General features: G+C 61.4%; 62 protein-coding genes (2 of these 62 only partly in view). 24 read left to right on the forward strand and 38 right to left on the reverse strand.

Going from position 1 to position 55,711, the window contains the following annotated elements; genetic code table 11:
• Positions 1 to 805, reverse strand: partial view of an OprO/OprP family phosphate-selective porin gene (locus CDI09_RS07575; protein ID WP_078523763.1) — the 5' portion only. It extends 368 nt beyond the left edge of the window; 805 of the gene's 1,173 nt are visible here — the first part of the coding sequence; the start codon lies at positions 803 to 805; its stop codon lies off the left edge, out of view.
• Between the two features lie 153 nt (positions 806 to 958).
• Positions 959 to 2,893, reverse strand: coding sequence for an N-acyl-D-amino-acid deacylase family protein (locus CDI09_RS07580; protein WP_078523765.1), 1,935 nt, complete (start codon positions 2,891 to 2,893; stop codon positions 959 to 961).
• A 279-nt stretch (positions 2,894 to 3,172) separates the two neighbouring features.
• On the opposite strand from CDI09_RS07580, the gene panS reads away from it, so the two are divergent.
• Positions 3,173 to 4,093, forward strand: a complete 921-nt coding sequence (gene panS, locus CDI09_RS07585; RefSeq protein ID WP_078523769.1) for a ketopantoate/pantoate/pantothenate transporter PanS — start codon at positions 3,173 to 3,175, stop codon at positions 4,091 to 4,093.
• A gap of 67 nt (positions 4,094 to 4,160) precedes the next feature.
• Here the strand turns inward: panS and CDI09_RS07590 are convergent, their stop codons facing one another.
• The 3 genes from CDI09_RS07590 to CDI09_RS07600 form a co-directional block, all read right to left on the reverse strand.
• Positions 4,161 to 4,349, reverse strand: coding sequence for a hypothetical protein (locus CDI09_RS07590; protein WP_078523771.1), 189 nt, complete (start codon positions 4,347 to 4,349; stop codon positions 4,161 to 4,163).
• 151 nt (positions 4,350 to 4,500) lie between these two features.
• Positions 4,501 to 5,430 carry a 2-hydroxyacid dehydrogenase gene (locus CDI09_RS07595; protein WP_078527574.1) on the reverse strand — a complete coding sequence of 310 codons (930 nt, stop codon included), beginning with the start codon at positions 5,428 to 5,430 and terminating at the stop codon, positions 4,501 to 4,503.
• 19 nt (positions 5,431 to 5,449) lie between these two features.
• Complete coding sequence (locus CDI09_RS07600) at positions 5,450 to 6,211, reverse strand: 2-keto-4-pentenoate hydratase (RefSeq protein ID WP_078523772.1); 762 nt, start codon at positions 6,209 to 6,211, stop codon at positions 5,450 to 5,452.
• Positions 6,212 to 6,529: 318 nt separating this feature from the next.
• Between CDI09_RS07600 and CDI09_RS07605 the strand changes: the two genes are divergently transcribed.
• Together CDI09_RS07605 and CDI09_RS07610 are read left to right on the forward strand one after the other, a co-directional pair.
• Entirely contained in the window at positions 6,530 to 7,027 is a 498-nt protein-coding gene (locus CDI09_RS07605) for a hypothetical protein (protein ID WP_078523774.1), read from the forward strand.
• A complete protein-coding gene (locus CDI09_RS07610) occupies positions 7,024 to 7,605 on the forward strand; it encodes a peroxidase-related enzyme (RefSeq protein ID WP_078523776.1) in 582 nt (193 codons plus the stop codon). The genes CDI09_RS07605 and CDI09_RS07610 overlap by 4 nt, the downstream gene beginning before the upstream one ends.
• 72 nt (positions 7,606 to 7,677) lie before the next feature.
• Here CDI09_RS07610 and CDI09_RS07615 read toward each other — a convergent pair whose 3' ends face one another.
• From CDI09_RS07615 to CDI09_RS07635, 5 genes are all read right to left on the reverse strand, one after another.
• Positions 7,678 to 8,667, reverse strand: coding sequence for an ABC transporter ATP-binding protein (locus CDI09_RS07615; RefSeq protein WP_078523778.1), 990 nt, complete (start codon positions 8,665 to 8,667; stop codon positions 7,678 to 7,680).
• On the reverse strand, positions 8,664 to 9,689 hold the full coding sequence (locus tag CDI09_RS07620; RefSeq protein ID WP_078523780.1) for an ABC transporter ATP-binding protein: 1,026 nt from the start codon (positions 9,687 to 9,689) through the stop codon (positions 8,664 to 8,666). The genes CDI09_RS07615 and CDI09_RS07620 overlap by 4 nt, the downstream gene beginning before the upstream one ends.
• Entirely contained in the window at positions 9,679 to 10,653 is a 975-nt protein-coding gene (locus tag CDI09_RS07625; RefSeq protein ID WP_078523782.1) for an ABC transporter permease, read from the reverse strand. The genes CDI09_RS07620 and CDI09_RS07625 overlap by 11 nt, the downstream gene beginning before the upstream one ends.
• Positions 10,650 to 11,645: an ABC transporter permease gene (locus CDI09_RS07630; protein WP_078523784.1), complete on the reverse strand. Its 996-nt coding sequence runs from the start codon at positions 11,643 to 11,645 to the stop codon at positions 10,650 to 10,652. The genes CDI09_RS07625 and CDI09_RS07630 overlap by 4 nt, the downstream gene beginning before the upstream one ends.
• Positions 11,646 to 11,789: 144 nt before the next feature.
• Positions 11,790 to 12,230 (reverse strand): hypothetical protein, encoded by a 441-nt coding sequence (locus CDI09_RS07635; RefSeq protein WP_146220819.1) that lies wholly within the window; start codon positions 12,228 to 12,230, stop codon positions 11,790 to 11,792.
• Positions 12,231 to 12,339: 109 nt separating this feature from the next.
• On the opposite strand from CDI09_RS07635, the gene CDI09_RS18960 reads away from it, so the two are divergent.
• Positions 12,340 to 12,525, forward strand: coding sequence for a CPCC family cysteine-rich protein (locus CDI09_RS18960; protein WP_078523787.1), 186 nt, complete (start codon positions 12,340 to 12,342; stop codon positions 12,523 to 12,525).
• 221 nt (positions 12,526 to 12,746) lie between these two features.
• Here the strand turns inward: CDI09_RS18960 and CDI09_RS17570 are convergent, their stop codons facing one another.
• The 8 genes from CDI09_RS17570 to CDI09_RS07670 all read right to left on the reverse strand — a co-directional run bounded on the left by CDI09_RS17570 (position 12,747) and on the right by CDI09_RS07670 (position 18,839).
• On the reverse strand, positions 12,747 to 13,004 hold the full coding sequence (locus CDI09_RS17570) for a hypothetical protein (protein WP_146220820.1): 258 nt from the start codon (positions 13,002 to 13,004) through the stop codon (positions 12,747 to 12,749).
• A gap of 60 nt (positions 13,005 to 13,064) precedes the next feature.
• Positions 13,065 to 14,333 (reverse strand): D-mannose isomerase, encoded by a 1,269-nt coding sequence (locus CDI09_RS07650; RefSeq protein WP_078523790.1) that lies wholly within the window; start codon positions 14,331 to 14,333, stop codon positions 13,065 to 13,067.
• Positions 14,326 to 15,186: a glucose 1-dehydrogenase gene (locus tag CDI09_RS07655; RefSeq protein WP_078523791.1), complete on the reverse strand. Its 861-nt coding sequence runs from the start codon at positions 15,184 to 15,186 to the stop codon at positions 14,326 to 14,328. Before CDI09_RS07655 ends, CDI09_RS07650 begins: the two co-directional genes overlap by 8 nt.
• Positions 15,187 to 15,287: 101 nt before the next feature.
• Positions 15,288 to 15,458 carry a hypothetical protein gene (locus CDI09_RS18090; RefSeq protein WP_167370150.1) on the reverse strand — a complete coding sequence of 57 codons (171 nt, stop codon included), beginning with the start codon at positions 15,456 to 15,458 and terminating at the stop codon, positions 15,288 to 15,290.
• 242 nt (positions 15,459 to 15,700) lie between these two features.
• Positions 15,701 to 15,835, reverse strand: a complete 135-nt coding sequence (locus CDI09_RS18805; protein WP_257788372.1) for a hypothetical protein — start codon at positions 15,833 to 15,835, stop codon at positions 15,701 to 15,703.
• Between the two features lie 434 nt (positions 15,836 to 16,269).
• Positions 16,270 to 17,292 (reverse strand): MYG1 family protein, encoded by a 1,023-nt coding sequence (locus tag CDI09_RS07660; protein WP_078523794.1) that lies wholly within the window; start codon positions 17,290 to 17,292, stop codon positions 16,270 to 16,272.
• 78 nt (positions 17,293 to 17,370) lie between these two features.
• Positions 17,371 to 18,057, reverse strand: coding sequence for a phosphoribosyltransferase (locus tag CDI09_RS07665; RefSeq protein WP_078523796.1), 687 nt, complete (start codon positions 18,055 to 18,057; stop codon positions 17,371 to 17,373).
• A gap of 80 nt (positions 18,058 to 18,137) precedes the next feature.
• Positions 18,138 to 18,839, reverse strand: coding sequence for a pirin family protein (locus CDI09_RS07670; RefSeq protein ID WP_078523797.1), 702 nt, complete (start codon positions 18,837 to 18,839; stop codon positions 18,138 to 18,140).
• A 178-nt stretch (positions 18,840 to 19,017) separates the two neighbouring features.
• Here CDI09_RS07670 and CDI09_RS07675 point away from each other — a divergent pair, with 178 nt between their 5' ends.
• Positions 19,018 to 19,944: a LysR family transcriptional regulator gene (locus CDI09_RS07675; RefSeq protein ID WP_078523798.1), complete on the forward strand. Its 927-nt coding sequence runs from the start codon at positions 19,018 to 19,020 to the stop codon at positions 19,942 to 19,944.
• Positions 19,945 to 19,989: 45 nt separating this feature from the next.
• Here CDI09_RS07675 and wrbA read toward each other — a convergent pair whose 3' ends face one another.
• Entirely contained in the window at positions 19,990 to 20,589 is a 600-nt protein-coding gene (wrbA, locus tag CDI09_RS07680; protein ID WP_078523799.1) for an NAD(P)H:quinone oxidoreductase, read from the reverse strand.
• Between the two features lie 177 nt (positions 20,590 to 20,766).
• Positions 20,767 to 21,729: a sensor histidine kinase gene (locus CDI09_RS07685; RefSeq protein WP_078523800.1), complete on the reverse strand. Its 963-nt coding sequence runs from the start codon at positions 21,727 to 21,729 to the stop codon at positions 20,767 to 20,769.
• Positions 21,730 to 21,946: 217 nt separating this feature from the next.
• Between CDI09_RS07685 and CDI09_RS07690 the strand changes: the two genes are divergently transcribed.
• A complete protein-coding gene (locus CDI09_RS07690; RefSeq protein ID WP_078523802.1) occupies positions 21,947 to 22,186 on the forward strand; it encodes a hypothetical protein in 240 nt (79 codons plus the stop codon).
• Between the two features lie 16 nt (positions 22,187 to 22,202).
• Here CDI09_RS07690 and tmpT read toward each other — a convergent pair whose 3' ends face one another.
• From tmpT to CDI09_RS07710, 4 genes are all read right to left on the reverse strand, one after another.
• Entirely contained in the window at positions 22,203 to 22,859 is a 657-nt protein-coding gene (gene tmpT, locus CDI09_RS07695; RefSeq protein ID WP_078523804.1) for a thiopurine S-methyltransferase, read from the reverse strand.
• An 85-nt stretch (positions 22,860 to 22,944) separates the two neighbouring features.
• The gene (locus CDI09_RS07700; RefSeq protein WP_078523806.1) at positions 22,945 to 23,262 is read right to left on the reverse strand and encodes a hypothetical protein; all 318 of its coding nucleotides are present in this window, start codon (positions 23,260 to 23,262) and stop codon (positions 22,945 to 22,947) included.
• A gap of 125 nt (positions 23,263 to 23,387) precedes the next feature.
• Complete coding sequence (locus CDI09_RS18545) at positions 23,388 to 23,717, reverse strand: hypothetical protein (RefSeq protein WP_236944563.1); 330 nt, start codon at positions 23,715 to 23,717, stop codon at positions 23,388 to 23,390.
• Between the two features lie 192 nt (positions 23,718 to 23,909).
• On the reverse strand, positions 23,910 to 24,395 hold the full coding sequence (locus tag CDI09_RS07710; protein WP_078523808.1) for a DUF523 domain-containing protein: 486 nt from the start codon (positions 24,393 to 24,395) through the stop codon (positions 23,910 to 23,912).
• A 505-nt stretch (positions 24,396 to 24,900) separates the two neighbouring features.
• On the opposite strand from CDI09_RS07710, the gene CDI09_RS18095 reads away from it, so the two are divergent.
• From CDI09_RS18095 to CDI09_RS07730, 5 genes are all read left to right on the forward strand, one after another.
• Positions 24,901 to 25,038 carry a hypothetical protein gene (locus CDI09_RS18095; RefSeq protein WP_167370151.1) on the forward strand — a complete coding sequence of 46 codons (138 nt, stop codon included), beginning with the start codon at positions 24,901 to 24,903 and terminating at the stop codon, positions 25,036 to 25,038.
• A 79-nt stretch (positions 25,039 to 25,117) separates the two neighbouring features.
• Entirely contained in the window at positions 25,118 to 26,491 is a 1,374-nt protein-coding gene (gene dgt / locus CDI09_RS07715; RefSeq protein WP_078523810.1) for a dGTP triphosphohydrolase, read from the forward strand.
• A gap of 250 nt (positions 26,492 to 26,741) precedes the next feature.
• Positions 26,742 to 27,851, forward strand: a complete 1,110-nt coding sequence (locus tag CDI09_RS07720) for an acyl-CoA dehydrogenase family protein (protein ID WP_078523812.1) — start codon at positions 26,742 to 26,744, stop codon at positions 27,849 to 27,851.
• On the forward strand, positions 27,848 to 28,576 hold the full coding sequence (locus tag CDI09_RS07725) for a PIG-L deacetylase family protein (RefSeq protein ID WP_078523814.1): 729 nt from the start codon (positions 27,848 to 27,850) through the stop codon (positions 28,574 to 28,576). Before CDI09_RS07720 ends, CDI09_RS07725 begins: the two co-directional genes overlap by 4 nt.
• On the forward strand, positions 28,573 to 29,175 hold the full coding sequence (locus CDI09_RS07730) for a class I SAM-dependent methyltransferase (RefSeq protein ID WP_078523816.1): 603 nt from the start codon (positions 28,573 to 28,575) through the stop codon (positions 29,173 to 29,175). Before CDI09_RS07725 ends, CDI09_RS07730 begins: the two co-directional genes overlap by 4 nt.
• A gap of 73 nt (positions 29,176 to 29,248) precedes the next feature.
• Here CDI09_RS07730 and CDI09_RS07735 read toward each other — a convergent pair whose 3' ends face one another.
• The 3 genes from CDI09_RS07735 to CDI09_RS07745 all read right to left on the reverse strand — a co-directional run bounded on the left by CDI09_RS07735 (position 29,249) and on the right by CDI09_RS07745 (position 32,150).
• Entirely contained in the window at positions 29,249 to 30,355 is a 1,107-nt protein-coding gene (locus tag CDI09_RS07735; protein ID WP_078523818.1) for a glycosyltransferase, read from the reverse strand.
• Positions 30,356 to 30,482: 127 nt separating this feature from the next.
• Positions 30,483 to 31,283 (reverse strand): energy transducer TonB, encoded by an 801-nt coding sequence (locus CDI09_RS07740; RefSeq protein WP_146220821.1) that lies wholly within the window; start codon positions 31,281 to 31,283, stop codon positions 30,483 to 30,485.
• A 180-nt stretch (positions 31,284 to 31,463) separates the two neighbouring features.
• The gene (locus tag CDI09_RS07745; RefSeq protein ID WP_167370152.1) at positions 31,464 to 32,150 is read right to left on the reverse strand and encodes a TonB family protein; all 687 of its coding nucleotides are present in this window, start codon (positions 32,148 to 32,150) and stop codon (positions 31,464 to 31,466) included.
• A gap of 476 nt (positions 32,151 to 32,626) precedes the next feature.
• On the opposite strand from CDI09_RS07745, the gene CDI09_RS07750 reads away from it, so the two are divergent.
• On the forward strand, positions 32,627 to 34,081 hold the full coding sequence (locus CDI09_RS07750; RefSeq protein WP_110571233.1) for a sugar porter family MFS transporter: 1,455 nt from the start codon (positions 32,627 to 32,629) through the stop codon (positions 34,079 to 34,081).
• Positions 34,082 to 34,282: 201 nt separating this feature from the next.
• Here the strand turns inward: CDI09_RS07750 and CDI09_RS07755 are convergent, their stop codons facing one another.
• From CDI09_RS07755 to CDI09_RS07780, 6 genes are all read right to left on the reverse strand, one after another.
• Positions 34,283 to 34,690, reverse strand: coding sequence for a YidB family protein (locus CDI09_RS07755; protein WP_078527580.1), 408 nt, complete (start codon positions 34,688 to 34,690; stop codon positions 34,283 to 34,285).
• Between the two features lie 66 nt (positions 34,691 to 34,756).
• On the reverse strand, positions 34,757 to 34,936 hold the full coding sequence (locus tag CDI09_RS07760) for a hypothetical protein (protein ID WP_236944565.1): 180 nt from the start codon (positions 34,934 to 34,936) through the stop codon (positions 34,757 to 34,759).
• Positions 34,937 to 35,118: 182 nt separating this feature from the next.
• On the reverse strand, positions 35,119 to 35,412 hold the full coding sequence (locus tag CDI09_RS07765; protein ID WP_078523823.1) for a hypothetical protein: 294 nt from the start codon (positions 35,410 to 35,412) through the stop codon (positions 35,119 to 35,121).
• A 259-nt stretch (positions 35,413 to 35,671) separates the two neighbouring features.
• The gene (locus CDI09_RS07770; RefSeq protein WP_110571234.1) at positions 35,672 to 35,902 is read right to left on the reverse strand and encodes a hypothetical protein; all 231 of its coding nucleotides are present in this window, start codon (positions 35,900 to 35,902) and stop codon (positions 35,672 to 35,674) included.
• Positions 35,899 to 36,180, reverse strand: a complete 282-nt coding sequence (locus CDI09_RS07775) for a putative hemolysin (RefSeq protein WP_078527584.1) — start codon at positions 36,178 to 36,180, stop codon at positions 35,899 to 35,901. Before CDI09_RS07775 ends, CDI09_RS07770 begins: the two co-directional genes overlap by 4 nt.
• A gap of 81 nt (positions 36,181 to 36,261) precedes the next feature.
• Positions 36,262 to 36,594: a hypothetical protein gene (locus tag CDI09_RS07780; RefSeq protein WP_078523827.1), complete on the reverse strand. Its 333-nt coding sequence runs from the start codon at positions 36,592 to 36,594 to the stop codon at positions 36,262 to 36,264.
• 82 nt (positions 36,595 to 36,676) lie between these two features.
• On the opposite strand from CDI09_RS07780, the gene CDI09_RS07785 reads away from it, so the two are divergent.
• The 6 genes from CDI09_RS07785 (at position 36,677) to CDI09_RS07810 (ending at position 44,655) form a co-directional block, all read left to right on the forward strand.
• Positions 36,677 to 37,963 carry an Hsp70 family protein gene (locus CDI09_RS07785; protein ID WP_078527586.1) on the forward strand — a complete coding sequence of 429 codons (1,287 nt, stop codon included), beginning with the start codon at positions 36,677 to 36,679 and terminating at the stop codon, positions 37,961 to 37,963.
• Positions 37,964 to 38,228: 265 nt separating this feature from the next.
• Entirely contained in the window at positions 38,229 to 40,313 is a 2,085-nt protein-coding gene (locus CDI09_RS07790; protein ID WP_078523828.1) for an esterase/lipase family protein, read from the forward strand.
• 26 nt (positions 40,314 to 40,339) lie between these two features.
• Positions 40,340 to 41,320 (forward strand): Lnb N-terminal periplasmic domain-containing protein, encoded by a 981-nt coding sequence (locus tag CDI09_RS07795; protein WP_078523830.1) that lies wholly within the window; start codon positions 40,340 to 40,342, stop codon positions 41,318 to 41,320.
• 290 nt (positions 41,321 to 41,610) lie between these two features.
• A complete protein-coding gene (gene bamE, locus CDI09_RS07800) occupies positions 41,611 to 41,991 on the forward strand; it encodes an outer membrane protein assembly factor BamE domain-containing protein (RefSeq protein ID WP_236944566.1) in 381 nt (126 codons plus the stop codon).
• 237 nt (positions 41,992 to 42,228) lie between these two features.
• Entirely contained in the window at positions 42,229 to 43,437 is a 1,209-nt protein-coding gene (locus tag CDI09_RS07805; protein ID WP_078523834.1) for a M48 family metallopeptidase, read from the forward strand.
• Positions 43,438 to 43,590: 153 nt separating this feature from the next.
• Positions 43,591 to 44,655: an alkene reductase gene (locus tag CDI09_RS07810; protein ID WP_078523836.1), complete on the forward strand. Its 1,065-nt coding sequence runs from the start codon at positions 43,591 to 43,593 to the stop codon at positions 44,653 to 44,655.
• 85 nt (positions 44,656 to 44,740) lie between these two features.
• Here CDI09_RS07810 and CDI09_RS07815 read toward each other — a convergent pair whose 3' ends face one another.
• The 5 genes from CDI09_RS07815 to CDI09_RS07830 form a co-directional block, all read right to left on the reverse strand.
• Positions 44,741 to 45,319, reverse strand: coding sequence for a sulfotransferase family 2 domain-containing protein (locus CDI09_RS07815; protein WP_236944567.1), 579 nt, complete (start codon positions 45,317 to 45,319; stop codon positions 44,741 to 44,743).
• A gap of 424 nt (positions 45,320 to 45,743) precedes the next feature.
• Complete coding sequence (locus tag CDI09_RS07820) at positions 45,744 to 46,172, reverse strand: DOPA 4,5-dioxygenase family protein (RefSeq protein ID WP_078523840.1); 429 nt, start codon at positions 46,170 to 46,172, stop codon at positions 45,744 to 45,746.
• 27 nt (positions 46,173 to 46,199) lie between these two features.
• A complete protein-coding gene (locus tag CDI09_RS07825; RefSeq protein ID WP_078523842.1) occupies positions 46,200 to 46,811 on the reverse strand; it encodes a YceI family protein in 612 nt (203 codons plus the stop codon).
• Positions 46,812 to 46,995: 184 nt separating this feature from the next.
• On the reverse strand, positions 46,996 to 47,301 hold the full coding sequence (locus CDI09_RS18100) for a hypothetical protein (protein ID WP_151892015.1): 306 nt from the start codon (positions 47,299 to 47,301) through the stop codon (positions 46,996 to 46,998).
• A 113-nt stretch (positions 47,302 to 47,414) separates the two neighbouring features.
• Positions 47,415 to 48,386 carry a helix-turn-helix domain-containing protein gene (locus tag CDI09_RS07830; RefSeq protein WP_078523844.1) on the reverse strand — a complete coding sequence of 324 codons (972 nt, stop codon included), beginning with the start codon at positions 48,384 to 48,386 and terminating at the stop codon, positions 47,415 to 47,417.
• A 340-nt stretch (positions 48,387 to 48,726) separates the two neighbouring features.
• Between CDI09_RS07830 and CDI09_RS07835 the strand changes: the two genes are divergently transcribed.
• From CDI09_RS07835 to CDI09_RS07860, 6 genes are all read left to right on the forward strand, one after another.
• Positions 48,727 to 49,281 (forward strand): hypothetical protein, encoded by a 555-nt coding sequence (locus tag CDI09_RS07835; RefSeq protein WP_236944568.1) that lies wholly within the window; start codon positions 48,727 to 48,729, stop codon positions 49,279 to 49,281.
• 295 nt (positions 49,282 to 49,576) lie between these two features.
• The gene (locus CDI09_RS07840) at positions 49,577 to 50,656 is read left to right on the forward strand and encodes a DMT family transporter (RefSeq protein ID WP_078523846.1); all 1,080 of its coding nucleotides are present in this window, start codon (positions 49,577 to 49,579) and stop codon (positions 50,654 to 50,656) included.
• A 262-nt stretch (positions 50,657 to 50,918) separates the two neighbouring features.
• Positions 50,919 to 52,010, forward strand: coding sequence for a hypothetical protein (locus CDI09_RS07845; RefSeq protein WP_078523847.1), 1,092 nt, complete (start codon positions 50,919 to 50,921; stop codon positions 52,008 to 52,010).
• A 407-nt stretch (positions 52,011 to 52,417) separates the two neighbouring features.
• A complete protein-coding gene (locus CDI09_RS07850; RefSeq protein WP_078523849.1) occupies positions 52,418 to 52,816 on the forward strand; it encodes a terminase small subunit-like protein in 399 nt (132 codons plus the stop codon).
• On the forward strand, positions 52,800 to 54,116 hold the full coding sequence (locus tag CDI09_RS07855) for a phage terminase large subunit (protein ID WP_078523851.1): 1,317 nt from the start codon (positions 52,800 to 52,802) through the stop codon (positions 54,114 to 54,116). The genes CDI09_RS07850 and CDI09_RS07855 overlap by 17 nt, the downstream gene beginning before the upstream one ends.
• A 228-nt stretch (positions 54,117 to 54,344) precedes the next feature.
• Positions 54,345 to 55,711: the 5' portion of a portal protein gene (locus tag CDI09_RS07860; protein WP_078523853.1), read on the forward strand. 46 nt of this gene lie beyond the right edge of the window; 1,367 of the gene's 1,413 nt are visible here — the first part of the coding sequence; it begins with the start codon at positions 54,345 to 54,347; the stop codon falls past the right edge of the window.

Below are 55,711 nucleotides of genomic sequence, written 5' to 3' on the forward strand. Positions count from 1 at the left end.
TGGTGTCGAGCATGATGTCATAGCCCTCGCCCTGAAACAGCAGCCTTTTCCACGCCACGGCGGCCTCCGCGCCAAAGGCTCCGGCGGATGTCGCGGCAAGGCGGCCGGTATTGAGGTATTTCGAGACCGTGCCGGTATTGAGTTCCGGGTTGTCGGATAGCGCAATGGCCGGGCTGCCATGGGTCATGGAGGCGGGGCGGAACACCCATTCCCCCGAAATGCCAGCATGCACCACCACATCATGGCTGCGCACCGGCAGGCCCACGAGGCGGAAGGCCATGGCGCGCTGGTTGCCATCCTCACCGGGGCCTGCGGTACCCGCAGTGGCGGAAAGGGCGAAATGGTAGCGCCTGCCATAGGCTTCCGCCTGCACGGCCTGCCGTTCGATGCCTGTGGCAAGGTTACGGGTAATGGTGGAAATGCTCGAGCGTTCGACAAACACCGTATCGCCCTGCGCCTGCATGGATTCAAGGCCGAAACTGGGTTTGAAAATACCGGCGGTAAAGACAAAATGCTTCAGCCCGATATAGGAGACCTGTCCTTCAAACAGCCGCATGGGGCCATTGGGGGCAGGCCCGAAATCCCATATCGCGCCAATTTCCACCTGGTCATGGATATTGACGCGCACGCCATTGCGCAGCCGCGCCCCGCGCGCGCCGGTGCCTGGATGGGCGGGGCCAGCCGAGACAAAGCCGCCCGTATCAAGCTGGTCGGTGGCGTAGGGGCGGATGGTGACGCCGTGTAGCCTGACCACGGGCACGCTCTGGGCCTGCAGGCCCGCCACCGGCACACAAGCAGCCACCATCGCCACCGGGAGGGATGCCAAACATCCGGTTTTCAGCCGCCATGCCAAGGGTATGTGCTTTCTCCAACCATAAACAATGTGGCGGGATAGCATGGCGGGCAGGGCAGGGTATCTATCAAAAAATTGCACGAACTGCCTGTCCGTGCATGAAGATTACGTGATGACCGCTCTGTCATGGACCATGCGCTCATCAAGGGCGCAGGCCTGCTCATGCTCGAGCGGGTGGTCACTGGCGCGCATGACGCGGCCATGTGGCGTTGCGCCAAAATCGGGCGCATAGCGGCCTTCGGTCCAGACCGGTTTACCCGCGATCATGACATGACGCACCACGCCAGGGGGGCGGTTGATGACCTGTCGGCAGCCAAATTCGGAGCGGTGCACGAATTCGTAGGTTGCCTCCGGGTTCCACCGCCGCAGGGCCTCGGGGTCGATCACGCACAGGTCGGCCTGCGCGCCCACGCGCAGCCTGCCTGCATTGAGGTTGAAGAAATCAGCAGGCAGGCCGGTCAGGCGATGGATGGCGAGCGCCACCTTTTCAGGCCCGTCCGGCTGGGCGATCTTAAGGAAGCGCAGGTTGCCATCATAAAAGGCGATATTGGCCAGATGCGCCCCGCTGTCGTTGAAGCCGGGCAGGGTCTGCGGGTTGAACAGCAGCTTTTTCAGCCGCGCGGGATCGCGGTTGGCAAAAGTCGTTTCCCACCGCAGGTCCGTATCCCACTGCCGCAGCAGGTGCAGGAGGAAGGTGGCGTCATCGCGCACGGGGTCGGGGAAGGTGGCGAAGAACGCGGCTTCCGCCGTGCTGGCAGCCCCCTGGCGGCCCTTGGTGTGCTGCCAGCGCAGCAGGCGGTTGTAGGGAGCGAGCAGGGTCTCGCCCTGCCAGTTGGCCAGTGGGCATTCGGCCACTTTCATGTCGGCCAGGCTGCGGGTCAGCACGGTTTCTTCCTGTCGCATCAGGCGGCGCAGGCGGTCGAATGTCCAGCCGGATTTGCCCTTGAGCCACATCTCACGGAAGCCCGCGATCCATTCCGGGTCATTGAGAATACGTGCACGCCCCGCACGGTCATCGAGTTCGAGTTCGTTCAGGGCGCGCAGTTCCGGTATTTCATCGGCAATGGGGTTGATCGCGCCATCGCTCCAGATCCGGAACGAGGCTGCGAGCACCTGAAAGCGGAACATGCCGCCGAGCAGCCGCGAATTGAGCATGGCCGAGAGCATGAGGCACATCGAGACGGCGGCGCGGTTGGTCTGCAAATCGATCGCGGCCAGCACCGTGGTCTTGAGCGGGCGGCCAAACAGCCGCCCGCTTGTGAGCAGAAAGCTGCGCACGGCATCGACGATGTCATCCTTGGGGGGCGTGGCCTGCCACACGCGCCCGTAGCGGCGCACAACCCCGGTCAACTGCCTGAGTTCGCGGAAGCTGGCGTATTGCGTGGGGATCTTGCGCTTTTTGTGCGGGTCGTTTGCCAGGAAATGAAAGGGCAGGGCATCGGTTGAAAAACCGGCATAACCCTGCGCCATGCCCGCATCGACCAGGCGCTCCATGCGCGCACGTTCGCGCCGGGTGGGGCGGCGCGAGATGGAATCACGCAGGCCCATCACCTCGATGCGCAACATGGAATGCGGAATGAGCGGCACCACATTGGGGCCAAGCCTCAGGCTGGAAAGATGGTCGAGATAGCTTTGTGAATCCGTCCAGTCACATGCATCGGCCACTTTGGCCAGCACGCTCTTGGGCATGTTCTCCACGCGGGCGAAGCAGTCCACGATCGGGTCTTCGCCCTCGCGGCGCTGGTTGCCATAGGTCACGCCAATGGAGCAGTTGCCGATCACCACCGTGGTGGTGCCATGGCGCACGACCTCGGGCAGGGCGGGATCGAGTTCAAGCTCGAGGTCGAGATGGGTGTGGATGTCGAGCAGCCCCGGCATGAGCCACATGCCATCACATTCGATCTCTGTCGTGTGGCTGCCGGCCACGAGCAGGTGGCCTATGGCGGAGATCCTGCCCGCTGATACGGCGATGTCGGTTCTGGTAGGGCTGGCACCCGTGCCATCGAAAAACAGCGCGTTACGGTAGATGGTATCAGGCACGCAGGTCTCCAGGGGGATGATGGGCAGGCAGCATGACGAGACAGTATTGCGGCGTATTGATGGCGTCGTGCCACAAATCATGCCCCCGTTTAAACCGCCCGTGGGGCGAAGGGTTGCATGCCGTATGCGCCATGGCAACACCGTGATATCGGGACAGGCGCAATACAGGCTGTTCACGCACAGGGCAGCCCGCTATGCACACGCCCTTGGCTGGTTGGCAGGGGGCGCAGGGATGATGGTGATGGATGTCAGGGCAGGACGGATGTGCGGGGCAGGCACGTGCTGACGCGGCTTTTTCCCGTATGGGCGGTGCTGGTTTCGCTCGCGGCCGTGCTGCTGCCTGGCCCCTTCCTGCGCGTGACCCCGGCCATTACTCCGTTGCTGGCCTTCATCATGTTCACCATGGGGGTCACACTCACGCCTGCCGATTTCGGGCGCATCGCGCGCAGGCCCGCGCCGGTGCTGGCAGGGGTGGGGCTGCATTACCTTGTCATGCCGCTCGCGGCATGGGGCATTGCGCATATGCTGCGCATGCCGCCCATGATCACCACGGGCATGGTGCTGGTGGGCTGTGTCTCGAGCGGCACGGCCTCCAATGTCATGATCTATCTTTCGCGCGGTGATGTGGCGCTTTCGGTCAGTATCAGCACGCTGTCCACGCTGGTGGGCATCATCGCCACCCCGCTGCTGACCCGGCTTTATGTCTCGGCGGGCGTCAGTGTGGATAGCTGGGGCCTGTTTCGCAGCATCATGGAGATGGTGGCCCTGCCGGTCTGTGGCGGCGTGGCGGTCAACATGCTGTGCCCGCGCTTCATCCGCCGCATCTCGCCAGCGCTGCCGCTGGTGGCCATGGTGTCGATCATGATCATCATCGGCAGCATTGTAGCAGGCGTGCGGCCTGCCCTGGCCAGCGTTGGCCCGATCGTGCTGGTGGGCGTGATACTGCATAACGCCATCGGGCTTGCGGGCGGCTACTGGGGGGGCAGACTGCTGGGCTTTGATGAATCCGTATGCCGCACGCTGGCGCTGGAGGTGGGCATGCAGAACTCGGGCCTGGCCGCGACGCTGGGGCGGGTCTATTTCTCGCCGCTGGCGGCGTTGCCCGGAGCAGTCTTTTCGGTGTGGCACAACATATCGGGCTCGGCTCTGGCGGCCCTGTGGGCCGGGCGGCCGCCCCGTGATGGAGATCGGCCACAATAACGTATCCGGTACTGGCCGCGACAGGGGCGAGGCATGGCGCAATGCATGCCCCGTCCGTGCCGGGTGGTCAGGGCAAGGGCGTCGTGCCCGGCGTGTGGAACAGCAGGAACAGTGCCACGATCAGGATGATGATGGGCAACAGCCCCAGCCCGTTGAACCCCGTACTTCGGGGGCCGCCGTACCAGCCGGAGCGATAGCCATACCCACCCCCGCCAATGGCGAAGATGATGAGTGCGATGATGAGAAGAGTCAGCATGGGATGTACTCCGCAAAATGCCTGCTGACCCAACGTGCCCCCTTCTGGATGGTTCCACCCGCCGGAGCGGTGGGGCCGGGGTGTTTCCCGTTCTTCAGTAATTTATGCCTGTTGCGATAACGGTGCGCCCCCACCGGGCTGGCGTTGATGCCTAGACAACAGGGCTGGGCAGGGGCCTGCGGGCAAAATGGGCGGCAAGGTTGGCCACCACCAGTTCGCCCATGGCCAGCCGGGTTTCCAGCGTGGCGCTGGCGCGGTGGGGTTGCAGCACGGTGCGTGGCGCGGTGCGCAGGGTTTCGGGCACGTCTGGCTCATGTGCAAAGACATCCAGCCCCGCGCCGCCCAGCTTACCTGCCGCAAGCGCTGCCGCCAGTGCGGTTTCATCCACGATCGACCCCCGCGCGATATTAATCAGCACGCCCTCCGGCCCAAGGGCTTCCAGCACGGCCGCATTGACCAGATTGCGTGAACCCGCGCCGCCCGATGCCGCGACAACCAGCGTATCCACGCCCCGTGCAAGCGCCAGCAGCTCCGGCACGAACACGCAGCCCGGCAGCTGCTTGTCGCAGCGGTCGGTATAGGCAATGCTTATGCCAAAGCCCCGCGCCCGCGCGGCGATGGCCTGCCCCACATGCCCCATGCCGAGAATGCCCATGCGGCGGCCCGATACCCTGTGGCCCAGTGGCGGCGCCGGGGCGTGCCCCCATGCGCCCGCGCGCACGTAGCGATCGGATTCAGGCAGGCCGCGCAGCAGCGACAGCAGCAGCCCCATGGCCATGTCCGCCACGTCATCGGTCAGCACGCCCGGCGTGGTGGTGACGCGGATGCCCCGCCTGCGGGCTTCCTCCAGATCGACCGCATCGGTGCCGATGCCATTGATGGCGATGATTTCCAGCCCCGGCAGGCTGTCCATCAACGGGCGGGGCACGCCCGTGCCGCCGCCGGTGGCAATGCCGCGTATGCGCGGCGCAACATCCGCAGGCACGCCCGCAGCCCCGGGCCTGTGCACGACATAAGCCGCCTCAAGCTGTTTTTCGATGGCATCCATCATGGGTTCAAGCAGCAGGATTTCAGGTTTCATGGTCATGTCTTCCGCAGGGTCAGGCCAGGTGGGCGTGCACTGTGCCGATGGAGGGAAAGCTTGCGCGTACATCGGTGTCGTGCACCACGAACATCGTGCCGGTTGTCGAACCGGTCGTGACCAGGCACCCGGCCTCGATGCCCAGCCCACGGCGGGCGGCATGGTTGGCCAGCCAGACCAGCAGGCGCAGCGGGTCGCCCGCGCTGTTGCCGCCCACATGCTCAACCACCGTGCGCCGGTTGATGGTCAGGCTGACCGGCTCGTCCGTGGGGATAATGGCGCGCCAGTCCGCCATGCCGGGGCCTACGATCAGCGCGCCATGGCTCTGGTGGTCGGCGGTGTGGAGCAGCCTGTGCTGCGAGCCGGGTTTTTCAAACCGCGTATCCACAATCTCGATCATGGGGTGGATCGTGCCGATGGCGGCCAGCACCTCATCCGCCGTCCACGCCGCCGCGCGCGAGGGGAGGGCGTGGGCAAAGCGGTAGCCGATTTCAGCCTCCACGCCCAGATGGCGGCAGACATAGGCGGGCACGGTCTCGCCATCCTCAAAGATCGTAGCGGCATGGATGGGGGCCGCGAAGGGCTCGGACTGCGGTGTTTCGGCGCCCACCTTCCAGCCACGTATCGGCCCGAGATGAAGCCCCACCGCATCCTGCACCGCATAGGCATCGGCCAGGGTGCGCGGGATCAGCGCTTCATGCACGCTGGCGATAGGGTCGGTTTTCTGCTGCCTTACCGCAAGGAACAGCTCGGCCAGACTGGTCGGGGCAGAAATGGGCATGGGGTCTCTTTTCCGGGGTGCCGTTTATGACTGTAACCGCATGGTGGCATATCACCCCGCGCAAGGCCATACAGCCTCCCTGCCATGCCTCAGGCGTGATTTCGGCGGTAGATCATGACGGCTGCGATGCCTCGTGCTCCGTAATGTCGGGCATCTCGATACCCATATCCGCGCCGTAAAGTCCGCATTATCGGGCCTGATAATAAAATGCGCCATGTGGGCATTTGCTATATTGCGATGCAGTAAGTGCATGGTAGCCTGCGGCCCACACCCCACTGCCGGTTCCTGCGGAGCTGGCCCATCAGGAAGTGGAACGTAATGTCCAACCCGTTCTCGACATTCAGTTCTTTATCGGCACAATCCCGCTCAGCCGAGGTAAAGGCCGCCCTGGCGGAGCGTGCAAAGATCATGCAGCTATGTGATGCCAGCGGGCAGGCTGTCGTCACACCCGCGGCCTGTGGCAACCTGCCCCACGCCCTGCGCTGCGCCATTGCCATCCGCATTGCGCGGGCCAATGGCAATGAGGAACTGGCCACGATCTACGCCACCGTGCTTGCCACCATGGAAGCGGCCCCGCAGGTCGCGGCCATTGCGGATGGCGCGGATGCGGCGGACGCGCGCGGGGTGGCCATCCTGTCCTATGTCGATACGGTGACACGCACGCCCACCAGAGCCAGCCGCGCGCATATTGATGCCCTGCTCGGCGCGGGCCTGACCGATAGCGATGTTGTCAGCCTGGCCGAACTCGTGGCGTGCATCAATTTCCAGGTCCGCGTGCTTGCCGGGGTCCGTCTGGTCGAGGAGACATTCGCATGAAGCCCGTCACCCGCTTTACCACCGATACGCTCGCCTGGGAGCCGTACATCACCCCGGTGGATTATGACACGGCAACGCCCGCCCAGCGCGAGGCGCTGCAGGAAACGCCTTCGCACCGCAAGATCTCGAAATATACGCTCACGCTGGCGCACGACCCCGAAAGCCTGAAATACCGCTCGCCGCTGTTCAACCTGATTATGTACGGAAAGGACGGCCTGCCCCGCGCGGAACGCGAACTCGCGGCGGTGGCGACATCGGTGGTAAACCACTGCATTTACTGCGGCTCGGTCCATGCCGCGCGCTATATCGAACTGACAAAACGGCCCGAGGTCATGGATGCGATCTTTACCGATGGTACCAAGGCCGAAATCGATGAGTATTCACAAGGCCTGTTCGACTTTGCGGTTGCACTTTCCAAAACGCCTGTCGCCGCAACCCAGGCCGATATGAACCACGTGCGCGATCTGGGCTTCAACGCGCTTCAGGCGCTTGACCTTGTGCTGGCCAGCGCCATTTTTGGCTGGGCCAACCGGCTCATGCACACGCTGGGCCAGGCCGTGGAACCCACGGATACATAAAAACGGATAGAAGTTTTCGGGCGCCGCCTTTTTGAAAGCAGCGACACCCAAAACCTTGTCATGTTTCCTGTTTTAAGCGGGTGGGTTCTCCTCGCCAGGCGGGTAGTGGCAGGCAACTTCATGGTTGGGGCGAATGGCGCGCAACTGGGGTTCCTCCGCGCTGCACCGCGCCTGCGCCTGCGGGCAGCGCGTGTGAAACCGGCAGCCCGCAGGCCGGTTGACCGGGCTGGGCACGTCGCCACGCAGCAGCATGGCCGGGGGCGCACCCACCATGGGGCGCGGCACGGCGGCGATCAGGGCGGCGGTGTAGGGGTGGGCGGGCGCATGCAGCACATCATCCGTTCCGCCACATTCAACAATCGCACCCAGATACATGACCGCCACGCGCGTGGAAATCTGCCGCACCACCGCCAGGTCATGCGCCACGAACACATAGGTCAGCCCCAGCCGCTCGCGCAGTTCGGCAAACAGGTTGACGATCTGGGCCTGCACCGAAACATCAAGCGCCGAGACCGGTTCATCCGCTACCACCAGCCGTGGCGACAGCGCGAGGGCGCGGGCGATATTGATGCGCTGGCGCTGCCCGCCCGAGAAGGCATGCGGATAACGCGCAAGGGCGGAGGCAGGCAGGCCAACCAGCGCCATGAGTTCATGCAGGCGCGCGGTGATCGTGGCCGCCGCGCGCCTGCGCCCATCGGGGCCGGGATGCACGCGCAGCGGCTCGGCGAGCAGGTCGCCAATGCTGCGGCGCGGGTTGAGCGCTGCGGTGGAATTCTGGAACACCATCTGCATGCCCGGACGCAGCGGGCGCAGCTTGCGTTCGCTCAGGGTGGTGATGTCGCGTCCTTCAAACAGCACCTGCCCTGATGAGACATCATCCAGCCGCAGCATGCACCGCCCCAGCGTGGATTTGCCACAGCCGGATTCCCCCACCAGCCCCAGCATCTCGCCGGGCATGACGCGTAGCGATATGCCATCAACCGCCCTGAGCCTCTGCCCATGCGGCAGGCGGTAGGTCTTGCGCACGTCGCGCAGTTCCAGCACGGGGGTGGGGTGGGTCATGGCTGCATGGCCTGTGCGGTGGCGCGCGGTGGCAGGGGCTTACCCTCGGTGGGGAGCACGCAGGCGGCCTGCTGCCCCGCCCCGATGCTGGCCAGCGGTGGCGGGGCCGGCAGGCAGGTGGCGTGCACATAGGCGCAGCGTGGCCCAAAGGCGCAGCCCGCAGGCCGCTCCTGTGGGGTGGGCGGCACGCCCGCAATGGCGGGCAGGCGATGCGGGCGCGTGCCGTAAAGCGGGGGGATGGAGTCCAGTAATGCAGCGGTATAGGGGTGCGCAGGCCGGGCGAACAGGGTGGCGGTCGGCCCGCTTTCCGCCATTCGGCCGGAATAGAGCACGAGCGTGCGTGAACAGGTCTGGGCCACCACCCCCATATCATGCGTGATGAGCAGCACGGAGGAGCCGTGGCTGTGGCGTAGGCCCCGCAGCAGGTCAAGGATCTGGGCCTGCACGGTCACGTCAAGGGCAGTGGTTGGTTCATCGGCAATCAGCAGGGTGGGATTGCATGAAAGCGCCATGGCGATCATGGCGCGCTGGCGCAAACCGCCCGAGAGCTGGTGGGGGTAGCGCTGCGCCGTGCGGGCGGGGTCGGGCACGCCCATTTCGGCGAGCAGCTGCACCGTGCGGGCTCGCGCGGCGCGGCGGGAGAGACGCTCATGCGCGCGGATCTGCTCATCGATCTGCCAGCCAATGGTATAGACCGGGGTGAACGCCGTCATGGGGTCCTGAAAGATCATGGCGATGTCCCCCCCGCGCAGGTTGCGCAGGGCGCGCGGCGCCATCCCCACCAGTTCCTGCCCGCGAAAACGCGCCGAGCCGCTGACCTGCACGCCAGGGCTGTCGATCAGCCCCATCAGTGCCATGGCCGTGACCGACTTGCCCGAGCCTGATTCACCCACCAGCCCCACGATTTCGGCTTCGTTCACGCAAAAGGATACGTTCTCGACCAGCCGGATCATGCTCCCGTTCGCGGGCACGCTCACGCACAGGTCACGCACATCAAGCAGGGGCACGGGATCAGCGGGCATCACGCACCCTCGGGTCGAGCAGTAAATACACCATGTCTACCACCGCATTGGCCACCACCACGAAAATGGCGGAATACATGACCGTGGCCATGATGACCGGCAGGTCGAGATTGGTAAGCGCCCGATAGGTCAGCCGCCCCACGCCGGGCAGGCCGAACACCACCTCGGTCAGCAGTGCGCCACCGCCTACAAGCTGGGCAAAATCCAGCCCGAACAGCGAGACGAACGTGACCAGCGCGGTGCGCAGCCCATGGCGCAGCATGACCCGTGTGGGAGAAAGCCCCTTGGCGCGGGCCGTGCGCATGAAATCCTCGCCCGCCAGCGCTACGAGATCCGCCCGCAGCACCCGGCTGTAAATGCCGATGAACATGACCGCCAGCACAACCCACGGAATGACCAGGGCGCGGAACCATCCGCCCGGATCCTCGCTGAAGGGCACGTAGCCCAGCCCCGGCACCCACGAGAACAGCCATGTGTCATGATAGCGGCTTTGTGTAACAAGGTTGGCGACCTGCCCCAGCCAGAAGACGGGGATGGAAATACCCACCAGCCCGGCCATCATGAGCGTGCGGTCCACCCACGTATCCTTCATCGCTGCGGCCAGCGTGCCCATGATGATGGACGCACCCACCCAGATGAACGCCGCCCCGCACACCAGGCAGGCCGTGACCGGGGCCGCCTGCAGGATCTGGGGCACCACCAGTTCGCCCCGGTCGGCGTAGGAGGCGAGATCGCGGGTGATGAACAGCTTTTTCATCATGGTGGCGTACTGCACCGGCAGGGCGCGGTCGAAGCCGTATTCAAGGCGCACTTTTTCCATGATCTGCGGCGAGGCGTTACGGCCTGCGATGCGCGCGGTCGGGTCTGCCCCCGGCGTTGCGAAAAACACCGCGAACACCAGCACCGACACGCCAAACAGCACGAGCAGCGTCTGGCCCAGGCGGCGCAGCAGGGGGGCGATCATCGTGTGCCTCCGCGCCCGTCAAGCGCATCGCGCAGGCCATCGGCCACGATATTGAGCGCAAGCACTACCGCCACGATGGCAAGCCCCGGCGCCACGGCCACCAGCGGGCGGGTATAGATCAGACCCTCGCCATCCTGAATGATGGTGCCCCACGAAGCCTGTGGCGCCTGCACGCCCAGCGAGAGGAAGGACAGCGCACTCTCCGCCAGCAGGGCCAGCGCCATGAGCAGTGGGCCGAGCGTCGCCAGCGTGGTGGTGATGTTGGGCACGATATCAAGCAGCATGATCCGCCACCCCGGCACGCCAAGGCTGCGCGCGGCCATGACGAATTCCGCCTGCCGCAGCGCCAGCACCCGCCCGCGTATGGGGCGGGCGGCATAGGGTATGTAGACCAGCGCTATGATGAAGATGGGAATGAGCAGACTGTCCGCCCCCAGCGTAAACGGACCCAGATGGATTTTCTGGCTGACCATGACGATGGAAAGCGAAATGGCGAACAGATAGACCGGCACCGCCCACATGATGTCCATGATGCGGGAGAGAATGGTATCGATCACGCCACCGCAGAAACCGGCCACAATGCCCGCAAGCGTTGCCGCCGCAAGGCATAGCACCGCGGCACCGGCCGAAATGAACAGGGAATTGCGCCCGCCGTACAGCAGCCGGGCGGCAAGGTCGCGGCCCTGGCTGTCCGCGCCGAGCAGGTAGGCTGCATGCCCCGTGGGGCCGATGGGGCTGAGGCCGAGATGCAGCGGATTGTCATTGGGCTGCATGATGTCTACTTCCTGCCCATCCAGCACGATGCTGCCTGCCACGTTGGAGGCGAATGGATCGGTATGGGCCACGTCATGGGCATAAAGCGGGGCCAGCAGGCAGGCGCAGGTGATGAACGCCAGCACGCCCAGCGCCCCCATGGCCGACCTGTTGCGCCCGAACGCACGCGCGGCCTGCCGCCACGGGCCAGATGGAAGGGAAGGGGAAGGCGAAGACATGGTTGGCGGCGCACCCCGATGGCTTGCAGGACTGGTCCTGCCACTATAACCCGACCTGACCCGCATGCGGGAGTGCCTGCCATGATTTTATGTCACGCGCGCTTCTGCGGGCATGGATCGGGGCTGGGCGCGTGAACGCAGTTTTCAGGCGAGAAGGTGGCGCATTTTCGTGCGGAACTGCTGCATGGCATGCAGGTCTGTCTGCCAGGTGGAAAACTTTTCACCATCCTCGTCAATAAATTCGATTTCTCCCAGGTTGGTCTGGAAGGAGAGAATGTCACTCAGGCAATACTGATCGGCAAAAATGATTTGATTTTGAATATAAACTGTTCCATCAATTACAGAACAGGGCCAGGACGTAAAGAAATTGGCCATGTCGGGGTCATAAACATTTACCAGAAAATACGATTTCCCGTTTGACAGCACTCTTTCCGCTGCCGCAAGCCACTGTTCCTGATACTGGCGTGCATTGAAAAATATATTGTTGGAGAAGAAATTTTCAGAGAAATTTCCAATTTTTATGCTGCCATTATATCCTGCCTCACCGAACATACGGCCTTCGCTGGTAAAAAAAAGATCGAACATGATCTGCGCCCTTGTATATGACTTGAAAATATCTTTCAGGAGGTATCCTGTTATCATGATATCGACCATGGTAACAAAATGGTTTCTGCTCGATTGATAGGAACAGGCCATGACGGAACTGCTACCATACCCGTGCTGTAAATCATTGGAAATTTCAGAGTATGGAGGATATGAGATCTGTCCCGTCTGTAATTGGGAAGATGATCCCGTGCAGTCGGCGGACCCGGACTATTCAGGTGGGGCCAATAAACTCAGCCTGAACCAGGCAAGGGCCTGTCATCATGGTAAAGCATAGATTATTTAACTTTTTATACTTCGCAACAGGCGATGACAGCGCGGGTTCTTTCCATAAAATCAGGCGACTCATCATTTATCCGCCTGCATGTAGCAAATACTGATTCCTTGATGTTTTTTGAGGACAGGCTGAGCTGCGACAGAAGTATTTTCTTACACTTCTGGTTGTTTATCACTCTTAATAACGGAAATACAGACCACTCAGGGGCAATTTTGATTAATTCAGGGAAGAATTCCAGAATCTTTTTTTATATAAACATGATTATCCAGATCTTCTGCGGCCTTGAGTATCAGAAAACTGGCTTCATCTCTTTCGTCTTTGTCTGACAGTAACCCCAACATATCTGGAACAAATTCAGGAACGGTGATAAAGTTTCTATGAAGTTCCGTAACCAGTTGATCTACAGTCAATGTATCCGGATGATCTACTTCAAGATGCTTCTTCAACGCATCTATGACTGATCCGTACGTTCCGTTCATATGATCATTTCCTGAAAATCGCGGGCCAAGGGCTTTATGGCATAGCGTGCCTTTCAGGCCCTAATTTTCCAGTAATGATACGGCCGTAGCAAAGCTTGGCGCAAGTGGCAGCAGCGGTGTAATAGTGGCCTGCCAGGCATGGTACAGATCGGCCTTGCCTGCATAGACCACGGCGGATGGCCGGTTGTGCTGGTCAAGTTCCTGTATCCAGCCACCCCGTTTGCGGTCGATCATGTACAGGTCGATATAATTCCATATCGTGCGGTACCATTGCTCATATTGCGCGTGCCCCGTGCGTTTGAGCAGGGCGGCGGCAGCGGTCATGGCCTCGGCCTGGCACCAGTGGGGGCGGTTGTGCACCACGGGCTGGTGGTTCCAGTCGATGGTATAGACCAGCCCCGGCGCGCCATCGCGCGCCCAGCCGGTTTCCATGCCACGGTGGAACAGGGCCACGGCATCGTCCAGAAGCCATGATGGCGCATTGCCCTGCGTGCGCAGTAAGGCGGCCTCCAGCTTGAGCAGCAGGTGCGACCATTCCACAAAATGCCCCGGCGTCATGCCATAGGGGCGCAGGGCGTCGGTAGGGGTGTTGCGGTGGTAATCGGGCAGTTGGGTCCAGTTCCGGTCGTAATGCTCGGGCAGAAAATAGTCGGCCTCGCGGGCCAGCGTGTGGATGAAGCGCTCCACCACGCGCAGCGCGCGCTGCCGCCACACCGGGTTGCCCGTTACGTCCGCCACCGCCATGCAGGCTTCGACCGAATGCATGTTGGCGTTGGCGCCACGATAGTTTTCCTCATCCGACCAGTCAGCGGCAAAGCTTTCACGAAAGACGCCTTCCTGCTCGCTCCAGAAATGCTCTTCCCATACCCTGAGTGCGGCATCGAGCAGCGCGCGGCCCTCCGGCACGCCCGCAACTGTTGCGGATGACGCTGCCAGGGCCACAAAGGCATGCAGATAGGCCTGCTTGCGGGCATCTGCCGGGCGGGAGCCATCGGTAGGCGGCGTGAGGAACCAGCCATCATGCTCATGGTCACGCAGGGGGCCGAGCAGGCAGGCCACGCCATGGGCGGCCAGCGGCCCACAGCCCGGCAGGCCGCGCCCTGAAGCCACGGCATAGACATGGGTCATGCGCGCGCTAAGCGTACTGTCTGCCGTGGCGGGGGGCGGCAGGGCGCCGTCATCATCAAGGGCGGCGAAGCCCTGCGCCACGCGTGATGGCTTGGAGAAATCAAGCAGGCGCTGGCCCTGCATGTCGAGCCAGCGGCGATGGGGGGACAGGCGCAGCCATGATGCGGCGGGCAGCATCAGGGCGGGCAGCGGCTCAGCCATTGATAATCATGCCGCCATTGACGTGCAGGGTCTGCCCGGTCACGAACGATGAATCCTGCGCTGCCAGATACACATAGGCTGGCCCCAGTTCGCTGGGCTGGCCAACACGGCCAAGGGGCGTCTTGTCACCCAGATGGGCGACGGCCTCGGGGTCAACCGGCCCCCAGCTTGCAGGTTGCAGCGGGGTCCAGACCGGACCGGGGGCTACGGCGTTCACCCTGATGCCCCTGGGCGCAAGCTGCAGGGCCAACGCGCGGGTAAAGCCCATTTCGGCCGCCTTGGTGGTGGTGTAGGCCACGAGCGAGGCATTACCCGCGAAGGCATTGACTGAGGATGTATTGATGATGGCGCTGTCACGCCCCAGATGCGGCAGGGCGGCGCGGGTGAGGTAGAAATAACCGTTGATGTTCACATCCATGTGGTGCTGCCACATGTCATCGGTAATATCGGTCAGGTCTTCGCTGACATACTGCACACCCGCATTGTTCACCACGATGTCGAGGCCGCCCAGCGTATCGACGGTCTGCTTGACCGCATCATCACATACAGCGCTGTTGGCCACGTTGCCGCGTATGGCAAGCGCCTTCACTCCCTCGGCCTCGGCCAGGCGAACGCTCTCGTGCGCGTCTTCATCTTCTTCAAGGTAGAGAATGGCGACATCGGCGCCCTCACGGGCGAAATGCAGCACGGCGGCCCGCCCGATGCCACTATCACCACCACTGACAAGGGCCCGGCGCCCCTTCAGCTTGCCGCTGCCGCGATAGCTCTCGCGGATATGCTCGGCCTGCGGGTTCATCAACCGCTCGACGCCGGGCTGGTGGGGCTGGCTCTGGGGGGGGATGGTGGTGGTCATGCAGGCGCTCCGTCATGGTGGAGAAAGGGCAGGGTCATGCCCTGCCTCCACCTAACGCACGGACCGCGCGGGATGTTGCCTGCCATTTGCCTGCCCTGGCGTTACCACCGCCCGCCGGGGCCACCGCGCATGCGCGCGCCATGGGGGCCGTAGCCATCACCGTAGTGACCGTCCTGCCATTCCCGATGGTGGTGGTGGTGCCGACCGTCGGCGCAACTGGTCATGGACAGGGTAAGGGAAAGGATCGCGAGGATCTGTAGGGTCCGGCTCATGGGGATCTCCTGTAACTGCCGACTGGCAACGTGGCAGGAGACGGAAGGTTTGGGCGGACCCGGTGGAATATCTGATGACACCCGACCATTCTGCCTTTTTGAGGCAACGGCGCAACACGGCCCTGCGGCGTGCGGAATGCTGCCACGAAAGGCTGCCCGAGGCAGTTTTCAGGGTGGGGCGACAGGATCCGGGCCTGCGTAGCTTTTCCTGCCCCGGCAGGCCCGGTGTAAAGACGTTCCGCCTAAAGTAAAAAGATCATCGCCGTTGAGAGCGCAAAGGCGATGGCCAGCAGGGCTGGGCCCATGATGTCCCACCGGCTGGCATAGCCGGGGTTGTCCGTGCCGGTCTGAAAGGCACGACGTAGACGCAACTTCATTGACGCCTCCTGTATCCGGGGCATGCTGCCGATCAGGCGCTACCTGTCGGTCTGCCTGTTCATATGAAGATAAAGGATAACCATAACGCCAGTGTCAGCAGGACCATGCCCAGGCCGACCATATCCATGACACTGGGGTTTGTGCGGTACCGTGTTCCCATATTCATGGCAACCTCCCTTACGGGGGGACATGTCCCGCCCGATGGAGGTGACGTGGGATGCGCCGGGGCCACCGGAAAGAGGGGAAAAGGCCGGATAGAGGGCCTGTCCCATCACGTTTATGGCATCATCAGGCATGCTGGCTGCATGCGCTGCCGCCCATGAACGAAGGCAGGCCCGACCATATCCTGAAATCATCCAGGTCTTTGGCGAAGCTTTTTTCAAAAAAGCTCCGGAAAAGGCCGCACCCCTGCGGTTCAGGGGCACGGGCAGGTTCAGCCCTGTGCCTGTGCGGCGTCGATCTCAAGGGCGAGCTGCGCCATTTTCAGCGCGCCCGCGCGGCTTGCCGCCCCGCAGATGAAGCGGGCCGGGTGGGCAAAGACCGCATCGGCCACGCCGGATACGCCTGCCAGCGTCGCGCCATCAAGTCCGCGCCAGGCCTCGGGCAGGGAGACGCGCTGGCCAAAGTCACCCCGCACGGGCGGAATGGCCTTGACGTTCCAGCGATCGGGCGCGGCGGGGGAGACGACATAGACCACCGGCAGGTCATGATCGAAAATGACCTTCTCGGTCGGCATGCCGGTTTCCATGAGCAGGATGCGCTTGTCCTCCGCCTGCGCATAGGCGGCGAGCACGCGGCTTTCCGCCTTGAGGCTGGCGCGCACGCGGTCGATCATGTTGACGAGGTGCCCGGCAACCGCCACCGCCGCATTGGCGAAGCCTTCGGTCTCGCGGGTTTTGGCGGCATCGGGGCCGTACAGCTCCACCGTATCCCATGTGGGGCGGCAGGCGGAGACGATATCGGCCAGCGACAGCTTGCCCATCTTGGTCACGCCGTTATCATCAAGGTCGATGGGCAGCACGAGCGAGCGGTCAATGGACTGCCAGATGGCGGCGACTTCGGGTTCCGGCGCAGGGTTTTTAAGGATGCTGCGGATCGCGGCCATGCCGTAATCCTTCCACAGCAGCCCGGCCGCGCTATAGGGCGTGCCGTCCTCGCGCAGGGGCTTTTCCTTCATGTGGTGGTCGTAGCGGCCCGTGGCGGGGTCGTATTTGCCGCCCACGTCAAAGACGATATCGGCTGCGGCAATGCGCTCGGGCGAGCGGGTGCGGGTAAAGGCCAGCCGCCCATCCGGGCCGGTGCCCATCACGCGCCCGCGCAGGTCGCCATCCGGCGCCAGCGCGTAATGCAGGATCACATAGCCCAGCGTCTCATCAAGGTGGAAGTTACCTGAATGTGTCACCGCGCTGACGGGAGCGGTGGGGTTTTCAAGACCGATGGGCGTGTGTTCTGACATAAAGCGACCTGCTGCGGGCAAAAGTGAATTTGATAGTGCCGTCATGCCGCAAAGACCCCGGCAAGACAATGGGCAGTTTCAGGTGCCGGGCAGGGGGCGCCAGTTGCCTGCCTGCCCGCCAAAGAGCGGAATATGACCCAGCGCATGCACCGGTGGCACGGTGCCGGGGCAGGCCGCATCCAATGCCGCGCGCCAGGCCCAGCCTTCGGTCAGCACGGCTGCAATGGCCACGACGCATGCGCCCGCGTGTTTAAGCAGTTGCACGGCAGCAGCAGCCGTGCGGCCGGTGTTGAGCACATCATCAATCACCACCACGCGCCTGCCCCGCACGCGTTCCACCAGGGCGGGGTCAAGGTAAAGATGCTTGGTCTGGTCAGGACTGGTCGATGATGTAAGCGCGATGGCAAGGCTGTCATCATACCAGAATTTGCGTGAGTGCCCCAGCGCCACGTAATCGTCAAAGCCAAGCTTTTCAGCCACGGGGCGGGCGTAGGCCAGCCCCATGGTGGGCACGCCAACGATCGCCTGGGGGGCCAGCGGGCCGACCATTCCGGCCAGCAGGCGAGTGAGTTGGCACTCGACGGCAAAGCCGGTCTGGTTGGCCATGAGCAGGGCAATGGCCCGCTCGCCGCCGGGCAGGGCGCGCAGCGGCAGGGTCAGGGTGGAGCCATCAGTCAGCCGCACCGGATAGGATTCACCATAAGGCGGAGCAGCAGCGGGCGCGCCATCAGGCGACCATGTGGCGGAATAGGAAGCAGGGGTCACGGATCAGTCCTGGTCATGGCGTGGGTCAGGCCGGGGCACGGTATTGCGCCCCGGCCTGCATGATACACACCGCCGGCGGTTCAGGCGATGGTATCGACCACAATGATCTCGGCATCCTCCAGCGCGCGCACGTGCAGGGTCTCGATATCGGACAGCGCCGCCCCATCACGCTCGTTTACACGCACACCGTCTATTTCCACCGCGCCGCGCGCGGGCACGAGGTAGCCCAGTCGCCCGGCGCCCAGCCTGTAAGTGGCTGTCTGCCCCCTGGCCAGGGTGGCCCCAAGCACACGGGCATCGGCATTGATGGGCAGGGCGTCGTCATCACCCGGCCGCCCCGAGGCCAGCACCACAAACTGCCCGGCACGCTCATCGCGCGGGAAAGCCCGCGTGCCCCATGAGGGCGCATGGCCAGCACGGTCGGGCATGATCCAGATCTGGAACAGGCGGGTGGCCACCGCGTCACGGTTGTATTCGCTGTGGCGGATGCCGGTGCCAGCCGACATCACCTGCACGTCACCCGCCTCGGTGCGCCCGGTATTGCCCAGGCTGTCGGTGTGAGTGATGGCTCCTTCGCGCACGAAGGTAATGATTTCCATATCCCGGTGCGGATGGGTGCCAAAGCCGGTGCCGGGCGCGATCATATCGTCATTCCAGACCCGCAGCGCACCCCAGTGCATACGGGCGGGATCATGATACCCCGCGAAGGAGAAATGATGCCTTGCATCGAGCCATCCATGGTTGGCGTGGCCCAGCAGGCCAAAGGGTCGGACTTCGATCATCGGGTTTCTTCCTTTCTGTTGTCCCCATGGTATCGGGCGGGCAGGGGTATTCATATGGAAATGAATGAAATGCTTCATTTCCGTTTTTTTATCATGTGCTGCACAGGCCGGGGTGGAGACAGGGGCGCGCAGATCAGTTATGGAAATGCATGGCACGCACCCTTTCCCGAGTTTGCCGATGAGACTGCCGGATTTCGAGGCCTGGGCCATTTTTGCCAAAGTGGCGGAGCGCGGTTCGTTTGCCCGCGCGGCAGAGGAGATACAGCTCTCCAAGCCCACGGTGTCGAAGGCCATCAGCCGGCTTGAGCAGTCGCTTGGCGTGGCTTTGTTCAACCGCAATTCGCGCCAGATGTCGCTAACCGAGACAGGGCGCCTGCTGCTTGGCCATGCCAGCACGATCCTGGCCGAAGCCGAGGCCGCCGAGACACAGGCCCGTGGCGGCACGCGCGCCCCTTCGGGGCTGATCCGCATGGCCGCCCCCATGACCTTTGGCATACAGCACCTGGCCCCGGTCCTGCCTGAGTTTCTGCTGCGTTACCCCGAAATCGACCTCACCATAGATTACAGCGATGCGCTGGTGGACCTGGTGGCGGGCGGCTACGATCTGGCGCTACGCATCGCGGCCCTAGCCGATTCATCGCTGCGTGCCCGGAGGTTGTGCAGCGTGCGGCTGGCTCTGGTATGCACGCCCGCCTATCTGGCGCATATTGGCGCGCCAGAACATCCGCGCGCGCTCGCGGGGCACAGAAGCTTTGTCTATACCAATACCTCCGCCCCCGGCATGATCCGCCTGCACCATGAAAGCGATGGTCGGGAGTTCGTGCTCTCACAGACGGCACGGCTGAGGGCCGATAATGCGGCGGGCTTCCTGCCCGCGCTCGAGGCGGGGCTGGGGTTCGGACTGTTTCCCGAATTCATGGTGTGGGAGGGGCTGAAGGCAGGCCGCTTCGTGCGCCTGCTGCCCGGCTGGGACGTGCCGCCGGTGGGACTTTACCTGATTACGCCCGCAAGCGGGCTGCGGCCCATCCGGGTCAATGCGTTTATTGATTATCTGGTGAGCGCCTTTGCCCACCCGCCCTGGGCACAGGAAGGGAACTGCCCGTAGGCAGCAGGGGTCTCCCCCGGCGTAACGGGCCGGGGGAGAGGCAGATCAGGCGGTGAGCTTGCGCGCAAGCCCTGCCACGTGCTGGCCAAGATAATGCGCGCCATCAAGCTCGGTGGGGCTGGGCTGGCGTGAGCCGTCGCCTGCCGCGATGGTGGTGGCGCCATAAGGCGCGCCGCCGGTCACTTCATCGACCTTGAGCTGGCCCTGAAAGCTGTAGGGCAGGCCTGTAATGACCATGCCATGATGCAGCAGGTTCGTTATAAGCGAGAACAGCGTGGTTTCCTGCCCGCCATGCTGCGATGCGGTGGAGGTGAACACCGCGCCAACCTTGCCGACCAGCGCGCCCTTGAGCCACAGGCCGCCGGTCTGGTCCCAGAAATTGGCCATCTGTGAGGGCAGGCGGCCAAAACGGGTGGGCGCACCCACGATGATCGCATCATATTCCGGCAGTTCCGCCGTGGTGGCGAGCGGGGCGGCCTGCTCGGTCTTGAAATGGTGGTTTTTGGCGACCTGTTCAGGCACGAGTTCAGGCACGCGCTTGACCACGGCCTCCAGCCCGGCCTCGCGCACGCCTTCGGCCACGGCGTGGGCCATCGTTTCCACATGGCCATAGGATGAGTAATACAGTACGAGAACCTTGGGCATATTCATGACCTTCCGCTATGTTGCGAGCTGCGCTACCGGGTGTGTCCGGCACTGGCCTTAACAATACGGCCCGATGCGCCCGCCGATACGCCAAAATTGGAAACGCTCCGTTTCCGGAGCTTGAAGGATGCTTGCGGGCAGGAACGCTTTTTCAAAAAGTGTCACCAAAACCTAATTTTATGCTGACAGCGGCAGGAATATGGCGGCCGTAACCCCGTCTGCACGCCATTGCATGTTGAACGTGCCAGCACAGGTCTTGACGATGCGGCCGATCAGGCGCAGGCCCTGCCCGCGCCCGCCAGGCAGCGCGGAGGCGGGAAGGGATGCATGTTCCACCCACTCCAGCCGTAATTCACCCGGACTGCCCCGCCAGTGCAGGCCGATGCGCCCGCCCTGGCTGACTGCGCCGTATTTAGCTGAATTGACGCATAATTCCCCGATCACCAGCGCCACGGCATCGGCCGCGCGTCGGTCCAGGGCGAGGCCGGGGGGAATATCGAGCGTGAAACAGTCCTCAGCGGCACCATAGAAGGGTGTGACCAGCATCTCGATCAGTTCCCGCAGGTCGGCGGGTGTCGCGTCGTCATCAAACAGTGACTGCGCGCGGGCCAGCGCCATGATGCGCAGTTCCATATCCGCCACGAATTCACCAAGCTGGGGGTTATGACCGGCAAAGCGGCGCAGCAGGCTGCATACGATGGTGTAGCTGTTGCGCAGGCGGTGGCGCATCTCCCCGATCATGACCCGCAGGGCCTCGCGGTCGTTCTCGGCCTGGGTCACATCGCGCGAGATGCTCAGAAACCCGATGGGCCTGCCGGCATCATCGCATACCTGTGTTATGCTGACTTCCCACCAGCGCGGATCGTTTTTGGCCGTGGGGCACGCCCCGCGAAAACGGGCGGTTTCACCCGCGCGGGCGGAGCGGAAGGCGTTTTCTATATCGGGCTGGAGCACATCGGGCCATAACCCGGCCCACCGCATGTCCGCGATCTGGGTAAAGGAGTCAATCTCCATGGCGCACAGGCCGTTGGCGTTCATCCAGATCAGGTTGCCATTGCAGTCAAGCAGTTTGACGCAATCCGTGCTCTGCTCAAGAACGCGAGCAAGATCCGAGGCCGTAAGCGAAGCGCGTGTCAGCATACAGGCATGTTACAGCAAAAAAACTGGCGGCGGAAGCAGGCGGTGCGTGAAACGGCCTGTGTCACGCGCATGTTCATGGAAGTGACTTCCTGCCCTGCGGGCATTATAGAAGGGGCAACACGGGGGCCGGGCGTGGGTGGCACGCACCCTTCGGGTTCCGGGCGGCATCGGCCCGGCTGGATACGGCCCCGGCACCCATACGGATACAGGCGGAATCATGCGATCGATTATAGAACACATCCGGCAGATCAACGCGGAGCGCACACCGGTGATGAATCTGTGCGCCTGCCTGTGCGTCGTGGTCATGCTGGGGCTTGCCAATCTGATCTGCCACTACGTGCTGCATACCGACATGTCTTTCATCATGCCCTGGATGCTGGCGGCCACGGCGCTGTATTTCTTTATTCCAGCACTCGTGTTGTGGATTGTAACGGGCAACCCTTCGGGCAGGTCATGATGGATGGCGTTGAACCTCAGGGGCCGGTGGCATACTGCAGGGGCGTCAGGGTCCATACGCTTTCCCATGCCGGGCAGGCGCCTTTCAGGCCGCCGGGCACGGATTGCCGTGCCACGCGGTTGAGCGTGAAGGTCGTGGCGTAATACTGGCGCAGCATCGTTTCATCTACCGCAAAGGGTGGGCCCGCCCGGCGTGACGGGTCATATTCCAGGCAGATCAGCAGTTGCGGCGCGGCACGGGTCAGGGCAACGAGGTGGCTGGCATAGGCTGCCCGCATGGTGGCGGGCAGGGCAATCAGCGCCGCGCGATCATAGACGCCGTCCACCGCGCCAAGCTGCGTGGGGGTAAGATCAAGGATATTGCCGACAAAAACGCAGAGTTTTCCTGCCTCGAAGCGATCAAGCGCGCCGAGGGGCGTGACATGTGGCACAAGGCCAAGCGCGGCAAAGAGACGTGTTACGGCAATGCGGCTGAGTTCGCTGCCCACCACCGCGTAGCCCTGAGCCAGCAGCCAGTGAATATCGAGGCTCATGCCGCACAGGGGCACAAAAACCCGCGCGCCCGCAGGCAGGCGCAGGGCGGGCAGATAGCGGGTCAGCAGGGCATTGGGGCAGGGTTCATGAAAACCGATCTCACCGCGTTCCCACTTCGTCTGCCAGAAAGCTTCATCCATCATGCCTGCCTTTATGCCAGTAACGGTGCTTTCCGTCGTAGCGCGTTACATCTGGCATGAACAGACAGGTTGTGTCGTGGGCCCTTTATTGCCATGCGCCAGCCTGTGTCATGCATTCCGCAAAGAAATTACGGTGCGAGGCCTGGCTGACCCCGATGGTCGTTGCCGTATAGTCACTGCCAAGCGAACGGCCCTCGCATCTGGCCTCAATGTTGCGGTAACGGCTGCTATCCCTGGGGATCACGGCACTATGCCCCGGCATGTAGCCATAAACTGAATTGACATGGTTATGGGCACGTAGCCGCGCGGGCAGGCCGATATGATAGCTGTGGCTGGCCGCAGGCCGGGGCAGGGCTGCGACCATCATGGCGGACAGGGCCACGAGGGTGATCCTTTTGAGCATGGGCAATACCTCTGGTGGTTTTGCAGCGCTTGTAAGGGGTCAATGTCACAGTATTATATGCGGATAGCGTCTTTTTGTTTCAAACGGATTATATATTATTCATCTTGCAGCAATAAAAGCTGCTCCTACCAGCCCATGTTGCCCGGTCCGCTCCAGCCGCCACCCAGGCTGCCCCACTCGCCCTGCGGGCCACCATTGCCATGATCGGATGCCGCGCGCGCATTGTCATCCACGCGTGGATTATGGTCAGCGCAGGCGGCGAGTGATGCAACGCAGGCAAGAAGCATGACAAAGCGCGGGAGCAGACGCATGCCGATATACATCCCATCAGGCTGCGGGCGGAGCAGGTGCGACTGCGCCATGGGGACTACCGGCTGCAAAAGCCGCATGTCAGGTGCAAGGGCGTCATGCGCAACCGGGCGGTACGGCCCCGGCGCAGGTGGATGGCCGGGCAAGCCGAGGCCGCATGCACCATGATACGTCGCACCTGTATAACGCTGCGTAAAAAAACCTGACCAAACGTAACACAGGGCATGCCCCACGAATTCAGAGCGTGTTTTACAAGCCAATCCGGGCACATCCTGTATTCATGACAATATTCCTGAAATGCCGGAACAACGCAGCCTGCCTGCACACACGCCGTAAGGTCAGTCCATTATGGCCGCAACAAGCGCGAATTGCGCGGGCGCATACACGGCCACCCCGTGGCGGCGCAGGAGTGCTGCGGTGACCCCCATCCCGGCATGGCGCATGCCGTTAAACGTGCCGTCATAAATAAAGCTGCTGCCACATGACGGGCTGCCATCCATCAGCAGCGCCAGTGCACAGTGATGCTGCCGGACCATGGCCAGTGCGAGATGAGCGCCCGCCACAAACGGGGCCGATACATCCTGCCCTGTCGCTTCATGAACATGGGCCAGCCCGTCAAGCACGGCCATGCCATCACGCCCCTGCGCAATTTCAGCCGGGGGGCGGGGGGTCATGAGGCCGGCCTGCGTTTCGGGGCAGCAGACCGTCACGCGCCCTTCGGCCTGCCATCGCGCCAGACTGCGCTCAAGCAGGGGACGGGCCGAGCCATCATAGCGCACGGGCAGCCCCGCGAGGCAGCCACTGATCAGCAGGTTTGGTTTCATGCCGCCCAGCCTGCCACGAACGGGCGGCAGCGAAAACCGCCATGAGGCATGCGGGCAAGGAAAGGGGGAGTAAAAACAGAAACGGCAGGAGCCGGAACTCCCGCCGTCTGGTCTTTCTTCATCACGGATGTGTCGACCAACACATGCGGCGTATTTAATATTGTTATGACAGGATGTGGCATGAAAAAAATGCAGCCCTACCATCTGTTAAAGCTCTGTTGGGAAAGCGTATCCGCTGCCCCGGAGCGCTCATGCGTTTCGATAACGAAACATATACTTTTGCGGATGCGCCCTGTAAGCTGAAAAGAAAGGCTACGACTCAAAGCGTGTGGGGCACCAAGGCAGGAATATCATATGATGGATGGCAACACGATCTGTGGCAGATATCTGCCCCTGACCATGCGGATCAAGGGAATATCAGGCCGTAAATACTGGTAAATCAGGGCGTGAGGGTGCACACGCATATCATGAAACAAGAATTCCTGGCTGAAAGGAACACTGACGCGTGACCCAATGGAATATGATTTATCAGATTTCCATAGTAATCCGTAACGGCATCCTGCTGTGTTTCTTGACATGGGCGGTGATGCGGCTGGCCATGTGGGCGATTGAATTCCTGTTCGGGTCGGGCGGCGAGGAATAATGGCGTGCGCCTGCGGCTTGACCGGGGCAGGGGCAGCACGGATGATGGCGCTCATATTGCCATCATGGATTGACCGGGCATGCAGTGGAACACGCTTCTCAGGACCGAACGCCTGAACGACCCCGACTACACGCAGGAAAAGCACCGCCCCGCCTATATGCAGGACATGGACCGGATCCTGTTCTCGCCACCCTTCCGCAGGCTGGCGAACAAGACCCAGGTTCACCCGCTTTATGATAACGACCATGTGCATCACCGCCTGATTCACAGCCTTGAGGCCGCAACGGTGGGGCACTCGCTGGGCACCGAAGTGGGGTCATGGCTGGCTGATGACCTCAGGGAACTGACCGCCGAGCAGGTCAAGGTCGTGGCGGGCCTCGTGCAGACGGCATGCATGGCGCATGATATCGGCAACCCGCCTTTCGGCCATTCCGGTGAGGAAGCCATAGGGTCATGGTTCCAGGAAAAATTTGCAGCCGGCTGCGATATCATGGGCGACGTCACGCCCGCGCAGCAGGTCGAGTTCAATGCTTTTGAGGGGAATGCCCAGGGGTTTCGCATCCTCACCCGTACCGAGATGTATCGCAATAAAGGCGGCATGCGGCTTGCGCTGGGTTCGCTTGGGGCTTTTACCAAATATCCGGTTTCAGCGCCTGTGCGGCTGCTGGCGGGGGCTGAGGGCGTGATGGAGGGCATGCCCTATATCGGCCTCAAGAAATACGGGTTTTTTGAGAATGATGTGCCCACCTTCGCGCATGTCGCGGCCGAGCTTGGCCTGGGGCGCACGGATGTGCGCAACGCCAGCGGGCAGGTTGTCGGCTCATGGTGGCGGCGGCACCCGCTGGCCTTCCTGATGGAGGCGGCGGACGATATCTGCTATAATATCATGGACCTTGAGGACGCCTACCTTTCGGAAGATATCAGCTTCGAGGTGGCAACCGACCTGCTTGGCGCACTCACCGCCCGCTCACGCAGGGATTACCCCGAGCGCAGCCTTGCCGATATCGTCTCCATCTACCGCGCCAAGGCCATCAGCGGCGCGATTGGCGCCTGCGTTGATGCCTTTCGTGAGAATTACGCAGCCATCATGGCGGGAACCTTTCCGCGTTCGCTTGTCGAGGCATCACGGCTCGGGGCGGAATTCCAGGCCATCCGGCATGTGGCGCGAACCGAGATCTTCAACGCGGCGCGCAAGACGGAGCTTGAGGTTTATGGGCGCAATGTCGTCTATCGCATTCTGGATGGCCTCCTGCCACTGCTCAATGAACTGCGGGCCGTGGACTGGAACAGCAGCCGGCTGAGCGCCTATCATGCGCAGGTGGTGCGCGCCTTGCGGCTGCCGGTCGCCCATGTCACCAACGCCTATGACGCCCTGCATGCGCTGACCGATTTCGTATCGGGCATGACGGACCGCTATGCCGTGAAAGTGGCGGATATTGTGGGGCGGCGATAGGACCGTCTAGCCGGGTCAAGATTGCGGCACGGTGAACGGGAAATCCGTTCCTGAAGGAAAAACTGGCTACAGGGGCATGCAGGCCGGATCAGGCAAGGCACTGGTAAATGCCCATGGCGCCGGGTGGTGTGCATGATCTGAGGGGAACCAAGTGCGCTCCGGGGCTGTTTGTGCAGGCAGGGAAGAGGTGGTGACGGGTTGATCCGGTTGCTCCGTTTTCCTGTTTTCCGGGAATACGGAGCGTGTCTGCATGAGTTTTCCCTTTGAAGCCCTGGCGGCCTGCCGCGCTGAACTCGAGGCGGAAGCCAGCGCGAATGACCCGCAGGGGGTTTTCCCCACGCATGGCCTGGCGCGACTGCGGGCGCTTGGCGTCCTTTCAGCAGCATTACCACTGGCGTCTGGCGGCTGCTGGCCCGATGCAACGCCTGAGGCCGCCACCGGCCTGCTGCGCCTGTTGCGGCTGGTGGGACAGGGCAGCCTGGCACTCGGCCGTGTGGTGGAGGGGCATGTCAACGCCCTGCGCCTTGTCAGCCGTTACGGTTCACCGGCCCAATGCGCCGCCCTCGCGGCCGATGTGCGCGAGGGCGCGCTGCTTGGTGTATGGGTGACCGATGGCGCGCACCCCCTGCATCTGGAACAGACCGCTCAGGGCCTGATCCTGCGCGGGCAGAAGGCCTTTGCCTCCGGCGCGGGCCATGTGACACGGGCGCTGGTTACGGCCCGCACGCAGGCGGGCGCGACGGGTATGCTGCTCGTTCCCGTGGGGCAGGGCTGTGTCATCCATCCTTCCATTGGCGGGTTGAGCGGCATGCGGGGGGCAGGCACGGGGCAATGTGATTTCGAGGGCCAGTCGATCGCGCCGCACAGTCTGATCGGGCAGGTGGATGACTATTTGCGCCAGCCTGAGTTTTCAGCCGGGGCATGGCGGGCCATGGCCGTGGCCCTTGGCGGGATAGAACGGCTCACCAGCGTGCTGCGCGGGCAGCTTGCCGCCCGGGGGCGGGCACAGGCCCCGGCCCAGCTGGCGCGCATTGGCCATGCCCTGATTGCTGCCCAGACCGCACTGGACTGGACACGCAAGGCCGCCCTGGTCGCCACCGTGCAGGAGCGCTACGCGGCGGGTGATATCACCGCCACCGTCAATCTGGCGCGGATTGCGGTGGAGCGGGCCGGGCTGGAGGTGATCGAACTGGTCCAGCGCGGGCTGGGGCTTGCGGCCTTCATCAAGACAAACGTGGCGGAACGGCTGACCCGCGATCTGGCTACCTACCTGCGCCAGCCCGCCCCGGATGAAACACTGTGCGAGGCCGCGGCATGGTTCACGCAGCGCGACCTGCCACCCACGGAGGCTTTTGCATGAAGGCGGCCAGCCTGCATGCGGCGTGGCGCGGTCTGCCGCTGGCCCCGCTGCCCGATATCGCGCCCGGCACGGCGCTGATTCTCGCCCCGCATGCCGATGATGAAAGCCTGGGCTGTGGTGGCCTGATTGCCGCGTGCTGCCAGGCCGGGCACCCGCCGATTGTCGTTATCGTGACCGACGGCGCGGCCTCGCACCCCCACTCGCGCCAGTGGCCTGCAGCACGGCTGCGGCAACAGCGGCGGCAGGAGGCCCTGCGCGCGCTGGCCTGTCTGGGGCTGGGGCCGGAGCGCGTGGTGTTCCTCAACCAGCCTGATGCTGGAGCCGCGCATGAGGGGGCGGTTTTCGACCATCTGGTGCGGGAGCTGGCCAGCCTGGCCACGCGGCATGGCTGTAGCACTGTTTTTGCCCCCTCGCGGCTTGATCCTCATTGCGATCATGAAGCCGTATGGAAAATGGGCCTTGCCCTGCACCAATTCCATGCGCTGAGGCTGCTGGCCTATCCGGTATGGGGCTGGCTTGTGGCGGGGGAGACGGACCTTGACCACGGCCCACCCGTGGGGCTGCGCCTTGACATCAGCCCATATCGTGCCCTCAAGGCCCGTGCCGTCAGCGCGCATGAAAGCCAGTATGGCGGCCTGATTACCGATGATCCCACCGGCTTCAGCCTGCCTGCCAGCCTGCTGGCGGCGCTGATAACGGATTTTGAGGTTTTTCTTGCGCCATGAGCGGAGCGAGCTGGCCACGCGCCGTGTTCGAGCGCATTCATGCCGCCAGTTCCGACCCGTGGGGGGTGGGAAGCCGCCCCTATGAACGTGACAAATACCGGCACACCCTTGCGCTGCTGGCAGGCCGACGGTTCCATCATGCGCTGGAACTCGGTTGCTCCATCGGCGCCATGACCGCCCGTCTGGCGCGGCAATGCGACCACCTGTTGGCCGTGGATGTGGCCGAATCAGCCCTTGCGCAGGCACGGCGCCGATGCGCGGGGCTGGCGGGGGTAACATTTTATCGGGGGCAATTGCCGGATGCCTTTCCTGATCTGCCAGAGGCATCGTGCGATCTGATCATTATTTCCGAAATGCTGTATTTTCTCTCGCGCGCCGATATTGCGCGGCTCGCCAGCCATTGCCTGCGTGTGCGGCAGGCAGACGCGCCAATCGTGCTGGTCAACTGGACCGGCCCGACCGATACGCCCTGCGATGGCAACGAGGCCGCCCGCCACTTCATAGCCACCTGCCTTGCAGCCGGGCTGCTGGTGACCCATGCCCGGCACTATGCCCATTACCGGCTGGACATGCTGGGCGCGGATTGCAAAAGCAGATAGCTGATAAACACAGAAGTTTTTGGTGAAGCTTTTTTCCAAAAAACCTCAAAGAAGGCGCTGTCTGATGCTTCCATCATCCATCAAGCACAGGCAGAACCGGGGCCTGCGCGTGCAGCAGGCGCAGCACGATCCGGGCCGCCTGCTGGTGTTCAGCCGCAAGGCCCGCGCGCCTGACAGGGCGGCGGCGCAGGAGGGGGCTTGCAGCCTCAAGCCGCTCCCATGCCAGGCCAAAAAACGGTTCCGCGCAGGTCGCGATCAGGGTGGAGAGGGGCAGCATTAGTCGGCGTGCAAGTCTTTCGGCCCGTGCCCGCCAGGGGCCATGGCGCATGGGTTGCTCCCGTAGCTGGTGCAGGGCCGCGCGGGCCTGGGCGCGGTGCAGGCAGATCATGGCGGCCTCCAGGCTTTCATCCAGCATTTCATCCTGCCGGATCAGGCGGCGGGCCATGGTATCAGCCATTCCGCCGCGCGCACGCCCTGCAATCCGGCCGGATACGCTCACCCACACATCAGGTGCATGGCGAATAGCGGCATCAACGCGGCGCAGGGCGGCCAGAAACCCCCGGTCCTCGCCTAATGGCATGGCGGGAATGCCACCTGCGCGGTGGTACAGGCCAGTCCGCACCGCAATGCTGGCCCCCGAATGCTCGACATGCCGTGGCCACGGATCATGCGGATCGGGGTCGGCCAGGTCATGGATCCGGTCGAGCATGGTGGCATAATCGGTTTCCGCCCGGTCATCCTCATGCAGGCAGGCGGGCAGGCGCGCGGCCTCCACCGGGTCGATCAGCGCGCGACCACATACGGCATCGGCCCCATTGGCAAAAGCAGCCAGCGTCTGGGCCAGCCAGTCCGGTGCCACCACGGCATCGGCATCGGTGGTGAGCATGATGCCCTCTGGCCCCGCGAGTTCAGCCGCGCGTGTCATGGCTGCGCGCCGCGCGGTACCGGCATGGGCGATCGGGGGCGGATAGGTGCGTTCAACCACATGAAGGGCAAAAGGGAGCCTGCCGCTTATGGCCTGCACGGCCTGCAAGGTTGCATCGGTGCAGTTGTTGAGCAGCACCACAACATGGGTCAGGCGGGCTGCGTGCTGGCGGGCGAGGGCAAGCAGACAGGGGCCGATACGCTCAGCCTCGTTCCGCACGGGAATGGCCGCAACAAGGGGGCGGTCAGGCTGCATGGGTCACCTGTGGGCAGGGAGGACACTAAACGCCCGATGGACCTGCCCGGTTGCATAAACGCAGGTTGTACCCATGCGGAATGAAGGCAGCCCGGTTGAACTCGGGCACGCAACCGCACGGCTGATTTTAATGCCCCACGAGGGTATAATTGATTGTCAGATCAATATGAAACACTGCGCCCTTGAGCGGTGGGTTGCCAGGGAGCGTCTTGCCGATGAACATGCTCATGGTCGCGTTATCCAGAAGGACACTGCCTGAAGATTTGACGAAACGGATGGACAGGACTTTACCCTGCCGGTTTATCAAGACTGTTACGGTTGTGTATCCATGAATGCCTGCTTTTTGGGCAGCTTCAGGGTATATCATATGCCCGCGTATCCATAGATCAAGCTGCCTGCCGTAATCATGGGCAGGGTCGGATGGTGGCGGTTTTACGTCAGACTGCGGGACAATACGGTCATAGCCGTATTGGTGCATGAAAGTCTTGTTGAAGAGGATTGAAGGCGCGATGACGGTACGCGGGCCCATTTTGCCCTGAACAACAGTTTTCGTGAGAACATACTGTATGTCCGCTGTGTATTTCTTAGGCCTGTGGTCGAAACGGAACCGGGTTACAAGCGGGCATCGTACCTCCTGCGTTACAACGGAGGGTTGTGGCTCGTTATGGTACGAGACTGTGTGCTGGCCGTGCGCCTGCTTGTAGTCAGGGCTATTCTTGATGGTACTGTTAATTGCATCAAAGATGAATCGCGATGCGATCCTGGAATGCGGGATATCGCGGCAGATTTTTTTTGAATTCAGAACATTTTCCAGATTTTCCTGACGCATGGGGTCAGGTTTCAAGTAATGCGAGCATGCTGTCAGGGAGGCGGAAAAAATCAATAAAGATATTTTATAAACTTTTCTTTTTGCCATTTTATTTAGCACTATGATAATTTTCCTGCATATTAATTACTTCTTTAATGCGGTTATTGAAATATAAAATAAATCATTCATAGCAACAAGTTGTTTTAATCATAAAAAAACACGGGGCCCATTTGGTCAAGCCGACATGCCTGGCGTGAACCGGTATCCTGACAGTTCTGTATTTACAGAGTACTGCCTGTATCAGGATGGCCTGACTATGATATACTTTACAGTAAGATCAATATGATCTGACATTTTTGTATGCGGATCATTTGGAAGTGTCTGCCCCATGAACATGTTCATGGTCGCATTATCCAGAAGAATGCTGCCCGAAGATTTGACAAAACGGACAGACCGGACCTTGCCCAGACGCGTTATCCGGACCCTGACGGTTGTATAGCCGTCAATACCCGCGCTGCTCGCGGCTGCGGGGTAAGACAGGTGCTGCTGGATCCACAGATCAAGCGGCGTGACGCGTGTAGTTGCATGAGGAGCCGGATTGATCTTTTTATGGGCATGGACAGGTTCCTGATTGTAGCCATATCTATCCCAGATCATTGTGCTTATTTCCATTCCTTCTTTATAGCTATAGCTGACCCAGCCTGGTTTTGGTTCGTGGGCAACTTTTTGCAGAACATAGATGATCTTCCATTTTTCATGCCTGAAAAGAGGGGAGAGGGGACAATACAGTTCCTTTTTCACCGAGCCGTCATTTTGTGCCGGGTGAGGGATTACAGGCGGCAGGTGATGCGCCTGCCTGTAAGGAGGGCTGTTTCTGATGATATCCCTCAAGGTATGAGCAACCAATTTCGATGCATGGCGCGAATGTTGAACTGAGGGGCACAGTGTGCCCGAATCCATAACGGCAGCCAGATGGGCCGGACGCATGGGGTCGGGGTTCCTGTAGTGAGAGCATCCTGTCAGGAAAGATGAAAAAATCAATAACGATAAAAAGTAATATTTTTGTCTAGACAAGACCATTACCATAATAAAGAATTTTCCATTACAATTATATTATATTCAAAAACTTCCGCATGAATTATAAATCAATATATTCTGGAAACAAGTTGATTTTGTACAACAGGATAGCCGCCTGTCATGGTTTCCCTGGTCGGATATCATACATGGCTATGTTTATCAGGACAGGATAAAGAGGCATGTCGTCCTACGGCAAGACTGGCGCTGCGTAAGAGACCTGTAAGGGCTATTTCTTTCTGGCACTTTCATAACATTATATTCAAGGCAGACCACAATATGGTGCCCCGGCACCTTGCCGATCATGGATGAGTGAGCACATTCCATAGAACTATTTTTTATGAGGAGCGTTTTATATTGTAACTATAACGATAAAAAGGCTTTTCATCGTGAATGACGATACTCTGAAGCATGATGACCTGTCCTATCAGGACAACGTGCAGCAAGGACGTCGGAACGCTTTTCTTTTTGCCGGGGCGGCAGGACTTGCCGGGCTTATGTTTGGCCTCGACACCGGTGTCATTGCCGGTGCGCTCAAATTCATGGGCATCGACCTTGGCGCCAATGAGCGCGCGCAGGAATGGATTGTCTCCTCGCTCATGCTTGGGGCGGCGGGTGGATCGCTTCTGGCCATCCCGGTTTCGCATTACCGGGGGCGGCGGGGAGCAATGTTCTATGCAGGGCTTCTGTTCCTGCTTGGCACCGCGCTGTGTTCGCTGGCCCCGTCCATTCCCGTCATGATTGCAGGGCGTGTCTGTCTTGGCATCGGGGTTGGTTTCGCGTCATTTTCAGCACCGCTCTACATTGCCGAAATTACGGAAAAGAGCCAGCGCGGTACAATGATCTCGCTCTACCAGCTTGTCATCACGGCCGGAATGCTCCTTGCACTGCTGTCTGACAGTCTGCTCTCGTATGGCGGGCACTGGCGGTGGATGCTCGGTATTCTGGCCGTGCCAACGGTGTTTTTCATCCTGGCCACGACACAGGTACCTTATTCGCCGCGCTGGCTGGCCATGCACGGGCGCAGGCGCGAAGCGCGCGGCGTATTGCAAAAGGTGCGCGGATCACGCGAACGCGCCAATAATGAACTCGACCGGATCGAACAGAACCTCAGGAAAACCGAGGGAAACGGCTTCGAACTGCTGAAAACCTCCGCCGGTTTTCGTAAGACGCTCGCACTGGGCATGACGCTCCAGATGTTCCAGCAACTCGCGGGCATCAATATCCTGCTGTATTACGCCCCGCATCTGCTTGAGCATCTTGGCTTTTCAGCGCAGGCGGCAGTGTGGTGCACAACATTGCTTGGCCTTGCCAACATGGTGGCGACCGGCGCGGCCATCATGCTGATTGACCGCTGGGGCCGTCGCCCGCTTCTGCTGGTCAGCACGCTCATGGCCTCTTTCAGCCTGTGTGCATTCGGGTTTGTGCTGTTTGCGCATGTGGGGGGCAGCATGGTCAGTATTGCCATCATCGCGCTGCTGGTGCTGTTTACGCTGGGCTATGCCCTGGGCGAGGGGCCGGTGCCGTGGACCATGTGCACCGAAATCCAGCCCCTGCAGGGGCGCGGGCTGGCCATAGCGTGTTCCACCTTCGCCAACTGGATGACCAACTGGCTGATCAGCAATGTTTTCCTGTCGGTCATGAGTCTTATCGGGGATTACGGCATCTTCTGGCTGCTGGCCGGTTTCAATGCGGTTTTCTTCCTGATCGGTTATTTCCTCGTGCCTGAAACGCGGGGCTGCTCGCTTGAAGAGATCGAGCAGCGGGTCAAGGCAGGCTATCCCCTGCGCGAAATCGGGCAGCCAGTCCGGCGGTCGCCCCCGATACAGCCTGAGCGCAAGTGAGGAAGCAGGGCTGACAGAAGCTTCCGGATGCCGCCTTATTTTTCAAAAAGGCGGCATTCTTCTGAAGATTTCCGAAAAAAGATTCATCCAAACGTCTTGATGATTCAAGGCTATGGGCCGGGTTGAAAAAAAACCTGCCACACCGGGGAAAGGCGCCCCGGTGTGGCAGGCTGAAAAAGGCGTGAACCTGATTGCCGTGTATCAGTGCAGGTTGGGGTCAGCCGTGGTTTCAGGCTGCCAGCCCGCGCGGGCGTTCAGCGCCCGGTGGCGGATGGCCGAAGGGAGCATCTCGCGCAGGATCTTCATTGCCGCCTGCTCGGACAGTCCCGTCTGGGTGGAGAAACGCTCGAGTTCCGTCGGGCGGAACAGGGCATGGATGGTGCTTTCATCGGCATGCGGAGCCTTGTCGTGCTCCTGCCATGAGCGGATCAGCGGCAGCATGCCCGCTTCCTCCGCGCGGTGCTCGAGCATGCTGGGTTCGTCTGGTGCTGGCAGGGGGCCAAGAATGTCATTGAGTACCGACAGCGCGCCGGAACGGTCTCCCTGCGCGCCTGTCAGGAAATCACCGATGCGGGTGGTCATGTCGGTTACATTACGCGAAATCGTCATGTGAGCCTCCGAGAAACGGTAGCGGGGCAGGCCCGAGCCATGGCGTACCCCGGTCACGGGACGGTGTTATTTACCCTGCACGGTGTCCCGGCATGCAGGCGACAGACGGGTGACTTTGCGTTGCATGCAGGCTTCAACCTGTCTTGTATCCGGTATGTCCAGCGGGCACAGCCGCAGGGCATCGGCCTTGCAGGCCGCAACCTGCTGCGGTGTTGCCGGGTCATCGGCATATGCATCTGCTGCCATCCCGATCCCCAACCCTAATGCGATGGGGAGGGCGGGGAAAACGGTGAGCCGCATCCTGTATCCTCCTTGGTGTTTTTCAATAGGGTGGCAAGGGTCGAACGCGCCTGGCTTTTTGGGGTTCATCCCGCCTGGCAGGCGTAAAAACACGTTGCTGTGAATGATCGCGCGGCCCTTGCCGCGCTTTACATGCCCGGCGCGCTGGCGGCGCCGGGGCTCTGATCCTGTCCTGCCTGTTGGGGCGAGCCGGTGGGGCCGCCCATGCCTTCGCCCACGGCATTGCCTGAGGGAGCCGCGGAATCATGCGGAGGCGTGTCCGTTTTTTCCGCCGAACAGGAAATGCAGGCGTCCTCCCCGATGCGACCGCTACAGGCCATGAGGGGCAGGACAAGCCCCATGCCCACCACAAGGGCGCATGAACGGGCCATGACCCCAATGGGCATGAAGCGGTGCGGGGTGGTGGTCTCGGCTACGGGCACGGGTTCCTCCTTGTTGCATCAGGAGGCTGTTTCAGAAAACACCATGCCGGGTAAAGGACGGGTCAGGACCACTCTGGGCAATGGCCGACCGGCAGGGGACCTTGTGAAACAGCCTGCCTGACCCAAAACGGGCAACCCGCGCCACAGTTGCATGCTGCATGCCCCCGGCCGTTTGCTGGCATGGCGATACCTAGTCGGGCGATATAAAACATCATGGGCGTTTTGGAGAACTGCCTGAACGGACTTTTCCGGCAGTGTGCTATCGCGTGGGCGCGCGTGGGTGGCGGGGCACGATGCGCGCGCCTGCCACGCCTGCGCCAGGCGGCAGGGTGCACAGCCCGGTATGGCCATCGGGGGTTACGCGCCATGTTCCGCCGCGCTGCCTGCAATCCTGGGCCGGGGGCAGGTTGCGCGCCATCAGGGCATCGCCACAGCCCGCAAGCCCGAGCAGGCCCAGAAGGGCGAGCCGGGCAGTGCGGTGTGGCGTCACGGCCGCCCGGCGGAATGGTCGCGGCGGAACAGGGCCCATTCTTCCATCACGGCGCCATCAGGCAGGTGGCACCAGCCACTTGTGCCCTGGGGGGACTTGCGCAGTTCAAGCCTGCCGCCAAGGTGCAGGCAATAGGCGGAGGCCGGGTTGGGCATGCCGATCCGCGCCGCCCGCGCCGGGTCATGACGGGCAGTACAGGCGCCAAGCAGAACGAGCGCGCCAAGGGCGGCAAGCCGCGTCAGGGCGCTACGGTTCAGGGTAGGGAATGGGTTCATCATATCGTCTCGTGCCATATGCAGCAAAAGGGGGCGGGATCTTGATAACAGGCCGGGGGCCATCGGCAAAACCGGGCAGACGGGTCAGGGCGCGTTCCGGGCAGGGAGCACGGCGGCCTGCACCGCACCGAGTTCCGCGCCGTGACCCAACGCGCGCAGCATGATGGCCAGATTGGCCTGATCCATGACCGCGCTGCTGGTCAGGCGCGGCAGGCCATGGGCATCATACCACATGAGCCAGAACCGCGTGCCTTCTGCTCCAGTGACATATTCGAGCCACAGGGTATCACCCGTATCGGCCTGTGTTACCAGCGGAGCGGGCAGCACGCTGCCACGTGCCTGTGCCGTGCCATGAGGGTGGCCGTAGCGGGTGTCGGTACGATAGCGGGCATTGGCGCAGGTAAACGGCTCGGTCATGATATCATCCCCTACGCCACCCTACGCAAAATGTGAATGACCCCGATGGACATGGCCCGCATCGGCGCGTATGGGAGGCCGCATGTCTTCCATAAAGCCCCCCCATGGCGTGCGGCTTGGCATAGATTTCGGCACGACCAATACCGTTGTGGTGGTGCTGGACGCCAGGGGCCAGCCGCAGCCCGCGCGCTTCCATTTTCCCCATCATGCGCCTGCCGAGACATGCCGCACGCTGCTGTGCCTGTGGCATGACGAGATGCAGCCCCGCAGCGCTTCCCTGCAGGAAGCCATAGGGGCAGCAGCGGTCGATGCCTACCTTGAAGACCCGGCGGAAAGCCGCCTCATCATGTCCATGAAGTCGTATCTGGCGCAGTCCTCCTTCCGGCAGACGCGGCTGCTCGGCCAGGTGATGACACTGGAATCACTGGTGGCGCGTTTCCTGTCGTGCCTGATGCGCACGCTCGATATCGACCCCGGCCAGGTCAGCGCCACCGTGGGGCGGCCGGTGCATTTTGCCGGGGTCCGCGCCGATGATGCCTTTGGCGAGGACCGGCTGAGGGCAGGGTTTGCGCAGGCGGGTTTCCATCATGTTGACGTGGCTCTCGAACCCGAAGCGGCAGGCTGGCACTTTGCCCAGCGCCTTACGGCGCCCGCCACCGTTCTGGTCGGGGATTTTGGCGGCGGCACGAGCGATTTTTCCATCCTGCGTTTTGATCCTGCCAGCGCGCAGGGCGCAACCCCGCTGGGTTATGCGGGCGTGGGCATTGCAGGCGATCAGCTTGACTACCGCATCATCGATAACGTGATCGCGCCTGAACTTGGCCGCAACACCACCTACCGCGTGATGGGCGGCCAGCCGCTGCCGGTGCCTGCCGAGTGGTATGCGGCGCTGGGGCGATGGCACCGGCTGGCGCTGATGCGCACGCCCCAGACACTGCGCGATATGGCCGACGTGGCCCGCACAGCCGCCGCGCCAGAAAAGATAAAGGCGCTGATCGACATCATCGAGGCCCAGCAGGGCCAGGCGCTGTATCGCGCCGTAGGTCAGGCCAAGCGGGACCTGTCTGGCGCGCAAAGTGCCACGCTGGATTATGAATATGGCGATGTGAGCATTCACCGCACCATAACCCGTGCGGAATTTGAAGGCTGGATCGCACCTGACCTCGCGCGTTTTGATCAGGCGGTGGAAACCGCGCTCGAACGCGCCAGCCTGCCCGCCAGTGCCATTGACCGCGTGTTCCTGACCGGCGGCACATCATTCGTGCCCGCCGTGCGCGCGCTGTTTACCCGCCGCTTTGGCGTAGAGAAGGTGGATATGGGCGGCGAGTTCGTATCCGTGGCCGAGGGGCTGGCGCTGATGAACGGGTAAGGGCAGCCTGATACCGGCGGCATGACACTGCGCAGGTTATGGCAGAGGCCCTTCAGGGGGTTTGGATCTTGGGCCCTGGCATCTCCCTCTGATCCCGCCCATTCCTGATAACGGGTGGCGGGAAGGGGATCATGCCCCGGTTGCATGGTCCTTTTTCCTGCAGGATTGATCCCGTTGCGTGTGCCGGGCGGAAACAGGTGGTCCCAAGGGGCTGCATGGCGATTGTCTGTTCCCTGCAAGCCAAAGGGGTGCTTAACCTGCGGGCATGAAACCGATCGCGCCCGGCAGGCCTCCTGCCGCCTCCATCCCTGCCAGCCGCCGCCTGCGTTGCGCCAGCCTGCTGGCCGCAGCTCTCCTTGCGGGGTGCGCCGGGCCGGTAAGTGTGCGGCAGGTCTCGCTGGTGCACAGCTACCGCGCCGCCACGCGCACGGCGCTGGCGGGGCACGAGGCAAGCGATACCACGCTGATCGTACTGCGCCGCCATGGCCTGCTGCCGCTATGGCGCAAGCAGCCTGACCGCGCCATCGCCACCCTGCGCACGCAGGCGGCGGGCCGCGATGATGAGGCCGATGTGCTATTTGCTCTGGCCGAGCTCAGTTACAGGCAGGGCCTGCGCCACCACCGTGCTCAGGATTTTCTGGCCGCAAGCCTCTATGCCTATGCCTACCTGCAGCCGGGGCAGGCGGATGGCCCCAGCCCGTATGACGCGCGGTTCCGGCAGGCCTGCGATCTGTACAATCTTGGCCTTGCGGCAGCCTTTCCGGCTCCGGTCAATATTGCCAGCCAGAACCGCGCGCTGCCCTTTGGCACGCTGGCCCTGAGCGTTGATCCCGCCCAGTTGCGCTGGCATGGCCGTGTGCTGGAAAATATCCGCCCCACCGCGACCCTTGGGGTGGGGGGCATCAGTAACGTCTATCATACCCCCGGCCTTGGCGAGGCCCTGACCGTGCTGGCCCGCGCCACGCCGGAGGCGCCCGCCCGACCGGCCAGCACAGGGCAGACCCTGCAGCACGCAAACGATCATGCGCCATCCGCCGTAGCTGACATCGCGGCGCCAGCGCAGGATGACGCGGCGCGCAACCGGACCGTGCCCACCTCCGGCCCCACGACCCTGCACATGGGCCAGCCCGCCCCGTCTGGCACACCCGATGGCAGCTTTGTCATATCGGAAAAGCTGCGCCTGCCCGCAAGCCTGGTGCTGGAAATGGATAGCCCGCGCGCGCAGGTGCTTGGCGATCACCCCAGCGGGCGGCTGGTACTGCGCATCATGGATGAAAGCCCTGATACCCCCATCGCGCATGCCCACGTGCCCGCCGCCTATGACCAGACTACCGCGCGCGCCCTGAGCCTGGTGGATACCGCGCTGGGCACCAAGGAATATCGGGGGTTCTTTGACGGCACGACCTATGATGGCACCCGCCCGCGCCTGATCGCCATGAACCCGCACCATCATGGCAGCATGCCGGTGGTGTTCATACATGGCACCGCCTCCAGCCCTTACCGCTGGGCCAGCATGGTCAATGACCTGCTGGAGGACCGGCGCATCCGCAACCATTTCGATTTCTGGTTCTTCTCCTATGCCACGGCCAATCCCATCCCGTATTCGGCGTGGCAGCTACGTCATGCCATTACCGAGGCCGTGAACAGCCTGGGCGGCGTGCAGGCCGACCCGGCGCTGGGGCACATCACGCTGATTGGCCACAGCCAGGGCGGCCTTCTGGCACGCATGCTGGTCATCAACCCCGGTGACAGGCTGTGGGATGGCACGGCAGGCCGGCCTCTTTCCACCTTTCACCTCAATGCCGACACCAGGGCGCTGATCCGGCAGACCATGTTTCCCACCCCCATGCCCGAGATCGACCGGGTGGTGTTCATCTCCACCCCGCAGCATGGCAGCTACCTTGCAGGCAAGTCGATCGCCCAACTGATAGGCGGCATGGCCAGCCTGCCGCTACGGGTTACCGAAACGGCGCGTGAACTCGTGACCGGAACGGGTGACAGCACGCATGTCGATAACCGCATTCCGCGCCTTGGCAGCGTGTACGCCATGTCACCGCACAGTGCGTTCATGCGTACGCTGCCCACCATTCCCATCATGCCCGATGTGCACGTGCACTCCATCATTCCCGTATGCGGGGCAGGGCGGGATCTGGCCCATGCCGATGATGGTGTGGTCTCTTATGCCAGTGCGCATATTCCGGATGTGGAATCAGAACTGGTCGTGCGTCATTCTGAGCATTCCACTCAGTCCAATCCCTTCACCATAGCCGAGGTGCAGCGCATCCTGCTTGAACAGCTGGCCCAGTACCCATCCGCCCCGCAGGGCGCGCGCATAGCCGCGCGGCCATGAGCGCGCCTGTATCACATCGATGGCGCATGATTGGCCTGCGGTCTGTTCTGGGCATGGTGACGGCGCTGGGCACGGGGGCGGTGTATTATTCCACCCTCATGCCCGATGCGCTACGGCTGGGCCTTAGTACTGCATTTCCCGTCCTCATGGTGGGGGCAGGGTGGCTGCGCCCGCCCCTGCTCGGGCATGCAGTGCGTGGTGTGGCGGCTATAGCGCTCATGGGCTGGTACGTAACCGATCCGCCACGCAATGACCGGGTCTGGGCGGAGGAATACGCCATACCGGCCGATGCATGGCGTGAGGGTGATATGGTGCATGTGCATAACGTGCGCAATTTCCGCTACCGTTCGGTAACCGATTACCTGCCTGCGTGGTATGACGCGACATATGACCTGAGCAAACTCGATCGGGTCGATCTGGTTACATCTTACTGGGCGGGTGAAAATATTGCCCATGTATTCCTGAGCTTCGGCTTCAGCGACGGGCAGCATCTCGCCATGTCCATCGAAACACGCAGGCAGGCGCGATTTGCGTATTCCACCATTGCGGGGTTCTTCCATCATTATGAACTGTTCTATGTTACCGCCGATGAACGCGACCTGATTGGCGTGCGCACGGATGTGCGCCGCGAGCGGGTCTATCTGTACCGGCTTGATCTTTCGCCCGCCGTGCGGGAGCGGCTGTTCCTGAGTTATGTCAGTGCGATCCATGACATCATTCGCCACCCGCTATGGTACAACACGCTGAGCGACAACTGCACCACGGGCATTCTGGCGCGCGCGGGCGCAAAACTGCGCTACCGTTTTGACTGGCGCGTCATACTGAGCGGACACACCGCCAGCATGGCCTATGACATGAACCTGCTTGGTCCCTATGACCCGAAGCGTTACCCCGATTTTGCCGCGGTACATGATGCCAGCCGCATCAGGCGGCCCGAGCATGCGGTGATCGGGCCAGATTATTCCATCGCCATCCGCACGACCCTGCCACCACCGGAGAGACCGTAAATTATATAAGCTTCGACGCAATTGTTTCGAACTGTGACAAAAATGTGGCATGCCCGGTTTCAGAACAGATGATAGGTTTTTAAATTCCTTTATTATTACTGAACTTTTTTAAATAAAATGTAAAAAATATATATGTTCGATGATGAACGCACCATTTTTCCTGAAAATTCTACAATATTACGTTTTTTGATCTGGATTTTTACCGTTAAAGTCTATATTTCAGAAAAAAGAAATCTTGATGTAAATCAAAGATATAAATTATCTTCTCTAAGTTGATGGAAAAATTATTGATGAACAAGATCGCCATTGCGGGCTGCCTTACCGCTGTTCTTCTGGTCTCTGGTTGCGCTTCTTCCGGAAATACTTCCATCAAAAACGAGACGGCCGACACCATCGACCAGAAGATTCATGATAACGTGACAACCAAGCAGCAGGTTCGGGCCATGTTTGGTGACCCGATGACCACCCATTTTACGGATAGCGGGCATGAAGAGTGGCAGTACATCTTCGCTACCACCAAGGCAAACGGCACGAATTTCATTCCCTATTACGGCGCATTCTCTAACGGGTCGCATGGCAAGGAAAAAAGCCTGGATATCATCTACAACGGAGATGTTGTCTGGCATCACGTGATGTCATCATCCAAAGTAAAGACGCATGAAGGCCTGTAAAATTACTGTAATGTCAGATACGATAATCTGACTTACACATAAATATTACTGGTTACTTATGGCACGGCTCCCGAAGGGGCCGTGCCATAAGCGTTCAGGCCATTGCCCTGATTGATTTCTCAACAGATATGATATGGTTTTATTAAATATAGGAATAATAAATTGCATTGATAATTAAATTAAACATAAATAAAAATACAGATATAATTACGGTGATTAATTTTTCGGGATACTGACATGGCCAGGGCAGACAGGGATGAACTTGTTTATCCCCGTGAATATGCACTTTCAAAAATAACGCTGGTACTTGGAATCCTGTTCTGGGCACTCATGCTGGTGGGCACATTCGGCATAATGCTGCTCTATGTCCTGATAGGCTACGTGCTTTACCTGTTCGCGCAATCTGCCCTGATCGCCCATATTAAGGGCAACGGCGTGGAAGTAACCCCTGCGCAGTTTCCCGATCTGCACGCGCAGTTCGTATCATGTTGCCAGACATTACAGATCAATGGTTCCCCGCAGGTCTATGTATTGCAGGGCGGCGGGATGATGAATGCCTTCGCCGCGCGGTTTCTGGGTCTGCAATATATCGTGCTGCTATCCGACGTGGTCGATGCCATGGCCGAACACCCCGATGGCGTGCGCTTTTACCTTGGGCATGAACTGGGTCATCTGCGCATGCGCCATATTGGCAAGCATTTCTTGCGCTGGCCGGCATTGTGGCTGCCACTGCTGGGTGCAGCCTATTCCCGCGCGAAGGAAAGCACATGCGACCGCCACGGCGCGGCATGTTCCACCACGCCAGAAAATGCTGCCCGCGCCCTGGCAGTGCTGGCAGCCGGGCGCGCACGGTGGAAGGACATCAACCTTGACAGTTACGCCAGGCAGCTGAGTGAGACTGGAGGGTTCTGGATGTCCTTTCATGAACTCACGGGCGGCTATCCGTGGCTGACCAAGCGCGTGGCCCGCGTTATGGAGCATAAGCCCAGCCTGCCGCGCCGCAACCGCTGGGCAGGGGTAATGGCCGCCATAGTGCCCTATGGCGGCAGGATTGGCGGGGCAGGGGTGGTGATCCTCTATTTCTATATTGTCATTTTCATCCTAACGATCGGCCTGCCCATCTATCGTGACCAGCTGCCCCGTTTGCACGCGTACCTCATGTTCAGCGAAACAGCCATGACCCGCTCCGCGCTGGAGGATTATTATATCAATAATCATGATGTTCCCTCCTCGCTGGCCGAGATTGGCCAGAAGGAGCATTTGAATAATGGTGACACCCTGGCGCTGAATGAACACAACATGACAATTACGGTAACATCCCACAATAAAAGCATGTTGATTACGCCCGGCATCAATAAACAGAAACATATTTCGTGGTACTGCACGCCGGGCACGGACATGCAGGCTGCCCAGATGCCCGCCACATGCGTGAACGGCGGGCACTAAACGCACATTCCAGCCGGAACGGGCGCTTATGATGAGACCTGCCCACAGCCATTGCCGGGTGCAAGGCCTGTGGGCGCCGCCATGTGGCATGTACTCTTGCGACGGACTGGCTATGCGCCCATCATCGCCTCTACTGAACCGTGGAGACGTGACATGCCAACCCTGTTCACACCGCTTGAGGTCGGTGCCCTTACGCTGCCCAACCGCATCATCATGGCGCCACTGACGCGCCTGCGCGCGGGGCCTGATCATATTCCCAACGATCTGATGGCCGATTATTATGCCCAGCGTGCGCTTGCCGGGCTGATCCTGTCGGAAGCGACGCCGGTTACCCCGCAGGGTATCGGGTATGAGGATGTGCCGGGAATCTGGTCGGAAGAGCAGGCGGAAGGGTGGAAAAAGGTCACCGCTGCCGTGCATGCGGTGGGTGGGCGCATCTTCATGCAGCTATGGCATGTTGGCCGGATCTCGGACCCGTACTTTCTCAACGGCGAGGCTCCGGTCGCACCGAGCGCCATTGCGGCGAAGGGTCATGTCAGCCTGCTGCGCCCCAAACGTGATTATGTAACCCCCCGTGCGCTCCGCACCGACGAAATACCGGGCATTGTCGCAGCCTTCCGCCGTGGTGCGGAACTGGCCAGGGCTGCCGGTTTTGATGGCGTGGAAATTCATGGCGCCAATGGCTACCTGCTTGACCAGTTCCTGCAGGATTCCACCAACCACCGCACCGACCAGTACGGCGGTCCGATCGAGAACCGCGCACGGCTCATGCTGGAGGTGACCGATGCGGCGATTGATATATGGGGAGCAGACCGGGTGGGCATGCATCTTGCGCCACGCTGCGACCTGCACGACATGGGTGATTCCAACCCTGCCGCCACTTTTGGCTATGTCGCGCGGGAACTCGGCAGGCGTGGCATTGCGTTCATCTGCGCGCGTGAGGCGGAAGGGGCGGACAGCCTTGGCCCGCAACTCAAGAAAGAGTTCGGTGGCGTCTATATCGCCAACGAAAAATTCACTCCCGCCAGTGCGGAAAAAGCCGTTGAGGCGGGCTGGGCCGATGCCGTTGCCTTTGGGCAGGCCTTTATCGCCAACCCTGACCTGCCTGAACGCCTGCGCACGGGAGCGGAACTGACACCGCCAGACCCGTCCACCTTCTATACCCATGGCCCGGAAGGCTATATCGACTACCCCACGCTTGGTGCGGCTGGCGACTGACCCCGATCTGGTCGGCCCCCTCCCGTTATTGCGGGGCTTTGCGTTATTTTGTTCGATAATGGGGAAAGACGGGCTGAAATCTGCCTTATCGGGCCTGCCGGGTCCGGGCGATCAGGTCATAATCGGCGCGGTAAATCCGCCTGATCCGCCTGATCTGGTCGGGGCTCGGCAATTCGCCTTTTTCACCGGCTGCCGTGGCATTGACATGTGTAATCGGCCCGCTGCCAAATGGTGCGATAAAACGCTCGATACGTGCCATTTCATCAAGCATGAACAGGCGGTTGACTGCAATGATGCCATCGTGCCCGGTCAGGTACCATGTCTGTGGCCGGAAAATATGATCGATATGGTAGGGGTTACGTGCCTGTGCCACCAGGTCAAGCGCATCATCAAGGTCACGCAACGCCATGTAATGCGCCCGGAATCCTTGCGCCACCTGCCGCGCCCCGCTACCGCCCGCGCGCGCATAGCGATACGCTGACAGAAAACGCTGTACCGGATCACGCAGAATGGCGAAGGAGGGAAAGCGCACCAGATCAGGCAGGCGGCGCTGGAAATACCGGATGGTTTCATGCCCGACATCCATACCGTAAAGGGCGCGGGTTATGGATGTCCCGGCATTTTTGGGCACATGAATGAACAGCAGGCCGCGCGCGCGCACCATCGCCGCGCGCCGTTGCCGTTTGGGGCCTGGGGGGTAGGCTATATGTAACTCGCTCAGGCGCTCATGCACATCGCTGGACATTTTGACACGAAGCACAGGCTGCAACAGCGTTTGCATATAAAACGATCCGATCAGGCCGGAGCCTCAGGGAATGATGCGGCCATTATCCTGCAAGGAAATGTTACAGTGCATTACCAAAACAAACCGATTGCAACAATGCCTGCGCCACGGCTGCACGATTTTGTAAAATAACAGCAAGGCCTGCCCCCTCACACGCCGATGGAAACAGCCGTAGCGGTCTTGTTTCCATAATAATAATATTCTGCTGCGGTTTCTTTTAAAAAAAGCATCAAGAAATACCGCCTTTTTATAAAAAAAGGCGGTATTGGGGATCTGTATCAGTGGACGGTGCCGGAATCAATTCTCAGATTTTTACGCTGCCATCGGGCCGTGTATTGACCTCGCCCGCGCGATCTGGGGCATCGGTCTGTTCGGGCAGGCGGTCGGCAAGGAGGGCGCGGGGGCGACCGATCCACATGCCATCGCGCAGATGGTCGCGGCGGGGATTGGTCGTGTTCGGATGCACGAGAAGGCTCAGCCCGCCATGATTGAGCATGAGCCAAGGCACGAAAGTTGCGAATAATCCCGTCTCGAACGCGATCTGGTACATGGGGGCCACATGGGGGCCGACCGCCACATCATGCCAACGCCCCAGCCTTACGGCAAAGCGCTCGGCAATATGGTCTCGCAACTGGCCTGCGGCCTGCCGTGTCGTGGCATCATCAAAATAGACATGCACATGGTAGCTTGCAATCTCGGCCAGGGTGCGGGGGGCGGTCGTCTTATCGGTCATGTGTCGTGCACTTTCTGCGCGGCGGGGTTAGTGGGGTGAATTGGGCAGGGTAATGCGCGTTTCGGTGCGCATGGGCTGCCTTACGGTATGCAGCATGGTGGACATGCCCCATTTGCGCCCATCGAACGTGCCGGTGCTGTCAAGCACGCTGAGCGTGTTGCCGGTAAAGTCCATCCGGGTATCAAACGTCATGGGGTGGGTCTGCCCGCGCAGGGTCAGCTTACCCACCATGCGCGACGCTACGCCTCCATTCACGATATGCGGCCGGCAATCACCCACGTAGCGCGCGGTAGGCCAGCGATCCGTGCCCAGCATGCCGCCTGATTTTGCCGCCTTGCGCTCGAGTATGGTGTCCATGTGCACGGTCGTGGCGTCCATGGTCAGGTCCACATGGCAGGTCTGGAGCGACAGGTCATAATCCAGCGTGCCGGAAACCTTGCCGAACTGCCCGTCCATCGCCCCGATGACACTGCTGGCGTGCAGCAGCACGGCGGTATTGGCGGGCGTAAGCGTGAGGTGCTGGGATGTGGCATGGGCCGGGCGCGCAAGGGAGGGGAGGCCGAGGCAACCCAGCGCCATGGCAAGCAGGCTGAAGTGACGCGTGCGGCACGGGGCAGGGCGTAGTGTATGTGTTGTCATGGCAGGCTTAACGCATGGTGCCGCGTGAGGTTGTGCGGGCATGGATCATCCGGCCCGGATGGGGCCGTGACCACGCGCGGGGCAGGGCATGACAGAACGCATGAACGCCTGACTGCACCCAGAATGCGGCGCCAGTAGGGCAGTGGGGAGCAGGCAGGGCTTCTGTCGGGGCATATGCCTGCCGTCAGGCCATGACATCATGGCTGTATTTTATAATAAAATCGGCGAAGATAGTGGCCATACATGGCTGCTCCGTCACCACCCCGGCGCAGGACCGGATATTTCCTCTGTGCATCGGCAAGGGTTGTGTCAAACATGATATTTCCGCAAAATCTGTGGTGCATAAAATGATTTTCATCGGTTTTATGACATTCTTGCGGCGATAGAGCAGGGTGCGCCCGGCAATATCGCCGCTGAATATATTACGATCAAAATTTTGGCATATGGAAGTATTTCTCAAAAAAGTAACTTTGAAGCGAATTCTGGTCAATTGTATTTTCGTTATAGACCTTAAATTTATCAATTTAAGTATTTTTTAATTAAACCCTGAATATAATGGTAATGGTTATTTTTTATACATACTTATATATTAAAATTTATATTTTACTTCCAAACCCATTTACCAACCACGCGCCCATTAATTACGAGGTCAGAGGCATCGACCTCATCAACCGGATAGGTCGGGTTGACGCTGATAATGCGGATACGCGGCGGGCGGGAATTGGGCACCAGCATCAACTGCTTGATGACCACGCCCATGCCGTTCCACAGCACATACACGCCATCGGGCGAGGGAATGCGGTGGCCCGTATCGACCAGCACGCGGTCACCCGCCACGAATTCCGGCTCCATGGAATTGCCCGCCACGCGGATGATGGCGAGCCCCCCGGTATCCGGCAGGTAATTGCGAATGAAATCACGCGGAATGCGCCATGAATCCAGCGTGGGGTGGTTCTCGCCATCGCCCGCGGCCGTGTGGTCCACAATCGCGCCAGCCCCGGCCTGGGGTGAAATATCGTATTCATGCACGGTTACCGCGCCATCCTCGTTATGCAGCGGCATGCTGGCGCGTTCGGCGCGGCTTATGCTCTCGTTCAGGTCCGTGGCGCCGGGCACGATGCCGCACAGGGCCCACACTTCGGATGCGGCGATGGGCGGGTCGCCACGATCGGTCAGGAGTGGCACCAGCTTGCGCACGAGTTCAACGGGAATGAAGTCTTTTTTCAGCTTGTTTTCATAAAAGGCGTAGCTGGAAAACTTCTCTCCCATGCCCACGTCGCGCGCCAGAGCCCGCACGGTGTAACCCGCCCGCTCCCGCAGGGCCTTGAGGCGGGAAGCTGCGGCACTGGCCCCGCCACAGCCACCGCCGCGCAACAGATCGCTTGCGGTGCAGCCCAGCACGGCGGCCACTTTCTCCAGCCGGTCGCCTCCGGGATTACGGGATTTGCCGCGCAGGATGTCGTGCACGTAGGTCTCGTTCAGCCCGGCCAGATCGGCCAGACGTTTTTTATTGAGGTTCAGCCGCTCCATGCGGCGTTCGATCTCGGCGGCGGCGGGGGAGCGTATCTCATCCATAATGGGAAATATCCCACATCATTGGCACAAAGGGTAGGGGGGATATATCCCATTATAGTAAATAAGAAGGATTTGTCCCATTTTTAAAACAGTCCGCATCTCGTGACATTAAGTGTGTCCGTATTTTTGAATGACAACGCATCGGTAAGGCCAGCCGTGACGAGGCCATAATCTATAGATGCATTCTCTCTTTATACACATACCTTACAGCGGAAATGGAGAGGCATGGGTGCGCTGGCCTGACGGCTGGCATGAACAGCGTGGCAGGCGGGCGGAACTGCCTGCCTGCACATTATGGCGATAGTATGGTTTTATTGCACTAAATTGTACAGGAATGACCATGCCCGCTCCGCGCGCCCCCTTTTCACCCGCGCCCGTCCATGCTGCCGCCGTGCTGCGGGCTGAACGCCGTGCCCGGCTGCACGCGCGTGATGTCGCAGCAGGACTGAAACCTGACATGGGTGCCGATGGTCCTGCGGCCCTCATGCGCCCGGTGGAGCAGACCCGCGTGCAGCTTGCGCCCGGCGCGCGCCCGCACACCGTGCGCCGCCTGACGGATACATGCGAACTCGACCGACTGTTTTATCGTGCCAATGCCGCCCTGAGCGCCGAGCAGCATGCCGTGGGGCTGCGCTTCAGGGCATGCTGGCGGCGCTACACGCGCACCGGCCGACTGGTGCAGCGTTATAGCCCGCAAGCCGCTCAGGGCACGGGCACGCTGGAGGAAACCGAAGCCAGCGTAAACGCCCGGCACGCCATTGACCGTGCGCTGGCCCTGCTTACGCCCGCCCGGGCGCGGGTGATATGCGCTGTATGTGGCCTTGATGAGCACCCCGGCACCCGCATCCGCACCCTGCACAGGGCGCTGGATATACTGCATGAACAATGGCGGTAAAACGGTGCGCTGGCATTAGAATATTTAAAAAAATGCCTTGATAAAAATAAAAATTCTGGGCGCGGTCTTTTTTCAAAAAAGCGGCGATCTTTGAATCTTTTCGTGAAAAAGCTTCATTAAAAAACCGTCTTGATGAATGGACCGGTTTTTACTGGATCGGCTGTCGATGCAGGTCGGGCAGGTACGGGTCAAGATGGGCGAAAAAGCAGACGGCAACCCTAACACGGCCCTCAGGCATTCGTTGCCTTCCCCTTAATACATGGCAGCGGGGAATATGACATGATATGTTAAACACATGAAAACCACCGGCCTCTGCCTTGCCCTGCTTTCCGCCGTGCTGTTTGGCGCGAGCACGCCATTTGCCAAGTTGCTGCTTGGCGATATGTCGGCCCAGATGGCGGCGGGGCTGCTCTATCTTGGCTCCGGCCTGGGGCTGGCACTGGTGCTGGGCGCGCGCGCCGCCCTGCGGCTGCCCACGCATGATGAAGCCCCGCTTGCACGCCGCGACCTGCCATGGCTGCTCGGTGTGATCGCCACGGGCGGCGTGGCTGGCCCGCTGCTGCTCATGCTGGGCCTTGCGCGCACGGATGCGGCGAGTGCTTCGCTGCTGCTCAATGTCGAGAGCATTGCAACGCTACTGATCGCATGGGTGGTGTTTCGTGAAAATGTTGACCGCAGGCTGCTGTTTGGCGCTGTGTGCATCGTGCTGGGGGCAGGGGTGCTGTCATGGCAGGGCCATGCGGTGCTGGCGCCCGGCGCGCTTTACATCATTGCCGCATGCGTGTGCTGGGGCATTGACAACAACCTCAGCAATCGCCTCTCGGCAGTAGACCCCGTGCGCATTGCCATGCTCAAGGGTATTGTGGCGGGCAGCGTCAACCTGCTCGCAGCCCTTGGGCTGCAACACGCGCACCTGCCGGGACCAGCGCTGGCAGCCACGGCGGCGGCCGTGGGGTTTCTGGGTTATGGGGTGAGCCTTGTCGCCTTCATGCTGGGGCTGCGCCATCTGGGGGCGGCGCGTACGGGGGCATATTTCGCGCTGGCCCCTTTCGTGGGGGCGATCGTATCGCTCGCGCTGTTCCCCGCGCAGGGCGTGGCGCGACTGCTTGTGGCGGCGATGCTCATGGGCATCGGGCTATGGCTGCACCTGACCGAACGCCATGACCACCCGCATGTGCACGAGGCAATGGCCCATATCCATCGCCATGTGCATGATGCGCACCATCAGCACGAACACGGCCCCGGTGACCCGCCAGGCGAGCCGCACACCCATTACCATGTGCACACGCAGCTTGAGCACAGCCACCCCCATTATCCCGACCTGCATCATCGCCACGATCATGACCATGAAGACGGGCACAGCCACGCGGCCTGAACAGGCAGGTCAGGCCAGCCTGTGGAGCATTCGCGCCACCTTATATGGGCGGCATGCCCGGCGCGTGCGGCGACAGACCGGCAGGCGGGCAGGACGGGCTGCGATTTCAGCCCTTATGGCGTGATGGAGCGGCATACAGCACTGAACGCGTTGACCGGCTTTGATAACATACCCGCGCCCCGCCCATGCATCGAGGCCGGATTGACAGGTTTCGCGTGCCGAACGTAGCCTGAACGCCGCCACAGCCAGCAAGGACGGCGCAATGGATCAGTATGAAGTTGGGGATGACGTGGATCGACCCTACTGGCTCAGCATGCCGTCGCAGGACTTTACGGCACTTGTCGACTTCATCATGCCGGAAATAGAAGTCAGGCTGGGGCGCGATGGCGTTTTTGCTCCCTTTGGCGCGTTGATGACGCGCGAACCCTATCGCGGCGACATTGAACTGCTCGATGAGCCAATGCCGGACAAAAAGGACGGCAACGCCCAGCTTGACCACCTCAAGCAGGCCCTGCGCGACAGGGTAGCCAGCACCCACCAGCGTGCGGCAGTGGTGGCGGCCAACTGCACCGTGCTGCTGCCCGGTAGCGGCAAGCAGGCCGAGGCAGCCGTGCTCATGTGCACGCATCGCGATGGCACGGCGGCGAATTTCGTCTATCCCTACACCATAACCAGTGGCAGGGTAACATTTGCGCCGCTTGAAATGGCGGAAGGCACGCAGGATATATTTCCTCCCATCCGCCTGCGCCCGTGGATACGCGAAAGCTGCCCCCCACGCCCGGTTGGCTACAGGGTGGGCCTGTTCCTGTTCCACGGCATCGACCGGGAGGCCGTGCTGCGCCGCATGAACCTGACCGATACCGGCAGGCCAGAGGGAGATAGCCCGGCACCCGCCGCACTTGCCAGCCTGCCTGATGGATGGACGGTAGTATGGTGCAATGATCCCGTCGCAGCCCTTCATCATACCGCGCATATGGAAACTTATGCGGTGGGGTGCACGGCTCTTTCCCTCTCTGTCGATGAACCGGATTATGTGACGCAGGCCATGGGTTATGCCAACGGATTACAGTTGTGGACTGTGCGCCATGTTGGTACGTCGCGTACCAACGCGCTGCCAGGTGGTCCGCATGACCTGCACATGACCGGCACGCCGCCTGCGCAACTCGCCGCCATTGTCTCGGCCATGCAGAAGGAAGAGGCGGATAGCGGCTACCTGCCGGATACGATCGATTTCTACTTCGACATACCGGTGGAACTCATTTATGCCCTTTCCGGGTTTCGATACTGCCAGCGGGACTATGATAGGGGGCGCGTGACGTTCAATACGCTCCTGCCGGGTGCGCCGGAAGGCTGAGCCATGCACCAGGTTTCCATGATTGCATCTTGCAGGCGACAGGCGGGATGCGTCACGCCTGCTGATACGTCACCCTATGTGGTGTTGTGCTGCACAGGCAAATTGTTGCCTGCACGGTTTTTAGGTATAAGAAACATATCCTGACATTTCTGCATCCATCCTGCCCAAACAACAGGAGTGCGGGCGTAGAATGAATACAGAAAACACATCAGCGGAAATCATCAGAGCAGCATAATACAGGCTATATTATGCAAGGGCATGCATGCCATACTGCTCTGGCAGGGATTTTCCAGAAACTGTATTTGCTGCCTGCGCGGTTTTTCAGCATAAAGATCCTATCATGACAAACCCACGCCCGGCGCCGCTCCTGCGGTTTCCGGGCGTTGTGCATTTTACGGAGAAACAGCATGCCCCAACAGGCAGCCACGGGCACGCGGCGCAGCACCTATAGCCGCAGGCTGGCCGATGAGATCTGCCTGCGCCTGGCGGATGGGCAGAGCCTGCGCGCCATCTGTGCTGATCCGGCCCTGCCGCACCGCGCCACCATATTGCGCTGGCTACGCGATAACCCGGCCTTTCGCGCGCTTTATGACACCGCGCGTGAAGCCGCGGCAGATACGCTGGCCGAAGAGATCATAGCCATTGCCGACCGCGCCACGGGCCGTGAGGATGTACCAGCCATAAAACTGCGCATGGAGGCGCGCATGTGGGTTGCAACGCGCCTGCGGCCACCTGCTTCCGCCACGCGGGGCGAGGGGGCAGGCAGCATTGCCATTACCATCAGCACAGATGACGCAGCCCTTTAGCCTCACACCCGACCAGCATGCCGCCAACCGGCTGCTGGGGGGGAGCGCCACCCACATCCTGCTGCGGGGCGGGGCGCGTTCGGGCAAGACATTCGTGCTGGTGCGCGCGCTGGTCATCCGGGCACTTCGGGCGGCGGGCACGCGCCATGGCATATTTCGCCACAGGTTCAATGCCTTGCGGGCCACCATCGTGGCCGACACGTTTCCCACCGTCATGCGGCGGTGCTTTCCTGCCGTGCCGTGGCAACTTTCACGCACTGACTGGAGCGTGACGCTGCCCAATGGCTCGCTCATCATGTTTGGCGGACTGGATGACGAGGAACGGACTGAAAAGATACTGGGGCTGGAATTCGCCACCGTCTATCTCAACGAGGCCAGTCAGGTCACTTATGGCGCGCGCAACATGCTGCTCACAAGACTGGCGCAGAAATCGCCTCTGGCGCTTAAGGAATATATCGATGCCAATCCACCCACCACCACGCACTGGCTTTACCGCGTGTTTGAAGCTGGCATCGAGCCATCATCGGGCCAGCCCCTGCCAGACCCTGCGTGCCATGCCACCATGCAGCTCAACCCCGAGGGCAACCGGGCCAATCTCTCGGTGGAATATCTGGCACAGCTCGCGGCCCTGCCGGAGCGTGAACGCAGGCGCTTCGTACTGGGCGAATACCAGCAGGCTGTTGATGGCGCTTTGTGGCGCCTGGAGGATTTTCGCCGTGACGCCGCAATAACACCGGCGACCCGCCGCCATGTGGGCACACAGATGCGGCGCATCGTGGTGGCGGTTGACCCTTCAGGCTGCGCCGGGCCGGAAGATACCCGCTCCGATGAAATCGGCATCATCGTATGCGGGGTGGATGGAGCAGGGTGCGGCCATGTACTGGCCGACCTGTCGCGCCGCGATACGCCTGCAGGCTGGGCGCGGGCTGCCCTGCAGGCCCAGGCGGACTGGGCAGCCGAGCGCATTGTGGCCGAACACAATTTTGGCGGCGCGCTGGTCGAGGCCACGCTGCGCGGGCTGAACCCGAACGCGGCCCTGCGCATGGTCACCGCCAGCCGGGGCAAGGCGGCACGGGCCGAGCCGGTGGCGGCGTTATACGAACAGGGCCGCGTGATCCATCACGGAACCTATCCCGAACTGGAGGAACAGCTCTGTCAGTTTTCAGCCAGTGGCTATCACGGCCCGCATTCTCCTGACCGGGCGGATGCGCTGGTCTGGGCGCTGACCGACCTCATGCTTTGCGCACCGCCCGCAGCCCCCGCGCGCTGGACCCCCACGCGTTTCAACCTCGGGCGCTAGGATCATACACATCCCGCGCGGCGTGACCCGGGCAGAAGTCCGGCCTTTACCGATATCCATACCCTGTGCGGTTGGATATCATGCCAGAGCAGACCATTCCTGAATACTACCAGGAATGGTCCTTATAACCCTTAATATATTACCGTTTACTGCCTGAATAATGTTTCTGCTCCATTTATGGGCAGGCATGACAGCGCAGGTTCACCCCATGCCGGAGATAACCAGCCCATGGACTGGCAGGAACTCAAGCGAACATACCCCCGTGACCCGGATCTGCCCGCACGGGCCCATGCGCTTGCCGCCCTGGCGCGTGTGCTCGAGGGCACGCAATACGACGCCATACCCAACCCCTTTGGCACCGAATATAATGGTGCCGGGGAATACATACCGCTTGGCCAGCGCCGCCCGTCGGTTCGCACCAATATGTGCCGCGCGGTGGTGGATGATGCGGTATCCCTCCTGTTTGGCGCTAGCCACTGGCCCGCCATGGTTGCCACTGATCCCGCGCTACCCGGTATTCTGGCGCAGTTTGGGGCAGAGACTGCCTTGCCCGCACTCATGCTTGATGCCGCCACGCGGGGTGCGACCGGGTCGGTGGCCGTGCTGGTCGAGGCCGTGGCCCGTCGCCTGCGTGTGCAGGTGCATGAAACCCGTTACCTCACCCCGCAATGGAATGGCGCGGGCCAGCTTGCCTCCGTTACCGAGTGCTTCAAGGTAACGGGGGCCACGCTGGCAGGCCAGGGCTGGCCCATCGCCACGGACGACGCCACCACCACCTTCTGGTGGCTGCGCGTGTGGGACCGGGCGGACTGCCATGTTTATGTGCCCCAGCGTGTCGATGTCGGGTTGCCCACCCGCCTTGACGGCACGCGCAGCACGCATCATGGCCTTGGCTTCGTGCCATGGGTCTGGATGGCCAATCTTGCAGCGCCGGGCACGGTGGATGGCCCCTGCACCTTTGCTCCGGCCATTGATACGGTCATCGAATGCGATTACCTGCTCTCGCAATCCGGGCGGGGGCTCAAATACAGTGCCGACCCCAGGCTTGTCATCCGCGCGGGGCCCGACCCGTATGCCGATGGCACGTCTGCGAGCACCGGTGGCGCGTCCGCCGCCCTGACCCTGCCGCTTGATGGCGACGCCAAGCTGCTCGAAATCAACGGTGATGCCGCAGGCGCCATGCGTGACCATTACCGTGAACTGCGCGCCAGCGTGATGGAGCAGATCCATGGCAACCGCGCCCAGGCCGACCGCCTTGCCGCCCCCACATCAGGCCGCGCGATGGAGATGCTCTATCAGCCTCTTCTGTGGCTCGTGGACCGCATGCGCCTTTCCTATGGCGAATACGGGCTGCTGGCGCTGTACCGCATGGTATGTGCTTTTTCGCATGTGCTGGAAGGTGGGGTGCAGATTGGCGGGCAGGATTACGCCAGGCTCGATGCAACGGGACTTGCACTGCAATGGCCGCCCTATTTTGCCGATACGGAAGCCGAACTGGCGCAACTGGCCCAGGGCCTTGGCGCGGCGGTGCAGGGGGGCTTCCTGTCACGGCAGACAGCCTGCGCCATCTTTGCCACCCGCGCGGGTGGCCCGGC

Origin of the sequence: Komagataeibacter nataicola (genome assembly GCF_003207795.1) — a bacterium.
Lineage (GTDB): Bacteria > Pseudomonadota > Alphaproteobacteria > Acetobacterales > Acetobacteraceae > Komagataeibacter > Komagataeibacter nataicola.

Coding starts and splice junctions, on each gene's coding strand:
- CDI09_RS07685 (WP_078523800.1), bottom strand. CDS start 21,729: ATGCTGACACGCGCTTCGCTTACGGCCTCGGATCTTGCTCGCGTTCTT.
- CDI09_RS07775 (WP_078527584.1), bottom strand. CDS start 36,180: ATGATGAACCCATTCCCTACCCTGAACCGTAGCGCCCTGACGCGGCTT.
- CDI09_RS18090 (WP_167370150.1), bottom strand. CDS start 15,458: ATGAGCCGGACCCTACAGATCCTCGCGATCCTTTCCCTTACCCTGTCC.
- CDI09_RS07660 (WP_078523794.1), bottom strand. CDS start 17,292: ATGTCAGAACACACGCCCATCGGTCTTGAAAACCCCACCGCTCCCGTC.
- CDI09_RS07620 (WP_078523780.1), bottom strand. CDS start 9,689: ATGCCCGCTGATCCCGTGCCCCTGCTTGATGTGCGTGACCTGTGCGTG.
- CDI09_RS07710 (WP_078523808.1), bottom strand. CDS start 24,395: ATGAAACCAAACCTGCTGATCAGTGGCTGCCTCGCGGGGCTGCCCGTG.
- CDI09_RS07840 (WP_078523846.1), top strand. CDS start 49,577: ATGAAAACCACCGGCCTCTGCCTTGCCCTGCTTTCCGCCGTGCTGTTT.
- CDI09_RS07760 (WP_236944565.1), bottom strand. CDS start 34,936: ATGGCAGCAGATGCATATGCCGATGACCCGGCAACACCGCAGCAGGTT.
- tmpT (WP_078523804.1), bottom strand. CDS start 22,859: ATGGATGAAGCTTTCTGGCAGACGAAGTGGGAACGCGGTGAGATCGGT.
- CDI09_RS07690 (WP_078523802.1), top strand. CDS start 21,947: ATGCGATCGATTATAGAACACATCCGGCAGATCAACGCGGAGCGCACA.
- CDI09_RS07780 (WP_078523827.1), bottom strand. CDS start 36,594: ATGACCGAGCCGTTTACCTGCGCCAATGCCCGCTATCGTACCGACACC.
- CDI09_RS07625 (WP_078523782.1), bottom strand. CDS start 10,653: ATGATCGCCCCCCTGCTGCGCCGCCTGGGCCAGACGCTGCTCGTGCTG.
- CDI09_RS07855 (WP_078523851.1), top strand. CDS start 52,800: ATGACGCAGCCCTTTAGCCTCACACCCGACCAGCATGCCGCCAACCGG.
- CDI09_RS07630 (WP_078523784.1), bottom strand. CDS start 11,645: ATGTCTTCGCCTTCCCCTTCCCTTCCATCTGGCCCGTGGCGGCAGGCC.
- CDI09_RS07815 (WP_236944567.1), bottom strand. CDS start 45,319: ATGGTGCGCGCGCGCGGCCTGCTGTTCATTCATGTGCCCAAAAATGCC.
- CDI09_RS07820 (WP_078523840.1), bottom strand. CDS start 46,172: ATGACCGATAAGACGACCGCCCCCCGCACCCTGGCCGAGATTGCAAGC.
- CDI09_RS07700 (WP_078523806.1), bottom strand. CDS start 23,262: ATGCTCAAAAGGATCACCCTCGTGGCCCTGTCCGCCATGATGGTCGCA.
- CDI09_RS07675 (WP_078523798.1), top strand. CDS start 19,018: ATGAGACTGCCGGATTTCGAGGCCTGGGCCATTTTTGCCAAAGTGGCG.
- wrbA (WP_078523799.1), bottom strand. CDS start 20,589: ATGCCCAAGGTTCTCGTACTGTATTACTCATCCTATGGCCATGTGGAA.
- CDI09_RS07790 (WP_078523828.1), top strand. CDS start 38,229: ATGAAACCGATCGCGCCCGGCAGGCCTCCTGCCGCCTCCATCCCTGCC.
- CDI09_RS07595 (WP_078527574.1), bottom strand. CDS start 5,430: ATGAAACCTGAAATCCTGCTGCTTGAACCCATGATGGATGCCATCGAA.
- CDI09_RS07810 (WP_078523836.1), top strand. CDS start 43,591: ATGCCAACCCTGTTCACACCGCTTGAGGTCGGTGCCCTTACGCTGCCC.
- CDI09_RS07735 (WP_078523818.1), bottom strand. CDS start 30,355: ATGCAGCCTGACCGCCCCCTTGTTGCGGCCATTCCCGTGCGGAACGAG.
- CDI09_RS07745 (WP_167370152.1), bottom strand. CDS start 32,150: ATGCGTCCGGCCCATCTGGCTGCCGTTATGGATTCGGGCACACTGTGC.
- CDI09_RS07785 (WP_078527586.1), top strand. CDS start 36,677: ATGTCTTCCATAAAGCCCCCCCATGGCGTGCGGCTTGGCATAGATTTC.
- CDI09_RS07850 (WP_078523849.1), top strand. CDS start 52,418: ATGCCCCAACAGGCAGCCACGGGCACGCGGCGCAGCACCTATAGCCGC.
- CDI09_RS07730 (WP_078523816.1), top strand. CDS start 28,573: ATGAGCGGAGCGAGCTGGCCACGCGCCGTGTTCGAGCGCATTCATGCC.
- CDI09_RS07755 (WP_078527580.1), bottom strand. CDS start 34,690: ATGACGATTTCGCGTAATGTAACCGACATGACCACCCGCATCGGTGAT.
- CDI09_RS07795 (WP_078523830.1), top strand. CDS start 40,340: ATGATTGGCCTGCGGTCTGTTCTGGGCATGGTGACGGCGCTGGGCACG.
- bamE (WP_236944566.1), top strand. CDS start 41,611: ATGAACAAGATCGCCATTGCGGGCTGCCTTACCGCTGTTCTTCTGGTC.
- CDI09_RS07615 (WP_078523778.1), bottom strand. CDS start 8,667: ATGACCCACCCCACCCCCGTGCTGGAACTGCGCGACGTGCGCAAGACC.
- CDI09_RS07605 (WP_078523774.1), top strand. CDS start 6,530: ATGTCCAACCCGTTCTCGACATTCAGTTCTTTATCGGCACAATCCCGC.
- CDI09_RS07635 (WP_146220819.1), bottom strand. CDS start 12,230: ATGTTCGATCTTTTTTTTACCAGCGAAGGCCGTATGTTCGGTGAGGCA.
- CDI09_RS17570 (WP_146220820.1), bottom strand. CDS start 13,004: ATGAACGGAACGTACGGATCAGTCATAGATGCGTTGAAGAAGCATCTT.
- CDI09_RS07825 (WP_078523842.1), bottom strand. CDS start 46,811: ATGACAACACATACACTACGCCCTGCCCCGTGCCGCACGCGTCACTTC.
- CDI09_RS07655 (WP_078523791.1), bottom strand. CDS start 15,186: ATGACCACCACCATCCCCCCCCAGAGCCAGCCCCACCAGCCCGGCGTC.
- CDI09_RS07805 (WP_078523834.1), top strand. CDS start 42,229: ATGGCCAGGGCAGACAGGGATGAACTTGTTTATCCCCGTGAATATGCA.
- CDI09_RS07650 (WP_078523790.1), bottom strand. CDS start 14,333: ATGGCTGAGCCGCTGCCCGCCCTGATGCTGCCCGCCGCATCATGGCTG.
- CDI09_RS07600 (WP_078523772.1), bottom strand. CDS start 6,211: ATGCCCATTTCTGCCCCGACCAGTCTGGCCGAGCTGTTCCTTGCGGTA.
- CDI09_RS18960 (WP_078523787.1), top strand. CDS start 12,340: ATGACGGAACTGCTACCATACCCGTGCTGTAAATCATTGGAAATTTCA.
- CDI09_RS07670 (WP_078523797.1), bottom strand. CDS start 18,839: ATGATCGAAGTCCGACCCTTTGGCCTGCTGGGCCACGCCAACCATGGA.
- CDI09_RS07845 (WP_078523847.1), top strand. CDS start 50,919: ATGGATCAGTATGAAGTTGGGGATGACGTGGATCGACCCTACTGGCTC.
- dgt (WP_078523810.1), top strand. CDS start 25,118: ATGCAGTGGAACACGCTTCTCAGGACCGAACGCCTGAACGACCCCGAC.
- CDI09_RS07590 (WP_078523771.1), bottom strand. CDS start 4,349: ATGCTGACTCTTCTCATCATCGCACTCATCATCTTCGCCATTGGCGGG.
- CDI09_RS07830 (WP_078523844.1), bottom strand. CDS start 48,386: ATGGATGAGATACGCTCCCCCGCCGCCGCCGAGATCGAACGCCGCATG.
- CDI09_RS07725 (WP_078523814.1), top strand. CDS start 27,848: ATGAAGGCGGCCAGCCTGCATGCGGCGTGGCGCGGTCTGCCGCTGGCC.
- CDI09_RS18805 (WP_257788372.1), bottom strand. CDS start 15,835: ATGAAGTTGCGTCTACGTCGTGCCTTTCAGACCGGCACGGACAACCCC.
- CDI09_RS07720 (WP_078523812.1), top strand. CDS start 26,742: ATGAGTTTTCCCTTTGAAGCCCTGGCGGCCTGCCGCGCTGAACTCGAG.
- CDI09_RS07610 (WP_078523776.1), top strand. CDS start 7,024: ATGAAGCCCGTCACCCGCTTTACCACCGATACGCTCGCCTGGGAGCCG.
- CDI09_RS07835 (WP_236944568.1), top strand. CDS start 48,727: ATGCCCGCTCCGCGCGCCCCCTTTTCACCCGCGCCCGTCCATGCTGCC.